General features: G+C 42.7%; 49 protein-coding genes and 2 tRNA genes (2 of these 51 only partly in view). 16 read left to right on the plus strand and 35 right to left on the minus strand.

The window, feature by feature from the left end; genetic code table 11:
• Positions 1 to 4045, minus strand: partial view of an NAD-glutamate dehydrogenase gene (locus L3D27_RS05915; RefSeq protein ID WP_432480611.1) — the 5' portion only. 362 nt of this gene lie to the left of the window's left edge; the window shows 4045 of its 4407 coding nt (coding positions 1-4045); its start codon is at positions 4043 to 4045; the stop codon falls past the left edge of the window.
• Between the two features lie 309 nt (positions 4046 to 4354).
• On the opposite strand from L3D27_RS05915, the gene xseA reads away from it, so the two are divergent.
• Positions 4355 to 5872 carry an exodeoxyribonuclease VII large subunit gene (gene xseA / locus L3D27_RS05920; protein WP_284672848.1) on the plus strand — a complete coding sequence of 506 codons (1518 nt, stop codon included), beginning with the start codon at positions 4355 to 4357 and terminating at the stop codon, positions 5870 to 5872.
• 119 nt (positions 5873 to 5991) lie between these two features.
• Here the strand turns inward: xseA and L3D27_RS05925 are convergent, their stop codons facing one another.
• The 5 genes from L3D27_RS05925 to uvrB form a co-directional block, all read right to left on the minus strand.
• On the minus strand, positions 5992 to 7392 hold the full coding sequence (locus tag L3D27_RS05925) for a S41 family peptidase (RefSeq protein ID WP_284672849.1): 1401 nt from the start codon (positions 7390 to 7392) through the stop codon (positions 5992 to 5994).
• A 19-nt stretch (positions 7393 to 7411) separates the two neighbouring features.
• Positions 7412 to 8980 carry a 2,3-bisphosphoglycerate-independent phosphoglycerate mutase gene (gene gpmI / locus L3D27_RS05930; RefSeq protein WP_432480612.1) on the minus strand — a complete coding sequence of 523 codons (1569 nt, stop codon included), beginning with the start codon at positions 8978 to 8980 and terminating at the stop codon, positions 7412 to 7414.
• A 186-nt stretch (positions 8981 to 9166) separates the two neighbouring features.
• Entirely contained in the window at positions 9167 to 9757 is a 591-nt protein-coding gene (locus tag L3D27_RS05935) for a uracil-DNA glycosylase family protein (protein ID WP_432480613.1), read from the minus strand.
• A 223-nt stretch (positions 9758 to 9980) separates the two neighbouring features.
• The gene (locus L3D27_RS05940; protein WP_284672852.1) at positions 9981 to 10583 is read right to left on the minus strand and encodes an OmpW/AlkL family protein; all 603 of its coding nucleotides are present in this window, start codon (positions 10581 to 10583) and stop codon (positions 9981 to 9983) included.
• Positions 10584 to 10963: 380 nt separating this feature from the next.
• Positions 10964 to 13090 (minus strand): excinuclease ABC subunit UvrB, encoded by a 2127-nt coding sequence (gene uvrB / locus L3D27_RS05945; RefSeq protein ID WP_432480614.1) that lies wholly within the window; start codon positions 13088 to 13090, stop codon positions 10964 to 10966.
• A gap of 236 nt (positions 13091 to 13326) precedes the next feature.
• Here uvrB and L3D27_RS05950 point away from each other — a divergent pair, with 236 nt between their 5' ends.
• The 6 genes from L3D27_RS05950 to ppk2 all read left to right on the plus strand — a co-directional run bounded on the left by L3D27_RS05950 (position 13327) and on the right by ppk2 (position 19486).
• Positions 13327 to 13491: a rubredoxin gene (locus tag L3D27_RS05950; protein WP_284672854.1), complete on the plus strand. Its 165-nt coding sequence runs from the start codon at positions 13327 to 13329 to the stop codon at positions 13489 to 13491.
• Positions 13491 to 14495: an alpha/beta fold hydrolase gene (locus L3D27_RS05955; RefSeq protein WP_284672855.1), complete on the plus strand. Its 1005-nt coding sequence runs from the start codon at positions 13491 to 13493 to the stop codon at positions 14493 to 14495. The genes L3D27_RS05950 and L3D27_RS05955 overlap by 1 nt, the downstream gene beginning before the upstream one ends.
• Positions 14496 to 14554: 59 nt before the next feature.
• Positions 14555 to 15220, plus strand: coding sequence for a fumarylacetoacetate hydrolase family protein (locus tag L3D27_RS05960; protein ID WP_432480615.1), 666 nt, complete (start codon positions 14555 to 14557; stop codon positions 15218 to 15220).
• A gap of 270 nt (positions 15221 to 15490) precedes the next feature.
• Positions 15491 to 16762 carry a phosphoribosylamine--glycine ligase gene (purD, locus tag L3D27_RS05965; RefSeq protein WP_432480616.1) on the plus strand — a complete coding sequence of 424 codons (1272 nt, stop codon included), beginning with the start codon at positions 15491 to 15493 and terminating at the stop codon, positions 16760 to 16762.
• Between the two features lie 156 nt (positions 16763 to 16918).
• Positions 16919 to 18286 (plus strand): ABC1 kinase family protein, encoded by a 1368-nt coding sequence (locus L3D27_RS05970; protein ID WP_432480617.1) that lies wholly within the window; start codon positions 16919 to 16921, stop codon positions 18284 to 18286.
• 150 nt (positions 18287 to 18436) lie between these two features.
• Positions 18437 to 19486 (plus strand): polyphosphate kinase 2, encoded by a 1050-nt coding sequence (ppk2, locus tag L3D27_RS05975; protein WP_432480618.1) that lies wholly within the window; start codon positions 18437 to 18439, stop codon positions 19484 to 19486.
• A 146-nt stretch (positions 19487 to 19632) separates the two neighbouring features.
• Here the strand turns inward: ppk2 and L3D27_RS05980 are convergent, their stop codons facing one another.
• The 5 genes from L3D27_RS05980 to L3D27_RS06000 all read right to left on the minus strand — a co-directional run bounded on the left by L3D27_RS05980 (position 19633) and on the right by L3D27_RS06000 (position 24687).
• Positions 19633 to 19968: a 2Fe-2S iron-sulfur cluster-binding protein gene (locus L3D27_RS05980; RefSeq protein ID WP_373628571.1), complete on the minus strand. Its 336-nt coding sequence runs from the start codon at positions 19966 to 19968 to the stop codon at positions 19633 to 19635.
• A 70-nt stretch (positions 19969 to 20038) separates the two neighbouring features.
• Positions 20039 to 21169: a class Ia ribonucleoside-diphosphate reductase subunit beta gene (gene nrdB / locus L3D27_RS05985; RefSeq protein WP_432480619.1), complete on the minus strand. Its 1131-nt coding sequence runs from the start codon at positions 21167 to 21169 to the stop codon at positions 20039 to 20041.
• A gap of 238 nt (positions 21170 to 21407) precedes the next feature.
• Complete coding sequence (locus L3D27_RS05990; protein ID WP_432480620.1) at positions 21408 to 22301, minus strand: tetratricopeptide repeat protein; 894 nt, start codon at positions 22299 to 22301, stop codon at positions 21408 to 21410.
• Positions 22302 to 22373: 72 nt separating this feature from the next.
• Complete coding sequence (locus L3D27_RS05995) at positions 22374 to 23624, minus strand: O-succinylhomoserine sulfhydrylase (protein WP_432480621.1); 1251 nt, start codon at positions 23622 to 23624, stop codon at positions 22374 to 22376.
• A gap of 130 nt (positions 23625 to 23754) precedes the next feature.
• Entirely contained in the window at positions 23755 to 24687 is a 933-nt protein-coding gene (locus tag L3D27_RS06000; protein WP_432480622.1) for a branched-chain amino acid transaminase, read from the minus strand.
• A 213-nt stretch (positions 24688 to 24900) separates the two neighbouring features.
• Between L3D27_RS06000 and L3D27_RS06005 the strand changes: the two genes are divergently transcribed.
• Positions 24901 to 25740: a threonine/serine ThrE exporter family protein gene (locus L3D27_RS06005; protein ID WP_373628567.1), complete on the plus strand. Its 840-nt coding sequence runs from the start codon at positions 24901 to 24903 to the stop codon at positions 25738 to 25740.
• Positions 25740 to 26192: a threonine/serine exporter family protein gene (locus tag L3D27_RS06010; protein WP_284672866.1), complete on the plus strand. Its 453-nt coding sequence runs from the start codon at positions 25740 to 25742 to the stop codon at positions 26190 to 26192. Before L3D27_RS06005 ends, L3D27_RS06010 begins: the two co-directional genes overlap by 1 nt.
• A 117-nt stretch (positions 26193 to 26309) precedes the next feature.
• On the opposite strand, the gene L3D27_RS06015 is transcribed toward L3D27_RS06010, so the two are convergent.
• From L3D27_RS06015 to L3D27_RS06025, 3 genes are read right to left on the minus strand one after another with little or no spacing between them, the layout of a single operon-like run.
• On the minus strand, positions 26310 to 27908 hold the full coding sequence (locus L3D27_RS06015; RefSeq protein ID WP_432480623.1) for an efflux transporter outer membrane subunit: 1599 nt from the start codon (positions 27906 to 27908) through the stop codon (positions 26310 to 26312).
• Positions 27909 to 27926: 18 nt separating this feature from the next.
• The gene (locus L3D27_RS06020; RefSeq protein WP_432480624.1) at positions 27927 to 31061 is read right to left on the minus strand and encodes an efflux RND transporter permease subunit; all 3135 of its coding nucleotides are present in this window, start codon (positions 31059 to 31061) and stop codon (positions 27927 to 27929) included.
• Between the two features lie 8 nt (positions 31062 to 31069).
• Positions 31070 to 32485, minus strand: coding sequence for an efflux RND transporter periplasmic adaptor subunit (locus L3D27_RS06025; protein WP_373628564.1), 1416 nt, complete (start codon positions 32483 to 32485; stop codon positions 31070 to 31072).
• Positions 32486 to 32969: 484 nt separating this feature from the next.
• On the opposite strand from L3D27_RS06025, the gene L3D27_RS06030 reads away from it, so the two are divergent.
• Together L3D27_RS06030 and L3D27_RS06035 are read left to right on the plus strand one after the other, a co-directional pair.
• Positions 32970 to 33043 (plus strand) — tRNA-Cys (locus tag L3D27_RS06030).
• Positions 33044 to 33103: 60 nt separating this feature from the next.
• Positions 33104 to 33190: transfer RNA gene (locus L3D27_RS06035), tRNA-Leu, on the plus strand.
• Positions 33191 to 33309: 119 nt separating this feature from the next.
• On the opposite strand, the gene L3D27_RS06040 is transcribed toward L3D27_RS06035, so the two are convergent.
• Positions 33310 to 33993: a hypothetical protein gene (locus L3D27_RS06040; RefSeq protein ID WP_432480625.1), complete on the minus strand. Its 684-nt coding sequence runs from the start codon at positions 33991 to 33993 to the stop codon at positions 33310 to 33312.
• The gene (locus tag L3D27_RS06045; RefSeq protein ID WP_432480626.1) at positions 33993 to 34829 is read right to left on the minus strand and encodes a D-Ala-D-Ala carboxypeptidase family metallohydrolase; all 837 of its coding nucleotides are present in this window, start codon (positions 34827 to 34829) and stop codon (positions 33993 to 33995) included. Before L3D27_RS06045 ends, L3D27_RS06040 begins: the two co-directional genes overlap by 1 nt.
• Before the next feature lie 590 nt (positions 34830 to 35419).
• Between L3D27_RS06045 and L3D27_RS06050 the strand changes: the two genes are divergently transcribed.
• Together L3D27_RS06050 and L3D27_RS06055 are read left to right on the plus strand one after the other, a co-directional pair.
• On the plus strand, positions 35420 to 35566 hold the full coding sequence (locus L3D27_RS06050) for a hypothetical protein (protein WP_432480627.1): 147 nt from the start codon (positions 35420 to 35422) through the stop codon (positions 35564 to 35566).
• Between the two features lie 74 nt (positions 35567 to 35640).
• The gene (locus tag L3D27_RS06055; protein ID WP_373628561.1) at positions 35641 to 36222 is read left to right on the plus strand and encodes a septal ring lytic transglycosylase RlpA family protein; all 582 of its coding nucleotides are present in this window, start codon (positions 35641 to 35643) and stop codon (positions 36220 to 36222) included.
• Between the two features lie 134 nt (positions 36223 to 36356).
• On the opposite strand, the gene radA is transcribed toward L3D27_RS06055, so the two are convergent.
• From radA to ffh, 12 genes are all read right to left on the minus strand, one after another.
• Positions 36357 to 37772 (minus strand): DNA repair protein RadA, encoded by a 1416-nt coding sequence (gene radA, locus L3D27_RS06060; protein WP_284672872.1) that lies wholly within the window; start codon positions 37770 to 37772, stop codon positions 36357 to 36359.
• A 69-nt stretch (positions 37773 to 37841) separates the two neighbouring features.
• Complete coding sequence (gene lptB / locus L3D27_RS06065) at positions 37842 to 38573, minus strand: LPS export ABC transporter ATP-binding protein (protein WP_284672873.1); 732 nt, start codon at positions 38571 to 38573, stop codon at positions 37842 to 37844.
• Positions 38574 to 38647: 74 nt separating this feature from the next.
• Positions 38648 to 39181: a lipopolysaccharide transport periplasmic protein LptA gene (gene lptA / locus L3D27_RS06070; protein WP_284672874.1), complete on the minus strand. Its 534-nt coding sequence runs from the start codon at positions 39179 to 39181 to the stop codon at positions 38648 to 38650.
• 131 nt (positions 39182 to 39312) lie between these two features.
• Entirely contained in the window at positions 39313 to 39870 is a 558-nt protein-coding gene (lptC, locus tag L3D27_RS06075; protein ID WP_432480628.1) for an LPS export ABC transporter periplasmic protein LptC, read from the minus strand.
• Positions 39871 to 39932: 62 nt separating this feature from the next.
• Complete coding sequence (locus L3D27_RS06080) at positions 39933 to 40475, minus strand: KdsC family phosphatase (protein WP_373628559.1); 543 nt, start codon at positions 40473 to 40475, stop codon at positions 39933 to 39935.
• Positions 40475 to 41482 carry a KpsF/GutQ family sugar-phosphate isomerase gene (locus L3D27_RS06085; RefSeq protein WP_432481884.1) on the minus strand — a complete coding sequence of 336 codons (1008 nt, stop codon included), beginning with the start codon at positions 41480 to 41482 and terminating at the stop codon, positions 40475 to 40477. Before L3D27_RS06085 ends, L3D27_RS06080 begins: the two co-directional genes overlap by 1 nt.
• A 256-nt stretch (positions 41483 to 41738) precedes the next feature.
• Positions 41739 to 42614, minus strand: a complete 876-nt coding sequence (gene ubiA / locus L3D27_RS06090; RefSeq protein ID WP_432480629.1) for a 4-hydroxybenzoate octaprenyltransferase — start codon at positions 42612 to 42614, stop codon at positions 41739 to 41741.
• Positions 42611 to 42883 carry a hypothetical protein gene (locus tag L3D27_RS06095; protein ID WP_432480630.1) on the minus strand — a complete coding sequence of 91 codons (273 nt, stop codon included), beginning with the start codon at positions 42881 to 42883 and terminating at the stop codon, positions 42611 to 42613. The genes ubiA and L3D27_RS06095 overlap by 4 nt, the downstream gene beginning before the upstream one ends.
• A gap of 20 nt (positions 42884 to 42903) precedes the next feature.
• On the minus strand, positions 42904 to 43716 hold the full coding sequence (locus L3D27_RS06100) for a class I SAM-dependent methyltransferase (protein ID WP_432480631.1): 813 nt from the start codon (positions 43714 to 43716) through the stop codon (positions 42904 to 42906).
• Between the two features lie 8 nt (positions 43717 to 43724).
• Entirely contained in the window at positions 43725 to 44567 is an 843-nt protein-coding gene (locus L3D27_RS06105) for an undecaprenyl-diphosphate phosphatase (RefSeq protein WP_284672880.1), read from the minus strand.
• Positions 44568 to 44670: 103 nt separating this feature from the next.
• A complete protein-coding gene (gene tsaB / locus L3D27_RS06110; RefSeq protein WP_432480632.1) occupies positions 44671 to 45339 on the minus strand; it encodes a tRNA (adenosine(37)-N6)-threonylcarbamoyltransferase complex dimerization subunit type 1 TsaB in 669 nt (222 codons plus the stop codon).
• Between the two features lie 145 nt (positions 45340 to 45484).
• Positions 45485 to 47026 carry a signal recognition particle protein gene (gene ffh / locus L3D27_RS06115; protein ID WP_432480633.1) on the minus strand — a complete coding sequence of 514 codons (1542 nt, stop codon included), beginning with the start codon at positions 47024 to 47026 and terminating at the stop codon, positions 45485 to 45487.
• Positions 47027 to 47176: 150 nt separating this feature from the next.
• Here ffh and L3D27_RS06120 point away from each other — a divergent pair, with 150 nt between their 5' ends.
• Positions 47177 to 47968 (plus strand): cytochrome C assembly family protein, encoded by a 792-nt coding sequence (locus tag L3D27_RS06120; RefSeq protein ID WP_432480634.1) that lies wholly within the window; start codon positions 47177 to 47179, stop codon positions 47966 to 47968.
• A gap of 69 nt (positions 47969 to 48037) precedes the next feature.
• On the opposite strand, the gene dacB is transcribed toward L3D27_RS06120, so the two are convergent.
• The 3 genes from dacB to L3D27_RS06135 all read right to left on the minus strand — a co-directional run bounded on the left by dacB (position 48038) and on the right by L3D27_RS06135 (position 51851).
• Complete coding sequence (dacB, locus tag L3D27_RS06125; RefSeq protein WP_284672884.1) at positions 48038 to 49606, minus strand: D-alanyl-D-alanine carboxypeptidase/D-alanyl-D-alanine endopeptidase; 1569 nt, start codon at positions 49604 to 49606, stop codon at positions 48038 to 48040.
• A 317-nt stretch (positions 49607 to 49923) separates the two neighbouring features.
• Positions 49924 to 50493 carry a dCTP deaminase gene (gene dcd, locus L3D27_RS06130; protein ID WP_432480635.1) on the minus strand — a complete coding sequence of 190 codons (570 nt, stop codon included), beginning with the start codon at positions 50491 to 50493 and terminating at the stop codon, positions 49924 to 49926.
• Between the two features lie 155 nt (positions 50494 to 50648).
• The gene (locus tag L3D27_RS06135; protein WP_373628549.1) at positions 50649 to 51851 is read right to left on the minus strand and encodes an Mrp/NBP35 family ATP-binding protein; all 1203 of its coding nucleotides are present in this window, start codon (positions 51849 to 51851) and stop codon (positions 50649 to 50651) included.
• A gap of 308 nt (positions 51852 to 52159) precedes the next feature.
• Between L3D27_RS06135 and queA the strand changes: the two genes are divergently transcribed.
• On the plus strand, positions 52160 to 53224 hold the full coding sequence (queA, locus tag L3D27_RS06140) for a tRNA preQ1(34) S-adenosylmethionine ribosyltransferase-isomerase QueA (RefSeq protein ID WP_432480636.1): 1065 nt from the start codon (positions 52160 to 52162) through the stop codon (positions 53222 to 53224).
• 114 nt (positions 53225 to 53338) lie between these two features.
• A complete protein-coding gene (gene tgt, locus L3D27_RS06145; RefSeq protein WP_432480637.1) occupies positions 53339 to 54472 on the plus strand; it encodes a tRNA guanosine(34) transglycosylase Tgt in 1134 nt (377 codons plus the stop codon).
• 103 nt (positions 54473 to 54575) lie between these two features.
• Here the strand turns inward: tgt and L3D27_RS06150 are convergent, their stop codons facing one another.
• From L3D27_RS06150 to fabZ, 4 genes are all read right to left on the minus strand, one after another.
• Positions 54576 to 54701, minus strand: a complete 126-nt coding sequence (locus L3D27_RS06150) for a methionine/alanine import family NSS transporter small subunit (protein WP_284672889.1) — start codon at positions 54699 to 54701, stop codon at positions 54576 to 54578.
• Positions 54694 to 56202 carry a sodium-dependent transporter gene (locus tag L3D27_RS06155; RefSeq protein WP_432480638.1) on the minus strand — a complete coding sequence of 503 codons (1509 nt, stop codon included), beginning with the start codon at positions 56200 to 56202 and terminating at the stop codon, positions 54694 to 54696. Before L3D27_RS06155 ends, L3D27_RS06150 begins: the two co-directional genes overlap by 8 nt.
• 211 nt (positions 56203 to 56413) lie before the next feature.
• Positions 56414 to 57187, minus strand: a complete 774-nt coding sequence (lpxA, locus tag L3D27_RS06160; protein ID WP_284672891.1) for an acyl-ACP--UDP-N-acetylglucosamine O-acyltransferase — start codon at positions 57185 to 57187, stop codon at positions 56414 to 56416.
• A 137-nt stretch (positions 57188 to 57324) separates the two neighbouring features.
• Positions 57325 to 57671, minus strand: partial view of a 3-hydroxyacyl-ACP dehydratase FabZ gene (gene fabZ, locus L3D27_RS06165; RefSeq protein ID WP_432480639.1) — the 3' portion only. The gene runs 178 nt beyond the window's last position; only the last 347 of its 525 coding nucleotides appear in the window; its start codon lies beyond the right edge, outside the window; it ends in the stop codon at positions 57325 to 57327.

A 57671-nucleotide genomic window follows, 5' to 3' on the forward strand; every position in this document is an offset into this window, starting at 1 on the left:
TATAGATGTCATACACCGCTTCAATGCCCAATCGGTTGACCAAACCATTGGTCAAATAAGTACAAATGATTTCACGGTGCAAACGATGTTTTACCATCTCATCAAAGTACGGTTTACTTAGTGCATTTGGGAAGTATTTTTGTAGTTCATTTAGAAAATACACATCATCGGTCAAATCGCTTGATAGCATTTCATCATAAACCCACATTTTGCCATAAGCAAGTAAAACGGCAAATTCTGGATTGGTAAGACCTTTTGACTGCTGTTTCAGCACAGCAACCGTCTCATCAGTTGGTAGATACTCAATACTACGATCCAAGCGTCCTAAATGCTCCAAAAATTGCATAAAGCTATGGTGTTCAGGTAATCTTTGTGCCGATTCTCGAGCCGATAGCTCAATGGCTTGTGGTTGCAGGTAGTTTTGACGAAGTACCAATTTCGCCACTTCATCGGTCATGCTCTCAAGCAAGACATTACGCTGTGTGATGGTCATGTCGTCTTGTTGCACCACTGAACCTAGTAGAATCTTAATATTCACTTCATGATCAGAACAGTTCACACCTGCTGAGTTATCAATGGCATCCGTATAGATACGACCACCATTTTGGGCGTATTCAATACGACCTTTTTGGGTACAACCCAAATTGCCACCCTCGCCAACCACTTTGGCACGCACTTCACCACCATTAACACGAATGGCATCATTCGCACGATCGCCAACATCAGCATTTTCTTCATCTGTCGCTTTAATATAAGTACCAATACCACCATTCCAAATCAAATCCACAGGAGCTTTTAATAGTTTATTAAGTAGCTCATTTGGCGTTAGACTGTCTTCGCTAATATCAAAAGCTTCTTTCATCTGTGGCGTAATGGCAATGGCTTTGTCCGTGCGGTTAAACACACCACCACCCTCACTGATGAGACTGGCATCATAATCCGTCCATGCCGAACGAGACATTTCAAATAAACGCTGGCGTTCAACAAAGGACGCTTTGGCATCTGGATTTGGATCAATAAAGATATGCAGATGGTTAAAGGCAGCCTGCAGACGAATATTATCTGACAATAACATACCATTACCAAACACATCGCCTGACATATCGCCAATGCCCACAACGGTCAACTCGTCACGGTTTTGAATGTCTTTATCCATCAATCTAAAATGGCGTTTGACACTCTCCCAAGCACCCCTTGCGGTAATGCCCATGCCTTTATGGTCGTAGCCTGCTGAACCACCAGAAGCGAAAGCATCTTGTAGCCAAAAGCCATATTCTGCCGACAAAGCATTGGCAATGTCTGAAAAAGTTGCCGTACCTTTGTCTGCTGCCACAACCAAGTATGGGTCGTCCTCATCATGACGCACTGTATTGCTTGGCGGCACAACTTGACCATCAACCAAATTATCCGTCAAATCAAGCAAGCCACGAATGAAGGTCTGATAGCACGCCACACCTTCTGCCTGCCACAGTTCACGGTTTGTCGCTTTGGTTCTATCCTTGCAGACAAAACCACCTTTTGAACCCACAGGCACAATCACCGAATTTTTGACCATCTGAGCTTTGACTAACCCAAGCACTTCGGTGCGATAGTCTTCCATACGATCAGACCATCTTAGACCACCACGAGCAACCTTTCCACCACGCAAGTGCACACCCTCAATGCGTGGCGAATACACATAAATCTCAAACATTGGCTTAGGCTTGGGTAGATGTGGGATTTGGCTAGCAGCAAACTTAAAGGACAATCTATCTTTACGCTTACCCATCTCATCAACTTGATAATAATTCGTGCGAAGCAGTGCATCAATCAAGTCCAAAAACCAATGAATGATGCGATCTTCATCAAGACTACTCACCAAAGCAAGCTGTTCTTTGATACGGGCTTTGACCGCACAAATCACCTTGTCACGCTCTACCACATCAGGCGACATCTTAGCATGAAACAGTTGAACCAACTGCTCACTAATCGCAGCATTATTTACCAAAGCCGTGTGAATGTAGTCATTAGAGAATGGAGCTCTTGCCTGTACCATGTAACGAGATAATGCACGCAAAATAAGTACATCATAAGCATCTAGACCACTTACCAAAATCAGCTCATTTAATCTGTCCGACTCAATATTACCTAACCAGATTTCACGCAAGCTATCTTCAAACTGCGTACGCACCACATCAAGATCAATGCTCATGCCATCACGCAATTTTAATTCATATTCTTGTAGCCAAGCACCCACATCATTACCAAACTTAAAGGTTTGAGCATTTAGTACAAGCACCCCAAAATTCTCAAGAATTGGCAAAATGTGCGACAAAATGGTCGGCTCGCCTTGTCCGTATAGCTTCAAGGTTAATCTATCAAGACCTTTTCCGACAGGCTGATATAGTCGCCATGACATTGGATTGTCTGTATTGATTGCCAAAAGACGCTTGGTATCTGCCACTGCTGTGCTAGCATCATAGCGTTCTTTGTAGGCGGCAGGAATTGCCTCACCATATAGATGGGCCAGCTGATTTGCCTTGCTTTCGCCCATCTCATCACTCAAGATGCGTGCATATTCATCAGACCAATCTTGCATGAGTGCAGTCAACTGACTTTCCAATGCCTTGGTGTCCACCGTTTTAACTTGACCAGGAATGGTTCTAACATGAATGTGTACACGAGCATGGTGCAGTTCATTAAACTCTGTTGTAAAATTCGATGATTCGCCACCATACGCTTGGGTTAGCACTTCTTGAATTTTCATTCTAAGTTTGGTGTCAAATTTATAGCGTGGTATATACACCAAACATGACACAAACCGTTGATAATGGTCAATACGAGTAAACAGACGCAGGCGATTTTTGTCTTGTAGCTGACTGATGGAAAGCACCATCGGATACAGCTCATCAATGTTGGCTTGAAACAAGTCATCACGGGGGAGCGTATTAATAATATGCACCAGTTTTAGATAACTGTGGCTATTTTTTGGCAAGCCTGACATTTTAAGGATTTGATCCGCCTTTTCACGCAACAGCGGAATATTGTTGACACGGGTTTGATAAGCAAGTGAGGTAAGTAAACCCACAAAGCGATATTCGCCAACCAACCTGCCGTTTTCGTCATATTTATGAATGCCCAAAAAATCCATATACACAGGGCGATGCACAGGCGACTCATGGCGAGATTTGGACAATAAAAGCACACGAGGTAGGCTTAATAGGTGCTTTAGCTCATTGGGTAAACGATGAAAACTTTGTGATAAAGCATCTTCAGATGAACCTCTTAGCACACCCAAGCCACTACCACCTACTGAGTGTAACTCTGCGTTATCACCAAGCTCATCAAAGCGATATTCACGAAAACCCATGAAAATAAAGTTATTATCCGCCACCCAGTCCAGAAAACTTAGCACCTCATCTTTGGAGTGATGTACGGTTGGAATTGGTGCATTTTGCATCTCTTGACGAATGCTTTTTAACTTATCACGCATCTGCGACCAGTCTGAGACGATGACATCAAGCGTGTTAATCTTGCCAAGTAGTGCCTCATAAATCTCACCCAAAACCGCTTCATCTTGACGAGCAATCTCAGCATGGAACAAAGAATACTGCTGAGCGATGCCAGCATCACTTTCATCCGTCTCCACCATATCAATGATGTGTCCTAGCTCATCACGCACTACTTTTACCAAACTGTTATGAATGCGTTTGACCGAAACGCCTTTTTTCTCAAGCATCATTAGCATGGTATCTGTCAAAAATGGGCGATCAAATACCGCCATTTGAATGACGCTACTTTTGCTGGTGAAATAATGTTCATCACTAACAGGATTGATGACTGCCAGTCTTGGACTGGTACCATTGTGGTGTTTTAATTGGCTAAAATGGTGCAATGCCATGCCTGCAAGGTCATTATCGTTAAAATCAGCCGCCACATCATGATGCAACTTTTTATAATAAATATCAATAAATTTAGTCAAAAGTGCAGCATTTTCGCTACTTTTGTCAATGGCGATGCGAGTAATGTTGGCGATACGGCCTGCATCGATCATCAGTTCTTTCATTGTTGATTCCATTTTTGTTGGTTGGATAAAAATCATCAGTGTAAGTATACAGCAGTACACACATACACTTAGCGTGAATACCTTAACCGAACACAAGTACAAAATCAAATGGGTTTTTTTTAATTAGTTATTAAAAAAACCTATAAATAATGATTTTTATAAAAATTTTTCTGATAAATATTCATCAGTCATCAATCAAACTCATCATCAATCGGACAATCAGTTTTATTCATGCGTTAGGTGTGTTATAGTGTTGGTGTTATTTACCAAAATTTTAACAAAACCAATCTAAACACCAATCAGTAAAAAATGAATAAAAACACCAACCATATCGTTCGTCTTGCCCAAAATCTATCAACACCCAATAAAGACATCGATGAGCTACACGCCAAAATTGCCGCCGAATTAGATGAACTAAATGAAATCCAAGACACACACAGCCAACTTGATGGCACACAGCTGTCTTTAAGCGACTATTTAACAGCGGTCAAGATGGTCATCAGCGACACCTTTGATCATGAAGTATGGGTGCGTGCTGAAGTGCGTGCCTTGTCATCTAAAGGCGGGCATTATTATTTTGAATTGGCAGAAAAAGATGACAACGACCAAATTGTTGCTAGTTGTCGTGGGACGCTATGGCGTTATCGTGCACAGCCTGTTCTGGCGAAGTTTCATGCCGCTACAGGCAGAGCATTGGAGGCAGGTACAAGCATTCTAATTAAGGCATCAGCAACCTTTCATGCCCAGTATGGCTTTAGCATCAACATCAGCGACATCGACCCAACCTACACCATCGGTGAGCTTGCTGCCGCTTATCATGCCATGAAAAAACGCCTTCACGATGAAGGATTGACTCGGTTGAATAAATCCCTAGTCGCTCCATTTGACATTCGTCATGTCATCGTCATCTCCCCACAAAATGCCGCAGGCTTGGGTGATTTTCGCCGTGAAGCCGATAGGTTGCAGCATTTTAATGCGTGCCAGTTTCATTATCATCATGCTACTTTTCAAGGTAATCATGCTCCAGATGAGATCAGAGTTGCTATCACACAGGGTATAGAGCAGTTTCGCCAAACTTATGGCACTTTGCCCGATCTGCTTGTCATCATTCGTGGTGGTGGTGCGGTGGGGGATTTGGCGTATCTCAACGACTTTGAGCTTGCTGCACTCATCGCTGAACAGCCTGTGCCTGTATGGGTGGGGATTGGACATGAACGAGATAGAGTACTAATAGATGAAGTGGCACACACTCGCTTTGACACACCATCAAAGGTGATTGGAGCGATTGAGAGACATCTTATTACCATCACTCAAGATGCCAAACTTGCCATACAAGATATCAAAAATACTAGCCAAGCACTGTTGTCAAATGCCAAAAATAAAAGCGAGACACTCATGGCACACAGCCAAAATCTCGCCCTAAAATTAGTACAGCTCACCAAAAAAGATGCAACACATAGCCTACAAAGAACCAAGTTACTCACCATGCATCAGCTTGGCAACCAAAAGGCATCTGTAGAGCATTTGCTTTACCAAAGCAGGGTTCAGTCTTATGCTCATTTAAATACCACCAAAAGACAACTGACCCATTTTGTTGGTCAACATCAAAACATCTTGCCCAAATTGGCATTGTTGCGTGAGCATTGCCGTCATCTACAAAGTTTGATTTTGATTCAACACCCTGCCAAGACGCTGACCAAGGGTTATGCCCTCATTCATCAAAACGGCAAAATTCTCTCATCTGTCGCACAGCTCAATCAAGAACAAGCACTCACCATTGAGCTACATGATGGCAAAATACAAGCCTACCCCAACAAAAAAGTCTGATGATACGCTAACAAAGCCTATACATCAGATGGTTTTTAATGGCTTTTATAATCACTCAACCCCACCCAAACCAAATACAGTTTTTTTTGGGGTAACGCTTTGTTTTATGATTTAGGGGCTTAGAACCCACCTACAGGGGAAAATTCCACTCCGCTATCAAGTTTACCCTCTTGCATGAGAGATAACGCCCTGTCCATCCACTCATCAGTTGATGAATGCACATTTTGGCTTTGACTGGTATTGACATCAAAGCCAACATCAGCTTTTACACCCACTTTGTCAATCTTCTCACCATTTGCAGTCAGGTAATGAGCGGTGGTAATTTTTACCGCTTGGTTATCGCCAATAGGCACGACCGACTGAACCGAACCTTTACCATAACTTGTCTCACCAACAATCAATGCTCGCTTTTGGGTTTTTAGGCTACTGGCAAGCACTTCAGCAGCCGAAGCCGAATAGCGATTTTGCAGAATGATGAGCGGTATTTCATCAAGCAGTGGAGCACCTGTGGTGTGCATGACTCGCTCAATACCTTCTCTACCTTCAACTTGAGTAACGATTTGATTACGCATGAATAAGGATGCCACATCAACTGCTGATTCAAGTACACCACCTGGATTGTTTCGCACATCAATAATCATGCCTTGAACAGGCACATTGACCGCTGCTACACCATTTAAAATCTGTTCACGAGTGTTGCTCTGAAAAACAGGCAGTTTAACAATCACCACACCATCTTTTACTAGCGTTTCAATATTCGACTCAGTACTGTGCGTCCGCTCTATGGTTTTGGTCAGTTTAGAACGACCTGACTTAGAGAAAGTAACATCTACTTTCGTTCCTTGAATGCCATTTAATAGTTGTGCAACATCGTTTTGGCTTTGACTACCAGACAGACGCACCTCGCCAATTTTGTGCAGATAATCGCCTACCGCCATATTAGCTTGGTCAGCACTTGACCCTGATGCAACTTGCGTAATCACCCAATGCCCTACTGACTCCTGCCAAGATACTTCAATGCCAATATCCGCTACCTTACCTGTTGTGAATGATTGCAAACTACCAAACGCTTTGGCATCCAAAAACTCAGCATGGCTATCAATTTTCGTTAGCATGCCATTGATGGCGTGATAAAATAGCTCGTCATCTGTCGTTGCCTCAGGATATTCACGGCGAATTAAATCCACCACTGACACAAAAGTCTTTAAGGTCTTAGGTAAAATCGCATTCAGTGGCACTCTCCCTTGATGCAGACCATCAATACCATGCAGTACATTGGGCTTACTGTCTAATGCGTCAAGCTCAACTGCGTCTTGCACACCATCAAGATTATCTTGGACTGGTGTGTTTGGCAAAGAGTTAGGGTCGGTCGGTATGCTGTCCGATGGCTTATTAATGCCCAATAGACTTGCCATCTTAGCGATAGGCTTATTCCACTGCACTTCTGCTGATGCGGGCGACGCTACCATTAGAAAAAGTGCCATCGCAGCCACAAGTTTATTCATAGCGAAATCTTGCATATTCACCATCTTTTTTTCTTTAAACTGCAATCAAAAGACTCTCGCCTGTCATCTCAACAGGCTTTGGCAATCCCATCAAATGCAAAATGGTTGGCGACACATCGCACAGTCTACCACCCTCACGCACACGCATGGATTGATTGCCCACATAAATGAACGGCACAAGCTCTGTGGTATGCTGAGTATGCACTTGACCACTTTCATAGTCTTGCATCTGCTCACAGTTACCATGATCAGCGGTAATCAGCATCTCACCGCCAACATCACGAACGCTTTGGGTAATGATACCAATACACTCATCAACCGCCTCAACTGCCTTAACTGCCGCCTCAAAAACACCTGTATGCCCAACCATATCGCCATTGGCATAGTTGATAACAATCACATCAAAATCGCCAGATTCTATGGCAGCTTTTAGCTTGTCAGTGATTTCATACGCACTCATTTCTGGCTTTAAATCATAAGTCTTGACATTTGGGCTATTGACCAAAATACGCTGTTCGCCCTTGTACAGCTCTTCACGACCACCGCTAAAAAAGAAGCTAACATGGGGATATTTTTCTGTTTCAGCGATACGCAACTGAGTTTTGCCTTGATTTTGTAGATATTCGCCCATGGTGTTTGCAAGACTGGTTGGATAATAGGCGATGGTGGTTTTTTGATTATTTTCCAATTCATCAGAATATTTGGTCAGCATGACATAGGCAGATAATTCTGGAGCAACTTTACGAGCAAAACCATCAAAATCTGCATTCAAAAACGCTTGAGAAATTTCTCTGGCACGGTCAGCACGAAAATTCATAAAGATAATAGCATCATTATCACAAATCACGCCATTGTCATCAATCATGGTCGCTTGGATAAATTCATCTGTCTCATCAGCAGCATAGGCAAGCTCAATCGCTTGAGATGCTGACTGAGCTTCACGAACTGCCGCTGCTTGGGTCAATAGCTCATATGCTGCTTGCACTCTATCCCAACGCTTATCTCTATCCATAGAGTAGAAACGACCAATCAAGCTGGCGATTTTTGCCTCACCCTCAAACTCATCATTAACTTTGCTCAAAAACTGCTCAAAACTTGCTACATATGTATCAGCAGACTTTGGCGGTGTATCCCTGCCATCAGTAAAGCCATGTACGAAAACCTGCAACGCCCCTTGCTCCAATGCCATACGCACCGCTGCTTGCATATGCTCAATGTGTGCGTGCACACCACCATCAGACAGCAGACCCAAGATATGCACCGCACCTTCAGCATCATTGGCTGCCTTGACAGCATTCACCAGCACTTCGTTCTTAAAAAAATCACCTGTATTGATGTCATTCATGATACGAGTTGAGTCTTGAAATAAGATGCGACCTGCACCCAAATTCATATGCCCCACTTCTGAATTGCCAAACTGACCATCAGGCAACCCCACATCAAGACCTGAACCTGAGATAAAACCTGTCGGACAAGTTGCCATCAGCTCATCAAGATTTGGCGTATTTGCAGCAGCTACAGCGTTATCTCGTGGGTCAGTGCGGTGTCCAACACCATCTAAAATCATCAATACATGCGGTTTTTTTGCACTTGCTTGGGTCATGACTTACTCCAAATGATTGTAAAATATTGATAGCCCCAAATTTGGCAAACATATGCTATCTTTTATCTTATCTATTGTAGCATATTCTCACTGGCATTGATGACAAAACACAAGAAAAATTCAAACCAAGCCACCCTCGCTTGATATCGCACTCATGACCGCCGCCAACCCCATTTAAATCAATAGCTACGCCAATTCATATTCATCATAAAAGATACCAGCAAAGACCGCTTGATAATAAGCTGCTTTTTTGGTGAGTGCCAACGGATAGGCTCGTGATGATGATGGTAAGCGATGTAAATACACCGTTCTTTTTGCGATGGTTAATTGTACCGATTGTCCGATTTTAGGTGGCTTGATACCAAAATCGGACAATAAAACTTCACTTGACCTCTCACCTGTAGTAATGATGTGCGTACAAGCTGGCATTTGCTTAAGTAGCTCTGCCACACCAACTTTTTCCACCACTTTTAAGAACGCATCGGACGCATTATCCTTTAATCGCACTATCGTCCTTGCCACATCAAAAATAGCAATCCCCTTATCCATCAAAAACCGCTCAATCACCTCCTGATGAAATGATTTATTGACCACATCAATAAAAAAATCCTTATCATTAAAAAATACAAGCCCCATAATTCGCCACATATCATTATTAAAATTCGGATAATAAAAATCCATCTTCCAGCGGATGCGTGGTGGTGGAAAACTACCCAACATCAATACTTTGGCATTAGGCGGTAAAAATGGCGATAAGGGATGAGTTTCAAGGTTCATGATTATATCTAAGGGCTACTATTGGTGTATATTGACAATAAGTCATGTAGTGATGTCATCACTAAGATGTTAGTGATTGCGTGAGCTAATGTAGCATATTATGCCCAATCTGCCAAATTACAACACAAGCTCGGTGAGCATTATCTGATATTTAGCCAAAAAAAAGCTGATAATTTACATTATCAGCTTTTTTTGTTTTTTATTAGCTTTTAATTCTAAAGCATTAGAATGTTTTGACAAATGAAACGCCATACACCCATGGGCTTAGGTTAAGCTCACCAACGCTATTGCCATTAACCTTAACATTGGTTTTTAGGTCGATATAGCGAGCATCTAGACGCACAGCATCACGGTCGGTAAATTTAAAATCAACACCTACATGACCTGCCGCACCCCAACTATCGCCAATTTTCAAATCAGCTTGTGGATTGTGTAGACGCTCTTTAAAGAAAGTAGTGTAGTTCACGCCTGCACCGATAAATGGCACAACCTTACCTCCATTATCAAAGTGGTATTGCAATGACAATGTTGGAGGTAGTTGCTGAGTTTTGCCTGCATATTGGTTGTTGATATTGATGTCATGATGAAACGGTGCAGCAGCCAATAACTCAACACCTACATTTTTTACAGGAAAGTATTCAAAAGTAACGCTTGGGCGAATGTCTTTATCAACCGTCAAGCCCCTGATATCAAATTTATCATCAGGATTGCTTTTAGGATCAACATGGGCAACACCTGCACCGATAGTCCAAGTACCAGCAGGGGCAGCGACAGCGACAGTTGTCATGGCAGATAACAAAGCAAGTGCGATGTGTTGTAATTTCATGGCTCATCTCCAACTAGAATGTGGTTAAAAATATAAAAAGGCTCGCAAATGTTGCAAGCCCTTTTGCCAAGTTTCTCATTACGCATCTTTCGTAACGGTTCTAAACTTTTCACTTTTATTGTATCTTAATTGGTAGAAACAATCAATAAATTTTTGATGGATTTATCACACTTTTGATGCATTTTATGGGTGTTACAGCTCTATTTTTAAAGCTTTTTTATACAAAAGCATTGCTTAATCAATGCAAACGAACATACAGCCTATTTTTTAGTATTGATTGATTTGTTGAGCTTTATAAAATGGCGTAAGTTACTGGCTTTACACCCATTAAAGTTCTTGTATTTTTTTATGAACCAAACTTTTATTCAAATAAGCAGTCATCATCCTTGTTTGACCAAAAAATCCTTTAATGCCAACACTTGATCACGCACTCGTGCCGCCTCTTCAAATTTTAACTCACCAGATAATGCCTTCATCTGTTTTTCAAGGCGGGATATTTCTTTAGCAATCAGCTCTGGTCGCCTTAAAATCTCTTCATCCACACCTGCAATCACTGCTTTATTGATGATGACACTACCTGCTATCTCTTCTTCACCTGTATCAATTTTATCGGTGATGGCACGATGGGCAGATTTTGGTATGATGCCATGTGCTTCGTTAAAGGCGATTTGCTTGGCTCTACGGCGTTCGGTTTCCTCAATGGCCTTTTGCATACTTGGCGTAATGCTGTCTGCATATAAAATCGCCTTGCCGTTAATGTGGCGTGCTGCACGACCAATGGTCTGAATTAAAGAACGCTCCGAACGCAAAAAACCCTCTTTGTCTGCATCAAATATCGCCACCAAACTCACCTCAGGCATATCCAAACCTTCACGAAGCAGGTTAATCCCAACCAGCACATCATGCACACCAGTACGCAATTCATGGATAATCTTCATGCGTTCAACGGTGTCTATATCCGAATGCAAATAAGCAACTTTAATGCCATACTCTTTTAGGTAACTGGTCAAGTCCTCTGCCATGCGTTTGGTTAAGGTTGTAATAAGCACCCTTTCATTAAGCGGTTTACGCAGATTAATCTCACCAAGCACATCATCCACTTGAGTCAGCACAGGACGAATCTCAAGCACAGGGTCAATCAGTCCTGTTGGACGCACCACTTGCTCAACCACCTGCTCGCTTCGCTCCAATTCATAGGCGGCAGGCGTGGCAGACACATAGATGGTATAGGGCTTTAATCGCTCCCATTCTTCAAATTTCATCGGGCGATTATCCATCGCTGATGGCAGACGAAAACCGTAATTCACCAGTGTCTCTTTGCGACTGCGATCACCTTTGTACATTGCCCCAATCTGCGGTACAGTAACATGGCTTTCATCAATGAAAAGCAGTGCATCATCAGGCACATAATCAAATAAGGTTGGCGGTGCCAGTCCTGCTGGTCGTCCTGATAAGTGGCGTGAATAGTTTTCAATGCCATTACAGTAGCCTAACTGTTGAATCATCTCTAGGTCGTACTGTGTGCGTTCTTTGATGCGTTGTGCTTCAATCAGCTTATCATTAGCTCGAAAATATTCCAACCGATCAGCAAGTTCAGCCTTGATGGTCTCACTAGCCGCTTCTAGCTTTTCTCGTGGCGTAACATAGTGCGACTTTGGATAAATGGTGATGCGTGGTGCGGTGCGGACATTTTTACCTGTCAAAGGGTCAAACCAAACGATTTTTTCCACCTCATCATCAAACATCTCAATGCGTACCGCCAAACTTTCACTCTCGGCAGGATAAATATCAAGCGTCTCACCACGAATGCGATAAGTGCCTCGCCCAAAATCAAGTTCGTTGCGTTCATATTGTAGCTCAACCAATCGTTTAATGAGTGCGGTGCGATCAACCATGTCTCCTACCACAATGTGCAGTAGCATTTTTAAATAGCTTTCTGGATCGCCCAATCCATAGATGGCAGACACAGATGCTACAATAATGGCATCACGGCGTTCAAGTAACGCACGAGTGGCAGACAACCGCATCTGGTCAATATGGTCATTGATTGCTGAATCTTTCTCAATAAAAGTATTGGACGCAGGCACATAAGCTTCAGGCTGATAATAGTCATAATAACTCACAAAATATTCCACCGCATTATGCGGAAAAAATGCCTTAAACTCACCGTACAGCTGAGCTGCCAGCGTCTTATTGTGTGCCATGATGATGGCAGGTCGCCCAAGCTCGGCAATGACTTTTGCCATCGTATAGGTTTTGCCCGAACCTGTTACGCCCAACAAAAGCTGTTCTTTTTTATTCTCTCGTACACCATCAACCAAACTTTTAATGGCATTTGGTTGGTCGCCTGCCGGCTCATACTCACTCACCAAGTCAAACGCTTGGCTACTAATCTGTGTGCCAGAGACATTCACACCTGTCAATTCAGCGTTCTCTTGTAGTTGTTTGGCAAGTTGATTTAAGTGGCGTTCTTGTCTGTTGGTATTTTTGATGTCTGGAATTCGCATAATGTATGATTGTCAGTTGGCTTATTGTGATGGTTAAGATGAGATATTATAGTATAGTAAGGCTGTTTTGGGAAAATTAAAGCCCTATTATTAACAGTTCATCACAACTTTTTACAAATTTAACTTGCAAAAAATAGATACATATGTAAACTAAGCACAGTTTTTTAAACTAATTTTCGCCCACATTGATGACCAATCGGTAAAATCTGATGGGTAAACATGATTGAAGGTAATTTATGAAAAAATATCAATGTATAGTCTGTGGCTGGATTTATGATGAAGAGCTTGGTTGCCCCGAAGAAGGTCTTGCACCTGGTACTCGCTGGGAAGACATTCCAGATGACTGGACTTGCCCAGAGTGTGGCGTTACTAAAGCCGACTTTGAGATGGTAGAAATCTAATGAATCTCTCACCTTGCACACAGTCCATGCCAGTGCCAGAATCGTGGCAGAAGTTTGGGGCGATAGACTGGCAACCGTCTGATTTATCGCCTTATTTATATCAAGGCATCGTTGATATTGGTGAGGGCATGAAACTGTGTGTAGAAGCTGGGGGCAACCCTAAGCACCCTGCAATGATTTTTATTGCAGGGCTTGGCTCGCAGATGATGTTTTGGTCAGATAAGCTATTAAAACAGTTCATTGATGCAGGTTTTTTTGTCATTCGCTTTGACAATCGTGATACAGGCCTGTCTAGCAAAATTCGCATTGACGGACTACCTAAGGTAAATCCCTTAAAAATGATGCTAAAAGTCCAAGTAGGATTATCAAACCGTCAAGAGCCTGTTGCCTATACTTTAACCGACATGGCAGAAGATGTCGCCAGACTCATCAAGACCTTAAAATTTGATAAAGTCAATTTGGTAGGTGCGTCAATGGGTGGCATGATTGCCCAAATTGTCGCCGCACGCTACCCAAAATATATCAACAATCTTATCTTGATGTTTAGCACCAGCAACAAAGCTTTTTTTAGACCGCCCAATCCCAAGCAATTCATGACTTTTGTGCGTCGCCCTGAGAGTCATTCTGAGCGTGATATGGTGCGTCATAGCGTCTGGTTCATGACTGCTGTCGGCAGCCCCGGTCATCTTGACATTAAAGGCACTAGAGCCATTGCCGAAAAACGCTATCAAAGAAATTTTCATCCATTGGGTGTCGCCCAACAACTCAACGCCATCTTGGCATCAGGCTCAATACTGCGTTTTAGTAAGCAAATCCGTGCCAAAACGCTCATTCTCCACGGTAGTAAGGACGGACTGCTCACTCCAAGTCATGGTAGATTTTTGGCAAAGGTTATTCCAAACGCCACCTTCAAGCTCATTGATGGCATGGGGCATGATATCCCACCTTATTACCACCCTTATTTGGTCAGTGTTATTAGCCATCATTGTCAAGATGATGAATAAATAAGACAAGTAGGATTGATATTTTTAATAACGAACTTTATAATGCCGATATCCCAATCATGCAGGTAAACGCACCAGCTGAACAAACCACCATCAACACACAAAAGACCAAGACCAAACCCATGCCCACCATCACTTTAAATAACCAAACCCACACCATCAACAATATCTACTGCATCGGTCGTAGCTATGTCGAACACATTCACGAGCTTGGCAATGCCATGCCTGATGAACCCGTTGTCTTTTTAAAGCCGACCAGTAGCATCGTGGCGGGTAACACCCTAAACTTGCCTGATTTTTCTAATAGCATTCATCATGAAGTTGAGTTAATACTCCTAATCGGCGATGATAAACAAATTATCGGCGTGGCGGTCGGTCTTGATTTGACCGCACGAGATGTGCAGGCAATCTGCAAAGAAAAGGGGCTACCTTGGACCAAAGCCAAAGGCTTTAAAAATGCCTGTTGGCTCAGCGATTTTCAGCCATTCATCAACAAAACCTACCACCTATCACTGACCGTCAATGATGAGATTCGCCAAGATGATGACACCAACAAAATGATGTATTCTTTTGAGTATCTGGTGGATTATCTTGATACACTGTATGGCTTGAACGCAGGCGATATAATCATGACAGGTACACCAAAGGGCGTAAGTCAGCTTAAAACAGGCGATAAAGTTATCGCCAGTCTTGATGGCTTGGCATTTGAAATATTAGTCAAATAACAGTTTGTAAAAGTGTTTGGTTTGGGTAATTAGAGCATTCATTAGCAATACCAAAAAACAGTCCTAATCCACCTTTATTTTTATTCACGCCATCTAAATCATTACTTTTAAATTGACTTATTCTTTGTGTGATTGCTGTTATTTGTTTGATTGTCGGCGTGATTTATGTTAAATTCTTAAAGTTACAGAAAGCCATTTTATTAAAAGTTTTGATATTTTCATTAGTGTGATTTTTCAGTTTTAGCCTTTTTATTGATTTAGGAAAACCTTATGAACATTCTTGTACTCGGTACAGGCGGTCGTGAACACGCATTGGCATGGGCATGTGCCAAAGATGCAAAAGTCGCCAAAGTTTTTGTTGCCAAAGGCAATGCTGGCACCGCTCTTGAGAACAAAATTGAAAATGTTGATTTAGATGTCAGCAATCATACCGCCGTGATTGATTTTTGTCGCACACATGAAGTGGCATTTGTACTTGTTGGTCCTGAAGCACCACTTGTGGCAGGGATTGTTGATGAGCTACGCCAAGCAAACATTAAAGTTTGGGGCCCTACTCAATATTGTGCTCAACTAGAAGGTTCAAAAGCCTTTGCTAAGGATTTTATGAAAAAGGTTGGAATTCCAACCGCTTTTTATGAGGTATTTACCCAAATCTCCGCCGCCAAAGATTTTGTTCGTGCCAAAGGTGCACCGATTGTCATTAAAGCAGACGGACTGGCTGCAGGCAAAGGTGTTATTGTCGCCATGAGCGAACAAGAGGCGTTTGATGCCATTGATGATATGCTGTCAGGCAATAAGTTTGGTGAGGCGGGCAGTCGTGTGGTGATTGAAGAATTTTTAAAAGGTGAAGAGGCTTCTTTTATCTGTATGATTGATGGGGATAATATCCTGCCCATGGCAACCAGCCAAGACCATAAACGCATCTTTGAAGGCGATACGGGAGCAAATACAGGTGGCATGGGTGCATACAGTCCTGCCCCTATCGTTACAAAAGAAGTGCATGACAAGGTCATCGCCCGTGTCATTTGCCCTGTCGTGAACGCCATGAAAGCAAATGGCACTCCTTATACAGGTTTTTTATACGCAGGTCTCATGATTGATGAGAATAGCGACCCTTATGTGATTGAGTTTAACTGTCGCTTTGGCGACCCTGAGACACAGCCCATCATGGCACGCCTTGAAAGCTCATTGGTTGAGCTGATTATGGCAGGAATTGAGGGTAATTTACCAAGCGAGGCTAAATGGTCGGACAAAGTCGCCTTAGGCGTGGTTTTGGCAAGTCAAGGGTATCCAGAATCCAGCTCAAAGGGTGATGTTATTACCGGTCTAGATGTTTGCATTGATGATGTCAAAGTATTTCATGCGGGCACAAAACAAGATGGTGACCAAATCGTAACTGACGGTGGGCGTGTGCTGTGCGTAACCGCCCTTGCAGACACCATCAAAGATGCTCAAACCAAAGCCCTACAAGGCTGTAAAGAGATTGTCTTTAGTGGCAAGCAATACCGCCGTGATATTGGTTGGCGAGCCATCAGTCGCTAATTTTTAGCCCTTTGAGTAATCAAAGGGTTTTTTGTACCAAGATTAGACAAAATGGCTGTACGAATTGCACATAAAGTCTCTTTTGTGCTTGAATTTTTGATATAATATGGGCAATTTTTTTACCATAAAATCTCAAACAAAAGCAATTTTAATACCATGACCAAGCCAATCAATCAGCTAAAAACCACACTCATGCAACGCCGCCTATCCATCGCTAAAACTTCTTTGAATATTGGTGCAAACTGGGCAAAAAGCGGTGTTTCAGGGCTGTTCTTGAGTAAAGAAGCCAAAGAAATACAAAAACACACCCTATTAAAAGAACAGGCTAACTATCTGGTTAGCGAGCTTGGCAAGTTAAAAGGCTCGGTGGTTAAAATTGGGCAGATGCTTGCTTTGTATGGTGAACATTTTTTACCCAAAGAAGTCATCGATGCCCTACATACCTTAGATGCCAATACCACCCCATTGTCATGGCACATCATTTATGATGCCCTAAAAGCAGAACTTGGCGAACGAGTGCATGATTTTGAGATTGAACGCACACCAATTGGCACAGCAAGCCTAGCTCAAGTACACAAAGCCGTACACAAATACAGTGGTCGCACCGTCGCTTTAAAAGTGCAGTATCCTAATGTCGCAGGTGCAATTGAATCCGACCTTGCCATCTTTAAGCAACTACTAAAAATTACCAATGCCGTCCCACAAACCAAAGCGTTAGATGATTGGTTCTTAGAAATCAAAGAGCTACTACAAACCGAAGTTGATTATCATACTGAAGCTGCCACCACCAAGCGATTTGCCAATTATCTATCCGATGACGCACGCTATATCGTTCCAACCATCTATGATAACTATAGCACTAAACGGCTTATTTGCATGAGTTTTGAGACTGGCGTACCACTCAATCATAAGTTGGTCAATGCACTGCCTCAGGCTCGCAAAGATGCTTTGGGTGGTGCAGCACTTGATATCGTCATGCGTGAGCTGTTTGAATGGGGAGAAATGCAAACCGACCCCAATTTTGGCAACTATTTGGTAAAAATTGATGACGATGGGGCTGATAAACTTGTCTTGCTTGACTTTGGGGCGGTCAAGCAGTTTGATGAGCATTTATTACATCTTGCCAAAAATCTAATGACTGCAGGATACCATCAGAATAAAGATATGATGATGAATGCCATGCAAGGCTATGATTTTTTTGACAAACTAAAAGACAAACCCAAAGAAGACATGGCAAAGGTTTTCTTGTTAGCGTGCGAACCTTTTTCTGATGCCAAGCACCTCTCAGCTCAGTTTCTAGATAACAAAGGCTGTTATCTATGGGCGAATAGTCAGCTATATCATCGAGTGATGAGTTGTGCCAAAGATGGCATGACCTCACTAGAGTTTAGCCTGCCACCCAAAGAGATGATGTTCATCAGTCGAAAATTTATCGGTGCCTACACCCTACTGGTCTCGTTAGATGCACGCATTAACAGCCAGACACTCATCACCCCATATCTCAAGAATAACAACATCACTTAAACCCAAAAATATAAATACCATGAACTTACAAAATACATTCATGGTATTTATTAGGATTTTGCGTATATTCATCAGATGAAATAAATTGTTACCGCCATCATAACATGATAAGATACAAACATAATTCCACAATTATCTTAGGAGTATGCCATGACAAGCGATAGCAAAGCCACTCAACAACCCAAAACTCGTCGCACCACCCCAAAAACACAAACCATGCCAAGCACCGCCGCACAGCTAGAAGAGCTACTAACTCACGCATCACCTGATGATTTGGCAGAGCTTGGGCAACTTTTGAGCGACTATCTACCTGCTACACAAGTTGTTCAACAGGTACGCACGGACAAATCCAAAGACACCCAGCTATCAGACAACTGGCGTGAAGGCGGTTACCCTTACAAGCATCGTTTGAGCCGTAAAAACTACGAATCCCAAAAGTACAAACTACAAATTGAACTATTAAAGCTACAACACCATGTCAAAGCCACAGGGCAAAGACTGGTTATCTTGTTTGAAGGTCGTGATGCGGCAGGTAAAGGTGGTACTATCAAGCGATTCATGGAACATCTAAATCCTCGTGGTGCTCGTGTGGTCGCCCTAGAAAAACCAACCGAGCAAGAAAAAGGACAATGGTACTTCCAGCGTTATGTACAGCACCTACCAACCGCAGGCGAGATTGTATTATTTGACCGTTCTTGGTATAACCGTGCTGTGGTTGAGCGTGTGATGGGTTTTTGTACAGACCATGAATACCAAACTTTCATGCGTCAAGTGCCTGAATTTGAAAAACATTTGATTGAATCTGGCGTTCAGCTTGTGAAATTTTGGTTCTCAGTTTCTCGTGAAGAGCAAAAAGCACGCTTTGCCAGTCGTGAAAATGACCCATTAAAACAATGGAAACTTTCACCTGTGGACCAAGCATCTTTAAACAAGTGGGATGATTATACCCTTGCAAAAGAAGCCATGTTCTTTAATACTGACACTGCAGAGTCGCCTTGGATTGTCATCAAATCTGACTGCAAAAAGCGTGCTCGCCTCAATGCCATGCGTTATGTCCTAAACAAACTAAATTACGAAAATAAAGACGCTGCACAAATTGGCAATATTGACCCACTGATTGTTGGTCGTGCAGGGGCACTTTATGAGATGGATGAGCATACCGACCTTTCGGTAAGCTCTGCTAGAAATACCAAAAAATAACCATCTTGTAAAATAAAAATACCGCCCTTTTTGAACCACATCCCAAAAGTTAGACAACCTTTGGGGTGTTTTTATTGTGAACGCAGATATGGATTGTAAATATGCCATTTGAGTATTTTAGCCCATCTTGGCTAACCTAGCATCTATCAAATCACAAGCCATACATTTGTACGACTATTTGTCTGCTTATCCTCAAATAAACTTAGTTGTTCTTGATCGGATTTTTGGGCATAAGTAACACAAATACTGCCTGTCGCTTGACAGCAACAGGCGAGCACCTCATCATCATCAAGCATGGCGATGGGTTTTCCAATGGTCTTAATATCCCCTGTCTTTGCCGTGATACGCATCTTACAAGAACCACAATAGCCACGCTGACATTCAAACCGCACCGTCTGATGCCCTGTTCGTTTCATGCCTTCTAACAAGGTTTCGTTCTCGTGCAGATAAAATCGCATTTCATCGGTGAATACCCAGCCCATGTTATACCTTGTCTTACCCAAAAGTTAAAGCGATATTATTTCTTGATTGGCAATCATTAACCGATGAGCATCATAGCTCAAAGTCATCCAAATCAACATCATCTAAATCCGAATCAATCTGACCCACCAAATAAGTAGTGATTTCAGTCTCTTGCGGAGCAACCTGCACATTATCTGATGATAGCCATGCATTAATCCAAGGAATTGGGTTGGATTTGACTTCAAAGATGGCAGGCAGTCCGATTGATGCCATGCGTGTATTGGTGATAAACTCAATATACTGGCATAGAATGTCTTTATTCAGACCAATCATCGAACCGTCTTTGAATAAATAGTCCGCCCAGTCTTTTTCTTGTTCGGCAGCAGTACGGAAGATAGCAATCGCTTCATCTTTACACTCTTGAGCAATCTCTACCATCTCAGGGTCATCACGACCCATCTGCATTAGGTTAATCATGTGCTGAGTACCATTTAGATGTAGTGCTTCATCACGAGCAATCATCTTGATAATCTTGGCATTGCCCTCCATCAGTTTTCGCTCTGCAAAGGCAAATGAACAAGCAAAAGACACATAGAAACGAATGGCTTCTAACACATTTACCGCCATCAAACATAGATAAAGTTTCTTTTTAAGGTCTTTAAAATCCACCGTTACCTGCTTGCCATTGATGATGTGCGTACCCATACCAAACATATTGTAATAATTTGATAGCTCATACAGCTCATCATAATATTTGGCAATATCTTCAGCACGAGCAAGAATATGCTCATTATCCATGATGTCATCAAAAATCACTGATGGGTCATTAACCACATTGCGAATGATGTGTGTATAACTGCGACTGTGAATTGTCTCACTAAATGACCATGTTTCAATCCAAGTCTCAAGCTCAGGGATGGACACCAAAGGCAATAGCACCACATTAGGACTGCGACCCTGTATGCTGTCAAGCAAAGTCTGGTATTTTAGATTTGATAGGAAAATGTGTTGTTCATGTACAGATAAATTAGCAAAATCAATGCGATCTCGGCTGACATCAATCTCTTCTGGTCGCCAAAAGAATGACAACTGTTTTTCAATCAGCTGTTCAAAAATTGGATGTTTTTGTTGGTCATATCTGGCGACATTCACCGGTTGCCCAAAAAACATTGGCTCGGTTAAAACATCGTTTTTCGTTTGACAAAAAATAGAATATTGCATGATATTTTTTCCAAAATAAATCAAATAAGAGTCTTAAAATTCGTTAACTTATTGAATTAATAGGACTTAAATCAATATATAGTATTATTTTTTATAAAAAACACATTATGTAGTAAAAATCTGCCGATAATTTTAACATAAAAAACCTGAGTTCGCATGGTTTTTTAATCACAAATATTAGCACCACCCCAATCGCCCAAAAAAGCAATCGGCTAATCTTTACCATTCATCAGGCTAGCTATTTACCATCGGCAGACAGTCTGTTTAATAAGCTAATGGATGGTTCATGGTCTTGGGTCGCCGCCTTTTGTAGCCATTCTTTTCCTTTTTGCTCATCTTTTTTTATACCCTGACCATCTAGGTAACACAGTGCCAATTGGTGCATGGCAGGGGCAAAGTCAGACTCGGCCGCCTCTTTAAAATGATCAAAAGCTGCCGCCAGATCCTGAGTAATACCCTCGCCTCGCTGATAATGTACTGCCAAATTGTAGCTGGCTTCTGGAATACCGCCCATCGCTGATTTTTTAAAACACTCCATGGCTTCTGCATAATCTTGGGGAACGCCACGACCCACGCAGTACAAATTACCCAAGTTTAAATAAGACAGCACCATACCAAGTTCGCCTGCTTTTTTGTGCCACTTAACCGCTTCATCATCATTGGTTGGTACGCCAACGCCATACTCATACATGAGTGCGATATTATGACAAGATTCAGCATAATCGCTGCTAGCAGCTTTTTCATACCAAGAAAATGCTGTTTGATAATTTTGCGTTACCCCAAAACCATGATAATACATCACACCCAAATTATGATAAGCCTTGATATTGCCCTGTTCGGCAGACTTCATGAACAACTCATGCCCCTTTTCATAGTCCTGCCGTACACCCATACCCTGACAGTGCATGACACCCAAGCTACGCTGTGCGTCCGCCAAGCCTAATGCCGCCGCAGCCATGAGCAATTCCGCCGCCTGCTCATAGCCGCCCTGCTGATAATGCATAGTTGCTTTATCATACAATGCCACCGCCTTGTCATGCTCTGCTTGTGTGTCATGGTTGATTGACTTTCTGACATTAGCGATGGAATCATTATGATTATTTCTTTTAAATAACTTATTAAGAAAACTCATTGCCGACTTCTTTTATCCAATAAACGAAAAATTACCTAAAAACATCAATTTTAACATCAAATTTTGGCCATATTACAGGCTGTCTAATCCTCGTGCCAAATCCTTGATAATATCCTCTACACTTTCAAGCCCTACCGATAAGCGTATCAGCCCATCATTCACGCCTGCTTCCAGCCGTTGCTCGGGAGTCATGCGAAAATGAGTAGTGGTGGCAGGATGGGTAATGGTGGTCTTAGCATCGCCTAAGTTATTGGTGATACTAATCATTCTTGTGCTATCAATGATATGCCATGCTTCATGCTGACCTGCCACCTCAAAACCAATAATCGCTCCAAACGCTCCTTGTATTTCGCCACCTCCAACGCCACTTAAAGCCGTATGCTGGCGTTTGGCAACTTCATGCGAAGGATGATTAGAAAGTCCTGAAAAATGCACCTTGGCTACTTTTGGGTGTTGATTTAAAAACTCCGCCACACGGTTTGCATTCTCGCAGTGGGTTTTCATGCGAATGGACAAGGTTTCTAGACCTTTTAGTAACACCCACGCATTAAAGGGAGATAAACTTATGCCACCAGTACGCACCACACCAAAGGCTTTTTCCATGAATGTCTCAGAACCAACCAATGCACCTCCCAAAACCCGTCCTTGACCATCTATGTATTTAGATGCCGAATGAATGACGATATCCGCCCCTAGCTCCAAAGGCTTTTGAATGACTGGGGTGCCAAAACAGTTATCCACGATGAGCAATGCCCCATTTTCATGGGCGATTTTAGCAATCTTAGTAATATCAGCAATCTGAGCCAAAGGATTGCTTGGGCTTTCAAGATAACAAACCTTAGTATTAGGCTGTATGGCACCTTTCCAAGCGTCAGTATCAAAGCAATCCACATAAGATACCTCTACACCAAAGCCTTTAAAATAAGTGTCAAACAAAGCCACCGATGAACCGAACAATTGCTTGGCACACAATAAATGGTCGCCTGCTTGAAGATAAGCAAGGCACATTGTCAAAATCGCCCCCATGCCACTGGCAGTCGCAACACACCGTTCGCCATTTTCTAACAAAGCAAGTCTGCGTTCAAAGGCTCGCACAGTTGGGTTGGTATGGCGAGAATACACATTGCCCTTTTTGTTACCGTTGAAATGGTCGGCGGCATCTTTGGCAGACGCATAGACATAGCTACTGGTAGCAAAAATCGCCTCACTATGTTCACCTTCGTCCGTACGGTGATAACCACCTCTTACCGCCAAAGTTTGTTCAAAAAATCCTAAAGATGGGTCTAGGGCATCAGATTGCCAATTATCATCCAAAATTGTCATACTTACACCTTTTTATCAATCATCAAATCAACATATCTCTATGATAACACAATTTTCATCACTCGTTTTCATGCTAATACAAATAAAAAAGACGGTATGAAGCCCGCCTCTTTTATTGATATTCAACCGATTATTCATCAACAAATGACAGCCAATGCTTGTATTGCTCGTTGCGACCTTGCACAACATCAAAATAAAGCGTTTGTAGTTTTTCGGTGATTTCACCACGAGAGCCATTACCAATCACTCGATCATCATATTCACGAATCGGCGTAACTTCAGCAGCTGTGCCTGTCATGAAAATTTCATCGGCTAAATAAAACTCATCACGAGTAATGCGTCTTTCTACTACCTTAATACCCAAATCATTGGCAAAATGGATAATCGTACGGCGAGTAATACCGTCTAATGCACCACCTGCTAAATCAGGTGTGTGTAACTCACCATTTTTTACTAAGAATAGATTTTCACCAGAACCTTGACATACATAGCCCAATGGGTCCATCAAGATGGCTTCATCATAGCCAGCTTTGGTCGCCTCTTGATTGGCTAAAATAGATACAGGATAGTTAGCGGCAGCTTTTGCTTTACACATGGTAACATTTGGATGATGATGCGTATAACTTGAAGTTTTAGCACGGATACCATTTTTGATACCATCTTCGCCCAAATACGCACCCCAATGCCAAGCAGCAACAGCGGCATGAATGGTATTGTCTTTGGCTGCGATGCCCAATTTTTCAGAACCCACCCAAATCAACGGACGGATATACGCTGCTGATAAACCGCTTTCACGAACCACATCTTTTTGGGCTTGTACTAGCGTATCATGGTCATAAGGCACATTTAGCTGAAAGATTTTGGCGGAGTTTAGTAGTCTTTCGGTATGCTCATGTAGGCGAAAAATCGCAGTACGCCCATCAGGTGTCTGATAAGCACGCACACCTTCAAACACCGCCAAACCATAATGCAGGCTGTGCGTCAAAACATGGACTTTCGCATCTGGTTGCTTGACAATCGTACCATCTATCCATAATTTACCTGGGTTGGTTGCCATATTCATGAGTATTCCTTAGAGTTTTTGATCGTAAAAATTACAAATAAAAAAGGGAGTGTTTAGTGATTATAGCACCCTTTAGGGCTTTTGCAATATTTTCTACAGCGTTTTTGAAAAATTTTCTTAAAAATTGTGCCATCATGATGATTTTTTTGTCGTTTAGCTTTACAATACACCGACAAATACAACCAAAACATAACCAACAAATCCATCACACTCATGCCTATCGTTAGCGAAAGCAAGCCCCGCAGACTACCCTATATCAGCTATGAAGAACAACAACGCATCACCAGATTATGCGTACGATGTGCATTGCTATTCATGCAATACGGTGGAGAATCGGCGGTGGTGGTTGACTTAACAAAACGACTCGGCGTGTCTTTGGGTGTGGGTGGCGTGGAATGTGCTTTGTCTTTTAATGCCGTAACCTTAACCACGCTATACAATGGTCGCTGTATCACCACCGCCAGAAACACCATTCATCAAGGCATCAATGTTAGCATCTTGGTGCAGATTCAGCAGATTGTCATGTATGCCGAATCCGCCACCAAAAACGAAACTTTGATTGACGAAGTTGAAAAACAACTAAACAGCATTGACCGAACCACCTACCCCAATGCCCTGATGTCGCTTTTTGTAGGTTTTTCTTGTGCGTGCTTTGCTTATCTAAATGGTGGCAATCTGGTGATTGCTACCATTACTTTGGTGGCTGGATTTTGTGCCATGCGGATACGCTTATACTTATCCGCTCATCATTTCAACCCTTTTGTTGTGGTCATCATCACCGCTTTTGTTGCCACGCTATTGGGAGCGTCGGCGTACTTTTTAGATTTAAATGGTTTGGTAAGTCTTGGCGATAAGGCTGATATTGCTGTTGCTGCCAGCGTGCTTTTGCTCGTACCAAGTTTCCCCATCATTAATGCCTTGTCGGATATTCTAAAAGGCTACATTAATATGGGTGTAGGCAGGTGGATGTTTGCCAGTATGTTGACCTTATCAGCGTGCGTTGGCATAGTGATTGCTTTAATTTTATTACAAATTCCACATTGGGGGCTATGATGTGGCTCATTTCCGATATTTTGTTATCATGTGTTATCACGCTTGGATGGTGCTTGATGCTTACCTTGCCTAGTCGTTATATTGTTTATTGCCTGTTCATGACTGTCCTAGGTTTTGGCACAAAAAGCCTAATGGTGGATTTTGGCATTCATTTGGCGGTGGCAACTTTCTTTGGTTCAATGTTTGCCAGTTTTGCAGGCGTGTGGTTTGCTCAACGATTTCGCCTACCGCCAAAGGCATTGATTGTGCCAAGTGTGATTTGTTTAATGCCTGGTATTGCCGCTTATAAAGCGATGGTAAGCATGGTACAAATCGGTTATTTTGGTTTTGATATGACGCTATTTATTACCATGATGCAGTATTTTTTTGAAGCAATTTTTATCATCTCAGCCTTAGTGCTTGGATTGTCCATTCCTGGCATTTTATTTTATCGCAGAAAACCCATTGTTTAGCTGCCCTACAATGTACTTAATTCATTTTAATCAAAAAATAAAAAACGCTCATCAAGCAATGAGCGTTTTTTATTGTCAATGTTTTGTCAAAATAACAAAAAGTGGGAGCTTGGCACACTAAGGCGTATCCACCTGTTGTGTAACAGGCTTAACCTTATCATTGTTTGGTGCAGGTTGTACCACTTGTATGATTTTAGTTACCTTGACAGGCTCGTCTTGTGGTTGTTCGACACTTGCGGTCGATGCCATTGCACGCATGATTTGACGCTGTTTTTCAATGCCAGCAATCTGTTCGGCTGTCAAGGTTGCACCACCACCTAAGGCTTGATACAGCTGAATCTGACTTAGAATTTTTTGCAATTCTAGGTTTAAGATATTTTGCTGATTGGCAAACAGTGAACGCTCAGCATCTAACACACTTAGATAATCATCTAGTCCCGAGCGAAAGCGTGCATGAGCAATTTTGTAAGTTTGTTGGTAATTGCTTTGTAGCTTATATTGCGACTCTAACTGCCTACCTAAAGTTGCACGAGCTGCCAATACATCGCCCACCTCCTTAAAGGCAGTCTGAATGGCTTTTTCATAAGACACCAATGCACTTTTTTGGGCAACTTCCGCCATCTGGTAGTTAACACGGCGTATTCCTGCATCAAAAATCGGCAAGTTGATTGATGGACCAACCGACCAACCAAAGGCAGTTGATTTTAATAAATCACTTAGGCTTGCTGAGCTAAATCCCAAATTGCCCGTCAGACTAATTGAAGGAAAATAAGCAGCACGAGCGACATTAATGTTAGCTCCCGCTGCCTTTAGGAGATGCTCTGCTTGCACCACATCGGGACGATAATACAAAAGCTCGCTTGGCAGACCTGCACTAAAGAGCGATTGAGTTGTGATGTTATCCACCGCCATGTCAGGCATCAACTCATCAGGAATCGGTGCCCCCAAAAGTAGCTGCAAGGCGTTGCGTGCTTGCAAAATGCCGGTATCTGCTTGGTAGATGGCAAGTTTGGCTGCCTCTAGCGATGCCTCTGCTTGCAGGCTTGGGGACCGAGCGTCAATCCCTGCAGCAAAGCGTTTATTAGTAATATCTAGTGAATGCTCACGAGTTTTTAGCGTCTCTAGGGCAAGATGACGCTGAGCTAAGGCATAACTTAGATTAACATAGCTTTGGGCAATACTAGAAATCAAAGAAATCTGCACCGCATCTTTGGCAGAATTGGTCGCCAGATAATTATGTAGTGCCGCATCTTTAGCATTGGCAATCTTGCCCCACAGGTCAATCTCATAACCTGGCATGGCAAGATTGACATTATAGCCACTACTGGCATTGCGGTCGGCAGCATTTGCCGAACGATTCACCCCACCTGACACCCCCAGCTTGGGCATACCATCGGCGGTGGTGATTTGATACTGAGCACGAGAGCTTTGAATGGCTAGCAAGGCTTTTTGAAGGTCTTTGTTGTTATTTAGACCCATCTCAATCAACGATTTTAGTTTATCATCTGCATAAAAATCCTGCCAACGCATGGCGGCTACGCTTGGTGCTTCTGCCAAACTGGTGGTTTGTGCGTCTAGCACTTGATAAGACTTATCAATCGCCAAATTATGCTTAGCAACCATCGTATCCGCCTGCTTTGGAATGGTGCTACACGCCGTCATGGCAAGTGCTAATGCAGATAGTGCAGACAGACGAATTGTGTTATTAGTTTTCATAAATTCTCCTTATGATTGCTACTGTGCGTCAGTTTTGGCAGGTTTGTGCGGAAAGATTGAGCGAACCCAGATGTAGAACATTGGAATAAAGAACACGCCCAAGAAAGTCGCCATAATCACACCACCAAACACACTTGTACCAACTGCATTTTGACTGCCAGAACCTGCACCAGTTGCAACATACAACGGCACAACACCGATACCAAAGGCAAGCGAAGTCATGATGATTGGACGCAAACGCTGGCGAGCAGCTCGCATGACCGCATCTTTTAATGCCCAACCTTTTTCTTGAAGCTCCTTTGCAACCTCAATAATCAAAATGGCGTTTTTGGCTGATAGACCAATCACTGTCAATAGACCAACTTGCAGATACACATCATTATCAAAGCCACGCAACCAAGTAAAAGTAATCGCACCTAAGACACCAAGTGGCACAACCATCATCACCGAAAACGGAATCAACCAGCTTTCATACAATGCCGCTAGACATAAGAAGACCACAAGAATGGAAATCGCATACAGCCAAGGTGCTTGCGAACCCGATTGTTGTTCTTGCAAGGTTAAACCAGTCCACTCAAAACCAATGCCATCAGGCAACTGACTGGCGATTGCTTCCATTGCGGCCACCGCTTCCCCATTTGATTTTCCAGGTGCAGATGCTCCTTGAATGCTGATGCTTGGCAAGCTGTTATATCGGGTTAGTCGTGGCGAACCATAAGTCCACTCACTTGTTGCAAAGGTATCAAAACCAATCATATTGCCACCAGAGTTACGCACATACCATTTGCCGATATCTTCAGGCGTTGTGCGAGACATGGGATCACCTTGAATATAAACAGACTTAATGCGACCACGGTCAACAAAATCACCAAGTTTCGCCGAACCCCAACCCATTGAGATGGTGCGGTTGATGTCGCTAATGGATAAACCGTAGGCAGCAGCTTGGTCATGATTGACATTCACTTTTAGCTGTGGCGAGTCTTCTTGTCCATTAGGACGCACACCTGACAGCACATCTGGCTTTTGAGCTGCCATACCCAGTAGCATATTGCGTGCCTCAAGTAGAGCTACATGACCCACGCCACCTGTATCTTGCAAGACAAAATCAAAACCGCTAGAGCTACCTAGACCTTGTATCGATGGTGGTGCTAAAGTATAGACATTTGCTTTATTATATTGCGTCATAAAATACCCCATCGCCTTGCCTGCGATACTCGCTGCATCGGTGCCAGGGGCAGTACGCTCATCCCAATCTTTTAGGCGAATAAAAGCAATACCGTTGTTCTGACCACCTCCCATAAAGCTAAAGCCTGTTACGGTAAAGATGGACTCAATATTATCTTTTTCTTGATTGTTAAAATACGCACTCACATCATCAAGCACCGCTTGGGTGTCTTTGGTTGTTGAGCCGACTGGAGTCTGCACCATCGTAAACAGCACGCCTTGATCTTCTTCTGGAACAAAAGAATGAGGCAGTCTAGTAAACAGCACACCAAGCACAAGAATAATGAGTGCATAGCCAATGCCATATAACCACTTAAGATTAAAGCTCTTGCCAACAATTTTTTCATATTTTAAGCTGGCATCACGAAATAGACGATTAAACCAACCAAAAAATCCTTTTTGATGCTCGATATCTTGATGAGCTTTACGCTTTAAGATAGTAACACAAAGTGCGGGTGTAAAAATCAAAGCAACAACCGCCGACAATGACATCGCTGCAATCAGCGTGATGGCAAACTGACGATAAATTACCCCTGTTGAACCACCAAAAAACGCCATCGGCACAAATACCGCCGATAAAATCAGAGCAATACCAATCAGTACTTTGCTGATTTCTCTCATTGATTGGATGGTAGCGTCTTTAACTAAGATGGTTGGGTTTTCTTCCAAGATACGCTCAACATTCTCCACCACAACAATGGCGTCATCAACAAGCAAACCGATGGCAAGCACTAAGGCAAACATAGTGAGAATATTGATACTAAAACCAGCAACAAGCAGTACTGCAAATGTACCTAAGATGATCACAGGCACCGCAAGGGTTGGAATGATGGTGGCACGCCAGTTTTGTAAAAACAAAAACATGACCAAAAACACCAACACAATCGCCTCAATCAGCGTATGTACCACCTGCTCAATTGATAAGCGAACAAATGGCGTGGTATCATAAGGCACGACCGCAGTCAATCCTTTAGGATAGCTTTTAGCAAGTTGATCAAGCTTTTGTTGGACTGCTTCACGCACTTCTAGAGCGTTTGAACCCGAAGCCAACATAATGCCAATACCCGCCGCCTCTTTACCATTGTATAAAGAGTTGTAGCCATAGTTTTCCGAGCCGATTTCTACTTTTGCCACATCTTTTAGGCGAACTTGTGCCCCCTGAGCATCTGCTTTTAGCAAAATATTACCAAACTCCTCAGCAGTCTGTAGATAACTTTGCACGGTAACGGTGGCGTTAATTACCTGTGCTTCTTCATTAGATGGTGCAGCAGCAAGCTGACCGGCTGACACTTGGGCATTTTGGGCATTGACGGCAGTGGCAATGTCTGATGGCATGAGCGAATAAGCACGAAGTTTTTCAGGATCTAACCAAATACGCATGGCATATTCAGAACCAAAAACATTGACATTGCCCACGCCTTGTACACGGCTGATCTGATCAACAATGCTTGAATTGAGATAATCGGCAATATCGGTCTTATCCATACTGCCATCTTCAGAAATAAAGCCAACCACCATCAAAAATGACGATGATGATTTGTTCACAGTCAATCCCTGTCTTTGCACCGCTTCTGGTAAAGACGATGTCGCTGCTTGGAGTTTGTTTTGTACTTGCACTTGGGCGGTATCTGGATCGGTGCCGTTTTTAAAGGTTAGCTCAACCGATGCCATACCTTGTGCTGATGAGCTTGATGACATATACATCATGCCATCTAAGCCTTTCATCTGTCTCTCGATGACTTGCGTTACCGAATTTTCTACCGTCTGAGCATCCGCACCTGGATAAACAGCACTAATTGTTACTGTCGGTGGTGCGATTTCTGGATACTGAGCGACAGGCATTTTAAATACAGAAATCACGCCCACCAGCATAATTAAAATGGCAATTACCCATGCAAAGATGGGTCTTTTAATAAAAAACTCTGACATAAACGCTCCTATTGTGCCACAGATGCTTCTTTGGCATCTTCATTTTGTCGCTGAGCATTCTGAACATTCGGCTTGCTGTTGCTATTGTCAGCTTGCGGTGCCATGACAGTATTTTGACCTGCCATACCAGACACGCCTGCCTGCTTTGGTTGGCTTGATGTATAAGGACGAGTCTCAACCAATTGATCGGGTTTGACTTTAGCAGCACCAACCATGACCACTTGATCACCATCTACTAGTCCCTCAGTGATTACCCATTGACCTTGAAAAGTCCCTGCAGTCTTCACAATACGAGCTTCTATTTTTTTATCTTGATTGACCACATAAACTTGGGTCTCACCTTTTGGCGTGCGAGTGATTGCACTTTGTGGCAAAGCCACAGCATTATTGACGATAGATTGCATTAACTTGGCATTAACATACATACCAGGGATTAGCACGCCATCTGGATTGGCAAATACCGCACGAATAGTAACAGAGCCTGTTGACTCATCAACTCTAGCATCTGCTAAGATAAGCTGACCCATCAGCGGATAAGCCTCACCATCTTCAAGCACGATTTGCACTTCAGGACCGCCATACGATGCCTTACCTTCTGCAATCTGCTGACGCAAACGCAACATCTCTGAAGATGATTGACTGATATCCACATACACATAATCTGTGCGTGCGATGGTGGCCAGTGCATTAGCCTGATTGGCAGCAACCAATGCTCCATTGGTAACCGCCGAGATACCAATTTTACCACTAATAGGAGCTCTGACTATGGTACGACTATAATCCAGTTCACTGGCGTTTAAGCTAGCTTTGGCACTATTAATCGCCGCATCAGCACTGCCAATGCTTGCTCTAGCCTGTGCAACGGTCGCTTGTGCCGCCCCAACATTTGCCTCAGCAGTACGCACGGCAGTGATGGCTTGGTCATAGACCTGCTTGGATACCGCATCCACCTCCACCAAATCTTTTAGTCTGGCCAAATCAGCTTGTGCCTGTGTCAACATTGCTTGCTGTGCGGTCAGATTGGCTTGTGCTTGTGCATGGACAGCACGAGCATTTTGGGCGGCAGCTTCTGCACTAGCTACCGACGCTTTGCCTGAATTGATGGCACTGGCGTAATTATCTGTATTGATGCGATATAGTGGCTGACCTGCACGCACAAAACCGCCTTCATGAAATAAAATCTCATCAATAATACCTGTTACTTGTGGACGCACCTCTGAGGTTTCAACCGCCGCCACACGACCTGAGAAAGTCTTGGTCATTGGTATTGAGGTTAGGTTAATGGTCTGCACATCAACCACTACAGGTGGCATCTGCTGTTGGGCTGATGCCTGTTTGGCTTGGTCGGACTTATTGCAAGCAGTCACCAACGCCATACTTGAAAATACCGCAGCAATCATCACTGCTCTTACACTTAGTTTCATAAGAACCTTTTAATTTTTGAACTCAAAAAAGTTTTTTAAATGATTAAAATACTTAGAATAATTAAAACAATAAGTTTTACGGCTTTGATTTTTTAGTTGGTTACAACACACCAATAAGCATTAAGCAAGCACCCAAGAAAGCAAACCCCTAAAACCGCCCCAAGTCCGGCAAACTGTATGCCAGACAAAAGTTAGCAACGCCGAATAAACAAAAAAATAGCAATACCGCTCATTAAAAACCATACTATCTATTTTCTCTTGTTGCATTCATGCAAAAAGGCTTTTATTATACCCAAAAAAGCGTTGATAAACTTGGGTTTTTCTACACAGTTTGTCAAAAAATTAGATTGCTTTTTTATAAAAAGTATGTACAACTATGCATCATAATCATTAAAAAAGCAGAATTTTTATAAAAATAAAAAATTTTGCAAAAAAGTTCTTGCATTTTTACAAAATTTTGTTATCATAGCGTCCAACTTAATAAGGCTGGATGGCAGAGTGGTCATGCAGCGGACTGCAACTCCGTGTACGCCGGTTCGATTCCGACTCCAGCCTCCATTTTAGATTATTTTTAGTTTTTTTAATCGTTATAGATTGATGATTTAAAAAAATACTCTCGCCTGGGTGGTGAAATTGGTAGACACAAGGGATTTAAAATCCCTCGCTCTCACGAGCGTGCCGGTTCGAGTCCGGCTCCGGGCACCATCTTCAAGACCCTTGAAATATTTTTGATATTTCAAGGGTTTTATTTTTTGGTCAATTCAAACACCCCATCTATTCAACCCACCAATTAAACAGATAAAGCCGTTAAATAACCACACCACCTAAGTCGTGATTAGCTGCCATAATTGTTTTTTTCTGCTTGCGTCTTTTGTCATTACTGCCAAAGTTGGTATCTCTTTATCTATCTTGCTTTGATGCGTGATGTATTCATTTAGACCATTAAGCAAAATGACCTGTTCAGAAAATTCCTCTAGCATCTGCAAACGCAGTACAAAGCCATCAAAACATATCTGGGCTAGGGTTGGTGTACTTGAGAGTTCATCACTCATAGGATAGCTGATACGATGAAAATCAAAAAAACATCCACAATCCTTCGTCCAACAAGATAGGGCAGACTTTAGCGACATCCAAACCAATCGTTCCTCACGACTACTGGTGCTAACATCAGCTATTAGCACCCACTTGCCTGCACGAATACCCTCAACCTCGTAGCTGATATCAGCATCGTGTTTTGTGCTTATATTTGTAGCCACCTCTTGCCAATCCAACACTTCCATTTTATCGGACTGATCAGCTTCATTGACACCATCCATGACATCGCCAACCACATCAGATGGCTGATTGACTGATGCCACCAAACCATCTAAACTAACTGATGACTTTTGATTAAAGCGATCAAACGCTACGGCAGGCAGGCTATGGATGGTCGTGGTCGTCTTTGCCCAAAGATTGACCCCGAGCAAATCTAGTACATGACGACAATGTGCATTTTGCTCATTCATCATCAATTTGACTCGCTGTTCTTTGGTGGAGTGTAACGGCAGAGTGAATGACTTTGAGAAAACTGAGCTCCCCACTTACGATAACCTTGCGTGTCTAGATGGATTGCTCCTGTGGCGTACAGCCCCAGACCAAAATTATGCTCCAAGCCTTGATATAGCCAATATTCGCACAACCCTTCTTGCAACTGATATAGTTGTCTGCTACCCATCTCAAAGCTAGGCACCCAAATATCTATCGCCCCATTACTCATGTGCTTACTGCTGGGTGCTCCGCCTGCACAACGGTTCAACTCAGGATTGCGATACACCGAGCGTATCTGTGTGTCAGCAGGTAGAATCCCTAAAGTTAGAAGTTCGTCATACAATCTTAATGTAGGCACCATCGATGACCATAGCTCTTGGGGTGGCACTTCATAAGGCTCATAACCACACGATTGCCAAGAGCGTGCTGTCGTCAAAAGCTCATGCATGGGTGGTAGTCGTCCACCAAGTGCCGCAGCAAGATACTGCTCATAAGCAAAAACTTGAGATTGATGATGTGGATGCGTTCTTAGCCAAGTCTCAAAATCTTCCTTAGTACCCACCTTTCTTGGGAGTTCATGACTGTGCTGGTGATCATCATGATTGATAACCAAAAGCGTTCTAGGTTCGGTTAATGGTTGGGATAAAATGGGTTTGCTTGATGGAACTTGGGTGTATTTTTTTACCACTTTGATGGTCTGCGTATTTGACTCTAAAGGTGTGCCAGCACAAGCACTTAGCCCAAAGGCGGTGCATACACCCAGCACAACCGCCCAAGATGGCAGTTTTTTATGCTGATTGTTTATATCCAAAATCATAAATAAGACCCCATACAACCCATTATAATAAACAACAATATCTGTCATATCATAACAGATTTAAGACACCAATACCGCACAAATAAAATATCTAGCTTCAATGACGCACGCCAAAAATGTCATTATACTACCAAATTCATCAAATGAAAAACATCCATTATCTAGCCCAATAATTTAAAATATCATTTTTTTCTTTTATTTAGATTTTCTAAACTATTATTTACTTAATATACCAAAAACCACTCGCTAACCATCAAACACGGTTAACTTTGCAATTGCAAATTATCCACGCCACACAACGCCACCAACCAGTTAAATTCTAAGAAAACCAAATGCTATTGGCTGACAATTATTATTTAACCTAATGATTTTTATAGAATTAATATACTTGTGATTTATCAAAATAGTGTTACTATATAAACAAGACCAAATTGCAATAGTAGTTTTTATCAAGCGTCATAATTCAGCTTTTGATAGATGATGAATGTTTAGATGTATCTTTTAGTTAAAGTACATAACACTTTCTTTAAAACCTAAATTCAACAGCCATCTGTTTAAGCTCAAACGCAGTGTTTATCCACCACTTAATCATGATAAACCACGCAAAAAAAACCTTGATTTTAGGTACTTACTCTCATGCTATTATCATGCGTTATTATTATCATGATGACGCACAAGAAGATAACCATGATTTGCCTTTGATGAATGTATTTACCATATGCAATGCAATGAAATAAATTCATCAAATGGCTTGGTGCATCAGATGAACCTTTCTATAGCAAATGCACCAAACACCAAAGAGGTTCTTTTCATGAAACACATGAATAAATATGTACTTACTACCAGCATCGCATTAGCAGCAACTTTAGGCAACCCAGCGATTGCTACAGATAATAAAGGTGCCAACATCGAGCAGGTGCTTGACGAACTAACTCGTCAGCATAACGGAGCATCAAGCCTAGTAAAATCAGCCAGACAACCTGTCTCACTGACTTTTAATAGTCCATTACTAACCCAACCAAGCAAATCACAAACCAAAGATGAGCCTGTCCTAGAAAAATTGACAGCCGCCGCATCAAATACCATGAATAAATTTAAACAAACTGGCATAGCTTCTTGGTATGGCCGCCAGTTTCATGGTCGCAAAACTGCCAGTGGCGAAACTTTCAACATGAACGCATTGACCGCTGCTCATCGCTCACTACCACTAAACTGCTACATCAAGGTTACCAACAAGGATAATGGCAAATCTGTCGTTGTTAAAGTCAATGATCGTGGTCCGTTTCAAGGCGACCGTGTACTTGATTTATCCTACGGTGCTGCCAAAGTCATTGGCTTGACCCAGCGTAGTACAGGCAATGTCATCATTGAGCGTGTTGATGGACCTGAATAATCCACAAATCAACAACTCATACACCCACTCGTTTCACAACTTGGATAAATAAAAAACAGCCTTAATAACAGACTGTTTTTTTAGTCATGTCGTAATAATTTATTGTCAGTTAATAAATATAATAATCAGCAAGTCTATACCAGTTCAAATGCACAGTTAATGGCATGATCTAGCCTATCTACTGCAATCACCTGAATGCCACGAAACTGATCATTATCCGCCTTAGGTGCATTCGCCTTAGGGATAATGGCGTGCGTAAATCCATGCTTCATCGCTTCACGCAATCGCTCTTGGCCATTTGGCACAGGGCGAATCTCACCTGATAAGCCCACTTCACCAAAAACCGCCAAACGAGGTGGTAAGGCCTTTTCTCTAAGGCTAGAAGCACAAGCCAAGAGTACCGCCAGATCTGAGCCAGTCTCCATAACCTTAACACCACCAACGACATTGACATACACATCCTGCCCACTGGTGTGAATGCCGCCATGACGATGCATGACCGCAAGTAGCATAGACAGTCTTTGATAGTCTAAGCCAAGAGCCATGCGTCTTGGCTGTGCGTGTGCATCATCAACCAGTGCCTGAACTTCAACAAGTAGCGGTCTAGTGCCTTCTCTACTGACCATCACCACAGAGCCTGCGATGGGCTTTTCGTAGCGACTTAAAAAAATCGCCGATGGATTGGCAACTTCTTTTAACCCTACATCCGTCATGCCAAAAATACCCAACTCATTAACCGCCCCAAAACGATTTTTTACTGCTCGAATCATGCGAAAACGACTGTCGGACTCTCCTTCAAAGTACAGCACCGTATCCACCATATGCTCAAGCACACGAGGTCCTGCCAGTGCCCCTTCTTTGGTTACATGACCCACCAAAAATAATGCCGTTCCTGTCTGCTTGGCATAGCGTGTCAAAATTGCCGCCGACTCTCGAATCTGAGCCACACCGCCTGGTGCAGACTGTATTGCATCAGTAAATAGCGTCTGTATTGAGTCAATCACTGCTACTGCAGGCTGTTCTACTGATAATGCCAAACAGATGGTATCAACATTGGTCTCGGCAAGCACACGCAATCTATCGGTTGGTAAGCCTAGTCGCTTAGCACGCATGGCAACCTGCGACAGGCTTTCTTCGCCTGTGATATATAGTGCTGAACCTGCTAAAGAATCACTGACTGCCATGTTGGTGGCAGTCTGTAACAAGATAGTTGATTTACCAATACCAGGGTCGCCACCAATCAGCACCACCGAGCCTGCCACCAACCCCCCACCAAGCACACGGTCAAACTCTCCTATGCCTGTTGGCATACGAGTCTCAAGCGTAACACCCACATCATCTAGGCTCATCACACCAGATGTTGCCCCTGCATAGTTTGCATTCTTCGTGGTGGAAATTGTGCTTTTTTTGGGAATTTTATGGTGTGGCATACTGACATCAGGTGCTTCAACCAAGCTATTCCATTCGCCACAATCGGCACATTGCCCCGACCATTTACCAAAATTTACCCCACAGGATTGGCAAACATAAGAGGATGATTTTTTTGCCATGATGATTATCTTATTGTTATCGCCTTGCTTTATTTTTATTGATTAACTAAGCATTAACCAATCTACCCATTACACTGAAAAATCTTTGCCCAAATACACTTTTTGTACCAACTCATTCACCAAGATATCATTGGGAGTGCCTTCAGCAATAATAGCACCTTCTGAGACAATATACGCCTTTTCGCAGATAGAAAGAGTCTCTCGGACATTATGGTCAGTAATAAGTACACCAATACCACGAGCCTTTAGGGTACTGATGACATCTTTAATATCACCCACCGAGATGGGGTCAACCCCTGCAAAAGGCTCATCAAGTAAGATAAACTTGGGGTTGCTTGCTAGTGCTCTGGCAATCTCACAACGGCGACGCTCGCCACCTGAGACGCTCATGCCTAAAGAATGACGCACATGCTCTAAGTGAAACTCTTCCATTAGCTTTTCAAGCTCGTGCTTTTTGGCCTTATTATCCAAATCTTTTCGCATCTGTAAAATAGCCATGATATTTTGCTCAATGGTTAGTTTGCGAAAGATAGACGCTTCTTGTGGCAGATAGCCAATACCTTGAGCAGCACGCTCATGCATGGATTTTTTGGACAAATCCACATCAAAAAGCATTACTTGACCACGATCCATTGGCACTAGCCCAATCACCATATAAAAACTGGTCGTCTTGCCTGCACCATTCGGCCCTAGAATACCAACCACCTGACCTTGCTCAACTTCAAATGAAACATCTTTGACCACCCAACGCTGGCCATAACGCTTGCCCAGATGACGCATGCTCAATGTCGTATTTGACATGATTTTCCTTTTTTGTTTAATGAGTGTAGTCTAATCATCAAAATAGGGCAAATCGCCCCATTTTAATCAGCGAATCAACGCAAGCCTTGATGCGAGCCGTTATCACTTGGCGGAAAGACCAGTTCTACACGGCGACCAGCACCTGCAGTAGCTTCTACATCACCTGCTTTTAGACTATAGCGAATGGTATTGCCTGAAAAACTTGAGGCTGCTTGAGTTAGCTTGGCATTACCCGTTAGAGTGACAATGCCTGTTACGGCATTATAATCAATACGGTTTGCTTGTCCTTTAGCAGCCCCCTTCTCTTTGGTAACGATTTGCTGAAATGTTGCTGGCTTTCCTGACGCAACCGCTGAAGTTATTTTGCGATCACCACTTAGGTTTAAAGTAAGATTGTCGGCAGCGATTTTTAAAGTCCCCTGCTCAATAGTAACATTACCCGAATAAGTCGTAACCCCCGTTCTACCCACATAAGTCGCACGGTCCGCCAAAAGGCGAATGGGTTGATTGGCATCAGAAGGCAGTGCATTCGCTCCTGTAATAAGGACAGGTAAACCAAACACGCCAACAAATAAGGCTGATTTTAAAAGAGTAGAAACAATGGACATAAACTATTCTCAAATGGTCTTAAAATAAGAGTAAACTTCAGATGGCTGATTGGGCTTATTTAAAACAACCGTCAATCAACAAATCATCAGACTTATCAATCAATTTAGAAATCCTAAAATAAGGATCTATCTTACCTACTGGCGGCATGATACAGCATTTCAATCTGATAAAATTCATACTCACCCAACTCAAGATTTGCACTCATGCCTTTTGCCTTAAAGCTATCTTGCCCATTGGTAATCTTTAAAGGCTGATCGCTAGACAGTAGGCGAGTCTTTGTATTGCCATTTAGCTGACCGCCCTCAATCACAAGTTTTGGTTTGTTATCAGTCGCTTCACGAGTCAAACTAAAACCATCAGATAACTTCATCTCTCCAGTCATCTGGTCAAGAACGGCTCGCTTAGCGATGATGGTGTATTTTTCCGATTTTGATGGTTGCCAATACATGGTTGCGTCAAGCATTTCATCTTCGCCTGCGGCATTTTGAGTCAGCGAGTCTGCCGTCAGTGTGTATTCAGCCTCGCCTGTATGTTCGTTGGTTTGGGTCGCTGTAAGCTTGGTAACCTCATAAAACATATCAGGAGTTGATGGGGTGGCAGGTTTGATTTGGGCCTCTTCTTGATAAAAGAACCAAGCTGCCACCATGATTGCCATAATCCCAAATACGCTTAAAATCCTAACATTCATTCGCACAACACCAATTCATCTAGACAAAATTTGACAAAAGATACAATAAGCCATCATGGTCATCATAAGAACCTATCAATAAACGCATCATACTGATTTTGAGCTTTTAGTATCAGTTCGCATACTTGTCTGACAGCTCCTTCGCCACCCCTGCTAGTGGTAATGACATCGGCATACTCTTGTACAATCAGCACACCATTTGGCACGCTAATACCAAGTCCTGCCTCACGAATTGCCTTTAAATCAGGTAGGTCATCGCCCATATAAGCACACGCTTCTAATGGCAAACCCAGCTTGTCGGCAAGAGCGGACAATGCTGTGTATTTATCATCTCTTCCTTGCACGACATGATGAATGCCAAGTTCAGTTGCACGGCGTACCACCATCGGTGAACTACGCCCTGTGATGATTGCCAAGATGATGCCTGCTTGCCTTAGGGCTACGATGCCCACACCATCTTGTACATAAAAAGCTTTTGTCTCAACATCGTAGGAATTATAGATGATTTTACCATCAGATAAAATTCCATCAACATCCATGGCTAAAAGCTGAATCTTGCTTGCTTTTTCTAGAATTTTTGAGCTTGGGTTGGTAATGTCATTCATTAGCTTACTCCAGCTTGTATCACATCATGAATGCTTAGCACACCCACCAGTTTTCCCTCATCTAAAACAAGCAACTGACTGATGCTGTATTCATTCATCATGCTGAGTGCATCCGATGCTCGGACTTCTTTGGTGGTATGTTTGGGACTATTGGTCATGATGTCGCCAATCTTAACGGTCAATTTGGTAGACCCTGCCAATTTTCGGCGTAAATCGCCATCGGTAAAGACACCCACTACCTCATCAATATCATTCATCACCACCGCAAGCCCCAAACGACCGCTGGTCATCACAAGCAATGTCTCGTGCAAACTGGCATCATGATTGACTACAGGCAGGTTTTCTGTATGCATCAAATCTTGCACTCGAGTAAGCAACTTACGCCCCAAAGCCCCTGCTGGGTGTGAAAGAGCAAAGTCATTGCTAGTAAAGCCTCGTGCGTGCAATAGTGCTACCGCCAATGCATCGCCCAATGCCAGTGTTGCCGTTGTGCTTGATGTAGGAGCCAGACCCAATGGGCATGCTTCTTCTGATTTGCCCAAAGTCAAAGCAATGTCCGCCGACTGTGGCAAAAAACCACGACCATCACGACTGATACTGATAAGTGGGATATCAAGTTGCTTTACTACAGGAATCAGCATACGAATCTCATCGGACTCGCCAGAATTAGAAATGGCAATCAATACATCGCCTTTGACTAGCATACCCAAATCGCCATGCCCTGCTTCACCAGGATGCACAAAAAAGGCAGGCGTGCCTGTTGACGCCAAAGTCGCTGCAATCTTGCGTCCAATATGCCCTGATTTTCCCATGCCTGTTACAACCACTCGCCTTTGGCATGACAAAATCAGCTCGCACGCCTGACTAAAGCGTTCATCAAGCTCATCAATCAGCAAATCAAGAGCTTGCTGTTCTGTGCGGATGGCGTTGATTGCTTCTTGGATAAAATCTGTACTGTAAGCCCTGTGTGAGTACTGATTTGATTCGTTTATTTGAGTATTTATCATCTTACCGACAGCCATTTTAACCTGCATTGAGCTCATATCAAGTTTTAAATCCATGAATGAAAACCCGCTACCCATCAAAACCCCATAATAATAGTGTTTAAATACTACACTGTCTTAATGACTTGTATTTGAGTGGTGGATTCTTGTCATGATATCATATTTGAGGTTAATTTACGCTGATTTCATGGTATTTTTGGGTATAAATAACAAGAAAAACAATAAAATACACAAATAATCCACGCATTTAACACCCCTATTAACCAAAGTGCCACACACACGCAACTACCGTCACTAAAAAGACATAACGACCCACCCATACATTATGGCGAAATGATTTAAAGCAAGACAGGCGTTCACGATGAGCAATCAAAGTGTATTGATAGACAAATAACCCCACCATAGGCAACAAAAGCCATTTTGTCCATGCTGTAAAATAATGATGAAATACCCATGTCATCAACCCCAAAAATACAGCATTTAGCACACAAACAATCATCACATCGTAGCGACCAAATAAAATAGCGGTCGATTTTACGCCCACTTTTAGGTCATCGTCTCTATCACACATGGCATACTGGGTGTCATAAGCCACCGTCCAGCACATATACGCAACAAACAACAACCAGCCCCAAAAATCAACATTGCCAGTACTAGCAACATACGCCATCGGTATTGCCCAGCCAAATGCCGCCGCCAGTACCACTTGTGGCAGATGCGTATATCGCTTCATAAACGGATAAATAAAGGCAAGAGCGACCGCCACAAGCGACCAATAAAACACCTGCACAGGCAAAAAAAACAACAAACTTGCCGATAATAAAACCAGTACCACAAAACTTAGCACCGCCGTACGAGCAGACAGTCTACCATCTGCCAATGGGCGATTTTTGGTTCGCTTGACTTGCCCATCAACCTTGCGATCCGCAAAATCATTGATGGCACAGCCTGCCGCCCGCATAAGAATCGCCCCAAGTGCAAAAATCAACACATACCGCACACTAGGCAGTTGCCCAAGTTTTGCATTCGCCAAAAATACTGCCCATAAAGTCGGATATAGCAACAACTCTGTACCAACAGGTTTATCAAAGCGAGTCAGCTCAAGCCAAGCGATGAGTTTATCCAAAAAATTCATACCCCTGACTCTTTTTGAACAGCAGACTGCCGATGGGCGATTTGACTAATCTCCACCGCTTGCAATAAGTTAAGTTCAGGAAATGCCTGACGCAGTTTCTTAACAGCTACTGTCTGGTCTTTGGTTTGATGTACAATCTTTGCATAATAATCGATGTATTTGGTCTTATCCATCGTTTGCCACAGTTGTTTTATTTTGCGTCTTAAAGAAAAATTCTGCCACGCCATAATCAAAACCACCAACATGATCACATATTCGTATTGCATCATCACTCCTTATATCACACAGTTCAAGATGTTGTTACTTGATATCTATCAAAGCGAATCGCATCATTGGCGATGCTTTGTGCCGGTATTTGACCAGACAGATAAGGGGCAGATATTGGACGCTTGACAACCACCCTACCACCGCAGACCGCCGTACGCATTGCCTGCGTCAAAAGCAGTCGTTCATCATCACTACTTGGTGGCGGTGCTAGCTCATGTAGCACCTGCATATTCTTGCCCACTTTGGCGGTGTAGCTGTCAGCAGGAAACATGGGGTCAAGATACACCAAATCCACCTTTGGTAACCCAAGCTCACTTAGTAAAAAATCCCCATAATGAATATGAATGCGAGACAGTAATTTTTGCCAGTTTTGATTGCCACTCATCAGTCCATGCTCATAAAATAGCAACAACGCCATGAGTGGCTGTCGCTCCATCATGTGCAACTGCACGCCCGTACTCGCCAAAATCAACCCATCATGCCCAAAACCTGCCATACCATCAATCACTGTCATCTGAGCGTTCAATTTACACGCCTGCAAAATCAACTCAGACTTTCGCCCCGCATTAACGATTCGTTTGGTCAATGCTTGCCAGTGAAGTGATGATTTCATGATGCCATTATCGCTTGCCCAAATGATGGCAGGACTGTTTTTTATGATGGCAATGATGGTACTATCCGGATAATCCAAGATGGTTGTCAAGATAAACTTATCATTCACCTTTGATAGCAGTTTAAAGGATAAAGTCAGTGGCAAATCATATTGAGCACTCAACAAGACAAGCTCATCAAAAATCCTAGCATCAGCATCTGTACCAACAACCAAAATATCCATGCAGTACATCAGCCTTGAATCTGATAGTCAAAAAGAAAATAAACCACTAGCACCGCCAACCCTGTAATAATACGCAAATACGCAAAAATCATAAAGTCTTTTTTGGACACCCATGCCACCATCAAACGAATGCACAGCAATGCCACGATGAACGAAACTGCCGTTCCTACTGCCAAAACCGCCCAATCCTGACCCATCTGTAGCACATCTTTATTACTTAATAAATCCAAAAGTGCCGCACCGATAATCACAGGAATACCCAAAAAGAACGAAAACTCGGTCGCTGCCTTGCGAGATGCCCCAAACCATAATGCACCAATGATGGTCGAACCCGAACGGCTTGTGCCAGGTATGAGTGCCAAACACTGCACCAAGCCAATCTTTAATGCCATTTTAACATCAATGTGTTCAGCTTCTTGTGCCTGAACTGCCTTTGGGTGTTTTTCAACATAAATAATAAGTATCGCCCCAATGATTAGCATCATCGCCACAATGAGTGGATGAAACAACACATCTGTAATAAAATCTTTTAGCGTAAAACCCGCCACCATGACAGCCAGTGTGGCAACAATAAGTGCCATGCCTAGTAATCTAGGGTTACTCATGTTGCTCGACTTACCTGTCAATAGTCCCATCAACGCTGTCCATAGCCGTCCCCAATAGTCATAAATCACCGCTAAAATCGCCCCAAGTTGAACAAAAACGATAAACAAATTTCGTTTGTCCTTATCCCAAAACTCCATGATATCGGCAGATAAAATCATGTAGCCTGTACTTGATATGGGCAAAAATTCCGTCACACCTTCAACGATGCCCATGACAATAGCTTTTAAGAAAAGTAAAATATCCATAATATTGGCTTAATCAGTGATTTAAGTTAGCTGTTTTATTACCGTTTTTATGACCATGGTGATTGAGACGATATTTTAAAACGCTCTCACAAACAAAAAGTCATCAATTCGCTTGCTTTTTACCTTGTTCGGCAAGTGTTTTCCAGGCATTATGGCGTAGATACACTGGCAAAGCCTGCTCAGCACTGACCGCACCACCTGCTTGCCATATCGGATAAGCAAGCTGTGCGATGTGATAAGCGGTAGGCTCTAAGTTTAATTTTTGTGCCGTGCTTTGTATTAAATCAGCACCATTGCCCACAATGACATCAGAAACAACCACGCTGTCATAATCCAGCAGGTATTCATCTTTGGCTACCAAAGCACCATCAGCTAACACAAAATCACCTGCATAAACTTGGTTTTGTCTGGCATCTATCACACTGGTAATACGGCTGTTATTGGGTAGATTTTTTTTGGATATTAACGCATATGCCAATGCCTTAAGGCTTGAAATACCGACACATGGGGCATCATTTGCCACCGATAATGCCTGTACCACCGCTGTATTGATGCGGATACCACTAAATGCACCAGGCCCTCGATTGAACGCCCATGCCAAAACCTCTTTGACATCAATACCAAGCTCATTCAAAGCCTCATCAAGCATCGGCAGGATAATCTCTGTCTGACCACGAGAACCTGCCACCGACTTATCATAAATCATCTGCCCATCAGCAGTCATCACAGCAATGGCACATTGATCAAAAATAGTATCAAATGCAACTAACATAACAGCTCACACACTCGCTTAATCTTCTGCCACCACTTTAATACAGACGGCTTAATTTCGGTAATTGTTTGGGTAATTTTAATTTTTCAATAATGAAAGACAAAAAACACTCAGTTAGGTCTTGAGTGTTTTTTGCCATGACGCATCAAAAACGCTTTTTAAAGTTTGGAAATTGCCCTTCCATCGCTTGCATTCGTTTTTGCATCTCCTCCATGCTTGGCATATTATTTGGATTAAGCCCCAACTCAGCCATTGATTGTTTCATCTGTGCTTCACTCATACCTGCCTGAGCTTTACCTGCACCACCAAACAATGGCCCACCGCCACCCGACATACCTTTGGTTAAACCTTGCACCGCTTTTATCATCTTGCCAATGCCATCAGGACGGCTAATCATCTTCATCATTTTTGCCATCTGCTTGTGTTGTTTAAGCAAGCGATTGACATCTTGGATTTGTTTGCCTGAGCCTGCAGCAATACGGCGTTTTCGGCTAGGGGTAATCTTATCAGGGTTTTGGCGTTCAAATGGCGTCATTGAGTGAATGAGTGCCTCCATCTCTTTAACCTTCTCTTCAGGTTTTGCTTCTTCCATCGCTTTTTGTAAATCGGCACCACCCATGCCTGGCATTTTATCCAAAAAGCCTGCCATACCGCCTAGATTTTTCATTTGCTGGAACTGATTGAGTAAGTCCTCTAGGTCAAACTCACCACCTTTTTGGAGTTTTTTTGCCATGCGTTCAGCTTGCTCACGGTCGATCTTATTCTCAACCTCCTCAACCAAACTTAACACATCACCCATACCCAAGATTCTTTGTGCGATTCGTTCTGGGTGGAATAACTCCAGTGCTTCTAGTTTCTCACCACGACCCAAAAACTTAATCGGCTTGCCTGTGATGGCACGCACCGACAACGCCGCCCCACCTCGAGCATCGCCATCAGTTTTGGTCAAAATGACGCCCGTCAACGGCAATGCGTCATTAAAGGCTTTGGCGGTATTAGCCGCATCCTGACCTGTCATGCTATCCACAACAAACAAAGTCTCGGTTGGGTTGACCGCTGCTGTTAATGCCTTAATCTCATCCATCATCTCCTCATCAATCGCCAAGCGACCTGCAGTATCAATAATTAGGATATCGGCATACTTGATTTTTGCTTCTTCAATAGCACGGCGGGCAATATCAATAGGGTTTTCGCTCACACTTGATGGCACGAACATCGCCCCAACTTGCCCTGCGACAAATTCAAGCTGATTAATGGCAGCAGGACGGTATACATCAGCCGACACAAGCATGACTTTTTTCTTTTGTTTATCTTGAATGTATTTGGCAAGTTTACCTGCAGTCGTGGTTTTACCTGCACCCTGCAGACCTGCCAACAGATAGACAACAGGCGATTTTCCTGTCATCTCCAAAGACTGATTGGCAGAACCCATCATCTCGGTAAGTTCATCATAAACGATTTTAACAAAAGCCTGACCTGGAGCAAGCTCTTTGAGCACCTCTTGACCCAATGCCTTTTCTTTGACCTTAGCGACAAATTCACGAGCTACAGGTAGTGCCACATCCGCCTCTAAAAGTGCCATACGCACTTCACGCAGTGTATCTTTAATGTTATCTTCAGTCAGCTGTCCTGTACCAGCGATGTTGCGAAGGCTGCCAGAAAGTCGTTCGGTTAGCGTATCAAACATAATTTTTCCAAATTAATCTAAAATCAAACAATGCGAAAACTACAAATACCGTCTATTTTATGATAAATTATGCAATTATGCCAATTTAAATTAAAAGGTGTGATAAAAAATGCTCGTTTTTTGCAATTTTTATCCAAATTAGGGGTTCTTGTGCTTAGTATCTATGTCATCAGTGCGATAATTTATGCAACAGTTGTTGGTTTTTTGTATCAAAAACTCGCCAAACAACAACCCATTAACAAACAAATTTTTATCACCGCCTTATTGATCGGTGCAGGACTGCATGCGTTTTTATTATTTCCGCAAATCATCACTGCCTACGGTCTTAATCTACACATTTTTAACACCATCAGCCTAATCAGTCTGTTTTTTTTGGTGTTTTTTGTGTTGTTTTGTTTATATCGCCCCATCATGAGTTTGGGCATACTTGCCGTCCCAACTGCTTTAGCTGGTCTTAGTGTGGGGTTTTTTGGGCGAGCACCGTACGAACCTTTAGGTGAGCTGACATCAATACTACAAGCCCATATTTTACTGTCTTTTGCTGCTTATTGTGTACTACTGATGGCGACTGTACAAGCAATCATTCTAAAACTACAAATCCGAGAGCTAAAACATCAGACCATTCATCGTTTTTGGGTAAGTAAGCTACCAAGTTTGCAGAGCATGGAAAACTTGCTTTTTGACATGATTTTAGCTGGCTTTGTGATTTTAAGTATCGCCTTAGGTCTTGGCTTTGTCTCAACTTATGATATCATGGCACAGCACATCGCTCACAAGCTGTTTTTTAGCGTGCTGTCATGGCTTATCTTTGGTATTTTTATCATCGGACATTACCGCTTTGGCTGGCGTAGCAAGCGTGCTGCTAATTTTACCATCTATGGCTTTATTTTACTTGCTGTTGGTTTTGTTGGCTCAAAGGCAGTGCTTGAGTTGTTGATATAAAATCATTAAAACCCATCATTCACACAACAGCCCAACTAAGGGCTGTTTTTATTTTAGCCCAATCTACCGTCAGCGTGTGGCAATATAGCTCAAAGTCTCATCAAGCACAGCGGTGGCACGGCTATCATGCCCCACATTAGGGGCGTTGATGATGGCAACCAACACATACCATCTGCCTTGTGTATCCATCACATATCCAGCCAAACTTTTGACATTGTTGAGCGTGCCTGTCTTGACATAAGCACGACCGATGGCAGGATGGCTAGCATCACGCTCTGCCAAAGACAGCATTGTCCCTGTCTGCCCTGCAATCGGTAATGACTCCTTGAACACCTCAAAATTTGGCTGATGATAAGCAAATATCAACAAATCCGCCATCGCACTTGTTGTAATGCCACAATCCCTGCACAATCCAGATGCCCTGCTCATGATGGGCGGTTGCGTGGTTAAGTGTGTCTGCCACCATTTATTAATGAAGTTAAACGCACGAGAGTAGTCGCTCATCTTAGACTGTCCTGACATCGGTATGGATAATGGCAACGATAATGCCACCTGTTCGGTCATGACATTATTAGAGTATTGGTTAATAAGATAAATCTGCTCTGATAGCGGTCTAGATGGATAGCTAAGCCATGCAATAGTCGGGCTATCAACATCCGTCTGTATGCGAACATGACCTGAAAATTTAGCATCTAGTGACCGCCAAACACCCTTTACCGCCTTGAGTGCTAAAGTATCCGAATCAGCAAAAGTTAGCCAATAAGACCGCCTACCACAAGAAGCCCGTGTACCACTTAAGATGGTCAGCTTTGTATCCGTCAGATGAAATTTGGTGTCGTTTAAGCAACTGGTATGATTAGCAGCGATTTGAGTTGGTGCATCAAAATCATCAAGTGGTGGCAACACTCGCACAGCAGCACTTTGTGCGTCTGTCGGGGTAAAAGCAATGGCTTTTTTATTACCAATCTGTACCAACTTATCATGCCCTGATGGTAAAACATCAACTTCCACTGTGCCAAAATTAACCAAAAAAGCATTCGGTGCAGCATTATAAGCACGAAACCCCTGCCCGTCAAAAGCCTGAATGTCGTATTTAACATTGGTAAAAGCTGAGTTATCAATGATGATATCACCATGAATATGGCGTATGCCTTGCTTTTGTACTTGCTCAAGCATGGCAACAAGTCTATCATGCGTCATAGAAGGATCGCCAGAGCCTTTGATGACCAAATCGCCATACAGCACCCCATTTAATATCACACCCTTAGGATAGATACGAGTAAACCAACGGTGGTTCTCCCCCAAAGTGTGCAGAGCAATCAAGGTTGTGATGAGCTTTTGGGTGGATGCAGGTGTACGCAACTTATCAGCACGGTGGCGGACGATTGGAGTATGCCGTCTAATGGCTTGAGTGGGTGTTTTTGCAATACTAATACCGTCTAATGGCTCAATCCACAGACTTATCTCTTCGTCAGACAGCCCTGCCGCCATCATCTTAGCTTTGATGGCATGGGGTAGTGCCTGCTCATGGATATCATCATGAATGCTCTGTATTGATGTATTAGAAATCTCTGATGAATTTGCCAGCCCAACTTGAGCCATCAGCCCAAACGCTGCCACCAAACATTGACGGTACATACTCGCTCCATCTTTTTAGTCTATTTCCACAAAACACAGCCCACGCATCCTGTTAATGCCAAGACCCATGCCTTAATCACTGATGACAAATAATCATTCCATTTAATGGTTTCTTCTAGCTCAAAATGATTTAGCTTTTGGGCTATTTTCTTGCTCGTTGGCGTGCCATTTTAGCATCAAACTGGTGATTTTTCGCCAATATCCAACCTGCCAAATCTTAAACCAAAATAGTCATAAAAAACAAAAGATTGCTCATTGTAGAACAATCTTTTGAAAATTGCGGTTTAACTTATGTAACCAAGTATCACTCAATGACATCAAGTTTTCGGTAATGTAACGCCTGTCTGTCCCTGATATTTACCACCACGGTCTTTATAGGAAGTTTGACACACCTCATCAGATTGAAAAAATAGCATCTGTGCCACGCCCTCGCCTGCATAGATGCGTGCAGGTAGATTGGTGGTATTACTAAATTCCAAAGTAACATGGCCTTCCCATTCAGGCTCTAAGGGTGTAACATTAACGATGATTCCACAGCGTGCATAAGTAGATTTGCCCAAACAGATGGTCAGCACATCTCGTGGAATCTTAAAATACTCTACCGTACGAGCCAATGCAAATGAGTTTGGCGGAATGATGCATTCATCACCGACAATATCAATAAAACTTTTTTCATCAAAGTTTTTAGGGTCAACAATGGCGGAATGCACATTAGTAAACACCTTAAACTCATTGGCACAGCGAACATCATAGCCATAGCTTGATGTGCCGTAACTGACGATTTTATCGCCTTGTTCATTATGGCGGATTTGGTTTGGCTCAAACGGAGCAATCATCTGATGCTCTGTCGCCATTTGACAAATCCAGCGGTCTGACTTGATGGACATAATGATTTCTCACTTAAAATATTTATTGTAAAATTCTTTGCCTTATGGCTAAAACCACAAACAATACGCTACTAAAAATTTTTGCATTATAAAGGATAATGATGACTTAGGCAATTTAAAGTACCGATATTGCATTAGACTTTTTATCAAGCCAATTAAAATATCCGCCCACTTTCTCCTTTATCAAACTTACCAATTTGACCATCAATATTGTTAGCGATATGCTCATAATACACCGAAAAGTCATCACCCAATAGCACGCTTGGACTGCCTTTATCCATATTCTCACGGATGCCTGTGGCAAGCGGAAGCTGTCCCAATAATGGCACTTGATAACGCTTGGCTAGACCCTTGCCGCCATTTTCCCCAAAAATAGCATCTACATGACCACAATTCGTGCAAGTGTGTAGTGCCATATTCTCCACCACACCAATAACAGGGATATCAGTCTTAAAAAACATTTCCATGCCTTTTTGAGCATCAAGTAAAGCGATGTGCTGTGGCGTAGTAACAATCACCGCTCCTGTAATCGGAATACGCTGAGCAAGGGTTAACTGAATATCGCCCGTACCAGGCGGCATATCAATAACCAGATAGTCAAGATGTGGCCAGTTAGTCTGATTGTATAGTTGCATCAAAGCACCTGTCGCCTTGATGCCACGCCATGCCACTGGGGTATTATCACTCTCTAGCAAGCTACCAATAGAGAGCATAGCAAGCCCATGAGCATCTATTGGTACAAATTGATCGTTTTCAACAGCAGGTTTTACCCCTACCACACCAAGCATATCAGGCACAGATGGCCCATAGATGTCGGCATCTAAGATACCTACTCTCTTACCAAGCTTCTGTAAAGCAAGGGCGATATTCACAGTGGTGGTAGATTTACCCACACCCCCCTTGCCAGATGCCACAACAATGATATGGCGAATGCGTGGATGCACAGCGATATCAGACTGCCTAGAGACGGATTTGGTGGGTGTAGATTGCTCTGACATGGCATCACTGCCATCTTGAACACTGTTATTGGGATTAAAATTCTGCACACCCGTCTTTTGCTGACCACTGATATCTATTTTTGTGCCAGTTGGGGCAACTTTATCAGACAAAACAACATTAAGATTCACCTCCCCAACACCAATTAGATGCAGTCTGCTCCTTAGGTCGTGATACACCTTTTCAAGCTCGGCTTGGTTGGCATTTTTATGCACTTTTAGGGTTAGGTTTAGTGTATCGCCACTTAGCTCATGACCATCTATATAAGTCGCCAACGACTGCTCATATAAAGTAAATTCACTCATCACTTTATTAATATCAGTCATGCTGATGGTTGTTTTCTTTTTAAAGGGATTAAACATGGTATCTTATTGGTTATGGATTGGTATCAATGTTAGTTAGCGTATGTTTTTGGCAAAACCGCCATATGATAGGCTTACTTTATTGTAGCATGATTTTATTAGGTCATACATTGCTTTTATCAAAATCAACCAAATAACCCATCAGCCCTAAGCTTTGGTCTATGTCGCCATATAAAACATCCAAACAAGCATGACTGAAACCATCTAAGCGATTTACGAACAGCCCAACAAAGATATCGTTTAATTTTATAAGAAAAAATCAGCAGAACATCCAATTTTTGCCAAAAATTTGATAGAATAGGCTTTTTATGAAAACAAAACTCATGACCACGCCACTACTGACCGCCGATTTTGATTACCATTTACCTGACGAACTCATCGCTCGTTATCCGCTCGCTATGCGTTCAGCTTCTCGCCTGCTTCATGTGCAAGGCAACAGACGCACGGATTTGGCATTCACCGATTTGCCCAGCCTATTAAATAAAGGCGACTTGCTTGTGTTAAACGACACTAAAGTGATGAAGGCTCGGCTATTTGGCATTAAGGATACAGGTGGTGCGGTGGAGGTGCTTATTGAACGCATCACCAACCATGAGCAACGCATCGCTCACTGTCATGTTCGCTCTAGTCGTGCCCTAAAACTTGGGCAGACAGTCAGTTTGGCGGACGGCAACATGACAGCCACCATGTGTGGACGAGACAAAAACTTATTCATCTTGCAATTTGATGCACCGATTTTACCAGACTTAGAACGCTATGGGCAGATGCCTATTCCGCCTTATTTTGAACGCAAAGCCGATCAAGATGATGACACTCGTTATCAAACGGTATTTTATGACCCTGCCAAAGCGGCCAGTGTTGCTGCACCAACCGCAAGCCTACATTTTGATGAAAAGGTGCTAAATGAATTAAAAAATAAAGGTGTTAAGATTGTCTTTGTAACGCTTCAAGTTGGTGCAGGTACTTTTACTCCTGTTAGAGCAGAGAATCTATCAGAGCATATCATGCACGCTGAATACGCTCACTTGCCACAAGCAACCGCCAATCAAATCAATGAAACCAAGTCAAATGGTGGGAAAATCATCGCTGCAGGCACGACCGTTGCTCGTACGCTAGAGACCGCCCATCTACATCGTGTAGATGGCAAACTGACCGAGTTTAGTGGTGATACACAAATTTTTATTTATCCACCTTATCACTTTGGTGTGGTGGATAGACTGATTACCAATTTTCATCTACCCAAATCCACCCTGCTGATGCTTGTGTCTGCCTTTGCTGGCACTGACAACATCAAACAAGCTTATGCTCATGCCATCAGTGAGCGTTATCGCTTTTTTAGCTATGGCGATGCAATGTTACTGGATAAAAACTAACACAAGACCGATAGGCAAAATAACAGGTTTTTATTATGATGACTTTATCAAAATAACCTTGTAAAAATAGCACTGTTAAAAAATTCACCCACATTACCAATTAAGACCAATCATATGAAATTTACTCTACATAACACCTGCTCTACCACTCGTGCCAGAAGAGGCACGGTTCATTTAGCACACGGACAAGTACAGACCCCTGCTTTTATGCCTGTGGGAACTTATGGCACTGTCAAAGGGATGCTACCTAAAGACATCCATGCCATCGGTGCAGACATCATTTTGGGCAATACCTTTCATCTATGGCTTCGCCCTACCACTGCTGTTATTGATCAGTTTGGCGGACTGCATGACTTTATCGGTTGGGATAAACCAATTTTGACGGATTCTGGTGGTTTTCAGGTATTTAGTCTTGGAGCAATGCGTAAAATCAAAGAGGAAGGCGTGTATTTTCGCTCGCCGATTGACGGAGCTAAAGTATTTTTGTCGCCTGAGATTTCAATGCAAATCCAAAAATCGCTAAACTCCGATATCGTCATGCAGTTCGATGAATGCACACCTTACCCTGCCACCCATCTTGAGGCAGATAAATCTTTAGAGCTTTCACTTCGCTGGGGGCAACGGTGCATTGATGAACATCAAAAACTGGGCAATAAAAATGCTCTGTTTGGCATCGTTCAAGGTTCTATGTATCAAGATTTGCGTGAAAAATCGCTATCAGGACTGTTAAAGATGCCCTTTGATGGCTATGCCATTGGCGGTCTTTCGGTGGGCGAACCAAAAGATGAGATGATGGGCGTACTCAATTATCTACCCAATCTTATGCCGTCCGATAAGCCACGCTACTTGATGGGCGTAGGCACTCCCGCTGATATTATTGAGGCGGTGCGTCGTGGTGTGGATATGTTTGACTGTGTCATGCCAACTCGAAACGCAAGAAACGGTCATCTGTTCACATCAACAGGGGCGATAAAAATCAAAAATGCCGTCCATCGTCATGACACATCACCCTTGGATAGTGAATGCGACTGCTATACTTGCCAGAATTTTAGCCGTGCCTATTTACATCATCTGCACAAATGCAATGAAATGCTATCTGCTCAATTAAACACCATTCACAACCTACGCTTTTATCAAAATCTCATGGCAGGCATTAGAGCCAGTATTGAAGAAGACCGTTTTGGGGCATTTGTGGCACAATTTTATACCAAACAAGGGTTGGAAGTGCCTGCATTAGAGCTTAGCTGATTACAAAATATCGGCAAACTCAACTTCTTAAAACCAGATAAAAACACACGCCCAATAAAGCGTGTGTTTTTTAACTGAGTGAGCCACTCACCAACTTGGCAAATTACTCACTTGGTACTTCATCCATATCAATATCAGGATTTTTTATCAAATGGATGGCGGATAAAATCAAGCCACCCCAAATAGCAGCCAATGCTATTATCATGATAATTAAAGCTGTGCTATTCATAATAATCTCCCTTTTGTTCGCCATGAGAACTATGTCCACGAGCTTTTGTTAGTAGCATTGCCCCGATAGCAAAGATTGCCACTACACCCCAACCAAAGATAAGTTGCGTGATGAAGTCATAGCTATCATAACCTTCGGTCAGCAGTGATTTTAGGCTAAGTACCAACGCAGCAATCAATGAGATTGGCGTAATTACAGTTAATACAAACGACCAACCTGCACCCACTTTGACACTTGAAATACCATTGATATGGCGGATAAGTTTATCAAGCAAACCACGGTTTAGCCAAGTTACCCAGATGATTGACAAAATCGCACCAAACACCACGCCAATATTATTGGCAAAATGATCGATGATATCAACAAAGGTAATCGCCGTCTTAGTTGAAAACAGTACAATAGAAATGATTGCCGAAATGCCACCAACGATGGTAACGGCTTTTTTGTGCGACCAACCAAATTTATCTTCAACCGCAGAGATTGGCACTTGAATGATACTTGCCATTGAGGTCAGACCTGCTACAAATAGCGAAGCAAAGAACAACACGCCGATAATCGTGCCAGCATCACCCATGCTTGAGATGATTTTTGGGAAAGCCACGAAAGCCAAGCCAATACCGCCAGAGACAACTTCTGCCACAGGCTTGCCTGATGCCGTCGCCATAAAGCCAAGTACCGAGAAAATACCAATACCCGCTAAGATTTCAAATGATGAGTTGGCAAAACCAACCATCAGTCCAGAACCTGTCAAGTTGGCGTTCTTTTTTAGGTATGATGAGTAAGTTACCATAATACCAAAGCCGATAGACATTGAAAAGAACACATGACCATAAGCCGCAAGCCATACTTTTGGGTTTGCCATCGCCGCCCAGTTTGGTGTAAAGAAGGTATTAAGACCCTCAACTGCACCTGGCAGACGCACCGCTTGAATCACCATAATGGCAAACATAACAACAAGCAATGGAATAAAAATCTTATTAACCAGCTCAACGCCTTTTCTGATACCACCATACATGATGAATAGCACAATTGCCCACACCACCACAACGCCAATGAATAGGCTTGGCACAAAGGTAAAATCTAACCCTGAGCCGTTTTGTAGATAGTGATCAAAAAAGAAACTTTCTGTATCTTCGCCCCACGCTTGGCTAAATGAGTACAGGGTATATTGACCTGCCCAGCTAAGCACGCTAGCATAATAAATACCAATGACAGAGCAGACCAATACTTGCCACCAACCCACGCCTTCGGCAGATTTTACCATGCGTCCATAAGCGGTTGGCGGTGCACCACGGTACTTTTGCCCAACCACATAATCCAAAAACAATAGTGGGAAACCTGCTGTCGCTAAGGCAATCAAATACGGAATAAAAAACGCACCGCCGCCATTTTCATAAGAAACATACGGAAAACGCCAAATATTCCCTAAGCCGACTGCCGAACCAATGGCAGCCAAAATAAATCCAGAGCGTGCCGACCAACTTTCTCGTTGCACAGACATAAACTCTCCTTATCTGTTTATCATTTTTCATCGTCATGGCACAATCAGCCCAACGATCACTGATTACTTACCTATTAATTAACAACCTTACAAATATATCTTGCAGTATTGTTGCTATAATAGTTTGATTTATTAATAAACAAAAGTCAAATAAAATAAAATACAAAAACCCCTAGCTAAAAGTTATGGGTTTTTGTATCAACGGATTAAATTAGCGAGTTAAGCCTCGCTGACTATTTTGTAGAGAGTTGATGAACAGCTGAACCTTAGGTTCATGAACGACCAGCTTTTGTAATTCATCTAATGCCTGCCCACGAATCAGACCTGAGCGAAATACCACCCGATAAGCATCGTCTAGTATTTTAATCGTCTCGGCACTCCAGCCTTTTCTACGCATACCCTCTTTATTGATGCCATGCGTCTTAGCAGGATTGCCCAAAACCATCGTAAATGCCGCCACATCTTTTAAGACGAGACTTGCACCACCAATCATACTATAATCATCGATACGGCAAAACTGATGGATACCTGACTGACCACCGATAATCACATAATGACCAATATGGCTATGCCCTGCCACACCAACATTATTAGCAAGCACATTATGATCACCCACCACACAATCATGAGCGATGTGCGTATTGACCATAAATAGATTATGGCTACCAATCTTAGTTAAGCCACGATCTTGAACCGTACCGCGATGAAAGGTGCAAGACTCTCTGATGCAATTATAATCTCCGATTTCCAGATAAGTCGTCTCGCCTGCATATTTTAAATCTTGCGGATTTTCACCAATACTAGCAAACTGATAAATCTCATTATGCTCACCAATCGTGGTATTCTCACCCACAATGACATGATTTTTTAGTATCGTGTGTGCACCAATTTTACTATTCTTACCAACAATACAATAAGGACCAATAACAGCTGTTTCATCAATGATGGCGGATTCATCAATGATGGCGGTTGGGTGAATGCTCATACCTACCCCAAAAACTCCCACATGGTATTATCCATGATTTTTATAGTTAACATGATTGTCATACTATTTAGTATAACCAACCAAGTCTTAGCTTGAAATTTATTACCTAGTTTAATACATCTCACTACATTCATCAATCACAAATCAGCAACTTTTTGACGAGCAATCATAATCTCAGCACTACACGCCAACTCACCATCAACATGAGCAGTACACTCAAACTTGTAAATATCACGCACACTTCTGGTCGCCTTTGAACGAATCACCAAAGTATCGCCTGTACTAACCATCTTTTTAAAGCGTACCTTATCCACAGCTGCAAACAGATACAAGTAGCCACTTTTAGAAGTCTGACCTGCACTAATAAAACCCAAAATACCCGACAACTGAGCCATCGCTTCAACCATCAGTACGCCTGGCATGATGGGATTGTCAGGAAAATGCCCATTGAACAGCTCTTCATTGATTGTAATGTTCTTGTAGC

The organism is Moraxella sp. ZY200743, from assembly GCF_050885545.1.
Taxonomy (GTDB): Bacteria; Pseudomonadota; Gammaproteobacteria; order Pseudomonadales; family Moraxellaceae; genus Moraxella; species Moraxella haemolytica.

Coding starts and splice junctions, on each gene's coding strand:
- xseA (WP_284672848.1), top strand. CDS start 4,355: ATGAATAAAAACACCAACCATATCGTTCGTCTTGCCCAAAATCTATCA.
- L3D27_RS05925 (WP_284672849.1), bottom strand. CDS start 7,392: ATGCAAGATTTCGCTATGAATAAACTTGTGGCTGCGATGGCACTTTTT.
- gpmI (WP_432480612.1), bottom strand. CDS start 8,980: ATGACCCAAGCAAGTGCAAAAAAACCGCATGTATTGATGATTTTAGAT.
- L3D27_RS05935 (WP_432480613.1), bottom strand. CDS start 9,757: ATGAACCTTGAAACTCATCCCTTATCGCCATTTTTACCGCCTAATGCC.
- L3D27_RS05940 (WP_284672852.1), bottom strand. CDS start 10,583: ATGAAATTACAACACATCGCACTTGCTTTGTTATCTGCCATGACAACT.
- uvrB (WP_432480614.1), bottom strand. CDS start 13,090: ATGCGAATTCCAGACATCAAAAATACCAACAGACAAGAACGCCACTTA.
- L3D27_RS05950 (WP_284672854.1), top strand. CDS start 13,327: ATGAAAAAATATCAATGTATAGTCTGTGGCTGGATTTATGATGAAGAG.
- L3D27_RS05955 (WP_284672855.1), top strand. CDS start 13,491: ATGAATCTCTCACCTTGCACACAGTCCATGCCAGTGCCAGAATCGTGG.
- L3D27_RS05960 (WP_432480615.1), top strand. CDS start 14,555: ATGCAGGTAAACGCACCAGCTGAACAAACCACCATCAACACACAAAAG.
- purD (WP_432480616.1), top strand. CDS start 15,491: ATGAACATTCTTGTACTCGGTACAGGCGGTCGTGAACACGCATTGGCA.
- L3D27_RS05970 (WP_432480617.1), top strand. CDS start 16,919: ATGACCAAGCCAATCAATCAGCTAAAAACCACACTCATGCAACGCCGC.
- ppk2 (WP_432480618.1), top strand. CDS start 18,437: ATGACAAGCGATAGCAAAGCCACTCAACAACCCAAAACTCGTCGCACC.
- L3D27_RS05980 (WP_373628571.1), bottom strand. CDS start 19,968: ATGGGCTGGGTATTCACCGATGAAATGCGATTTTATCTGCACGAGAAC.
- nrdB (WP_432480619.1), bottom strand. CDS start 21,169: ATGCAATATTCTATTTTTTGTCAAACGAAAAACGATGTTTTAACCGAG.
- L3D27_RS05990 (WP_432480620.1), bottom strand. CDS start 22,301: ATGAGTTTTCTTAATAAGTTATTTAAAAGAAATAATCATAATGATTCC.
- L3D27_RS05995 (WP_432480621.1), bottom strand. CDS start 23,624: ATGACAATTTTGGATGATAATTGGCAATCTGATGCCCTAGACCCATCT.
- L3D27_RS06000 (WP_432480622.1), bottom strand. CDS start 24,687: ATGAATATGGCAACCAACCCAGGTAAATTATGGATAGATGGTACGATT.
- L3D27_RS06005 (WP_373628567.1), top strand. CDS start 24,901: ATGCCTATCGTTAGCGAAAGCAAGCCCCGCAGACTACCCTATATCAGC.
- L3D27_RS06010 (WP_284672866.1), top strand. CDS start 25,740: ATGTGGCTCATTTCCGATATTTTGTTATCATGTGTTATCACGCTTGGA.
- L3D27_RS06015 (WP_432480623.1), bottom strand. CDS start 27,908: ATGAAAACTAATAACACAATTCGTCTGTCTGCACTATCTGCATTAGCA.
- L3D27_RS06020 (WP_432480624.1), bottom strand. CDS start 31,061: ATGTCAGAGTTTTTTATTAAAAGACCCATCTTTGCATGGGTAATTGCC.
- L3D27_RS06025 (WP_373628564.1), bottom strand. CDS start 32,485: ATGAAACTAAGTGTAAGAGCAGTGATGATTGCTGCGGTATTTTCAAGT.
- L3D27_RS06040 (WP_432480625.1), bottom strand. CDS start 33,993: ATGATGAATGAGCAAAATGCACATTGTCGTCATGTACTAGATTTGCTC.
- L3D27_RS06045 (WP_432480626.1), bottom strand. CDS start 34,829: ATGATTTTGGATATAAACAATCAGCATAAAAAACTGCCATCTTGGGCG.
- L3D27_RS06050 (WP_432480627.1), top strand. CDS start 35,420: ATGATAAACCACGCAAAAAAAACCTTGATTTTAGGTACTTACTCTCAT.
- L3D27_RS06055 (WP_373628561.1), top strand. CDS start 35,641: ATGAAACACATGAATAAATATGTACTTACTACCAGCATCGCATTAGCA.
- radA (WP_284672872.1), bottom strand. CDS start 37,772: ATGGCAAAAAAATCATCCTCTTATGTTTGCCAATCCTGTGGGGTAAAT.
- lptB (WP_284672873.1), bottom strand. CDS start 38,573: ATGTCAAATACGACATTGAGCATGCGTCATCTGGGCAAGCGTTATGGC.
- lptA (WP_284672874.1), bottom strand. CDS start 39,181: ATGTCCATTGTTTCTACTCTTTTAAAATCAGCCTTATTTGTTGGCGTG.
- lptC (WP_432480628.1), bottom strand. CDS start 39,870: ATGAATGTTAGGATTTTAAGCGTATTTGGGATTATGGCAATCATGGTG.
- L3D27_RS06080 (WP_373628559.1), bottom strand. CDS start 40,475: ATGAATGACATTACCAACCCAAGCTCAAAAATTCTAGAAAAAGCAAGC.
- L3D27_RS06085 (WP_432481884.1), bottom strand. CDS start 41,482: ATGATAAATACTCAAATAAACGAATCAAATCAGTACTCACACAGGGCT.
- ubiA (WP_432480629.1), bottom strand. CDS start 42,614: ATGAATTTTTTGGATAAACTCATCGCTTGGCTTGAGCTGACTCGCTTT.
- L3D27_RS06095 (WP_432480630.1), bottom strand. CDS start 42,883: ATGATGCAATACGAATATGTGATCATGTTGGTGGTTTTGATTATGGCG.
- L3D27_RS06100 (WP_432480631.1), bottom strand. CDS start 43,716: ATGGATATTTTGGTTGTTGGTACAGATGCTGATGCTAGGATTTTTGAT.
- L3D27_RS06105 (WP_284672880.1), bottom strand. CDS start 44,567: ATGGATATTTTACTTTTCTTAAAAGCTATTGTCATGGGCATCGTTGAA.
- tsaB (WP_432480632.1), bottom strand. CDS start 45,339: ATGTTAGTTGCATTTGATACTATTTTTGATCAATGTGCCATTGCTGTG.
- ffh (WP_432480633.1), bottom strand. CDS start 47,026: ATGTTTGATACGCTAACCGAACGACTTTCTGGCAGCCTTCGCAACATC.
- dacB (WP_284672884.1), bottom strand. CDS start 49,606: ATGTACCGTCAATGTTTGGTGGCAGCGTTTGGGCTGATGGCTCAAGTT.
- dcd (WP_432480635.1), bottom strand. CDS start 50,493: ATGTCCATCAAGTCAGACCGCTGGATTTGTCAAATGGCGACAGAGCAT.
- L3D27_RS06135 (WP_373628549.1), bottom strand. CDS start 51,851: ATGTTTAATCCCTTTAAAAAGAAAACAACCATCAGCATGACTGATATT.
- queA (WP_432480636.1), top strand. CDS start 52,160: ATGAAAACAAAACTCATGACCACGCCACTACTGACCGCCGATTTTGAT.
- tgt (WP_432480637.1), top strand. CDS start 53,339: ATGAAATTTACTCTACATAACACCTGCTCTACCACTCGTGCCAGAAGA.
- L3D27_RS06150 (WP_284672889.1), bottom strand. CDS start 54,701: ATGAATAGCACAGCTTTAATTATCATGATAATAGCATTGGCTGCTATT.
- L3D27_RS06155 (WP_432480638.1), bottom strand. CDS start 56,202: ATGTCTGTGCAACGAGAAAGTTGGTCGGCACGCTCTGGATTTATTTTG.
- lpxA (WP_284672891.1), bottom strand. CDS start 57,187: ATGAGCATTCACCCAACCGCCATCATTGATGAATCCGCCATCATTGAT.